At 35.6% G+C, this 57,671-nt stretch carries 53 protein-coding genes, 1 tRNA gene and 1 pseudogene (1 of these 55 running past the window's edge); 36 read left to right on the forward strand and 19 right to left on the reverse strand.

Features of this window, described 5'->3' with window-relative positions:
- From I2F23_RS05695 to rbsK, 3 genes and pseudogenes are all read right to left on the reverse strand, one after another.
- The coding region (locus I2F23_RS05695; protein WP_213014676.1) for a helix-turn-helix domain-containing protein at positions 1-161 on the reverse strand (161 nt) is incomplete at its 3' end.
- Between the two features lie 35 nt (positions 162-196).
- Positions 197-532 (reverse strand): annotated as a pseudogene (locus I2F23_RS05700) (Lrp/AsnC family transcriptional regulator); the annotation flags it as partial.
- 196 nt (positions 533-728) lie between these two features.
- Positions 729-1,661: a ribokinase gene (rbsK, locus tag I2F23_RS05705; RefSeq protein ID WP_195771598.1), complete on the reverse strand. Its 933-nt coding sequence runs from the start codon at positions 1,659-1,661 to the stop codon at positions 729-731.
- A gap of 405 nt (positions 1,662-2,066) precedes the next feature.
- Here rbsK and I2F23_RS05710 point away from each other — a divergent pair, with 405 nt between their 5' ends.
- From I2F23_RS05710 to I2F23_RS05745, 8 genes are all read left to right on the forward strand, one after another.
- Positions 2,067-3,317 carry a NupC/NupG family nucleoside CNT transporter gene (locus I2F23_RS05710; protein ID WP_195771599.1) on the forward strand — a complete coding sequence of 417 codons (1,251 nt, stop codon included), beginning with the start codon at positions 2,067-2,069 and terminating at the stop codon, positions 3,315-3,317.
- Between the two features lie 155 nt (positions 3,318-3,472).
- Positions 3,473-4,423, forward strand: a complete 951-nt coding sequence (locus tag I2F23_RS05715; RefSeq protein ID WP_195771600.1) for a nucleoside hydrolase — start codon at positions 3,473-3,475, stop codon at positions 4,421-4,423.
- 120 nt (positions 4,424-4,543) lie between these two features.
- Complete coding sequence (gene pqqA, locus I2F23_RS05720) at positions 4,544-4,618, forward strand: pyrroloquinoline quinone precursor peptide PqqA (RefSeq protein WP_081401732.1); 75 nt, start codon at positions 4,544-4,546, stop codon at positions 4,616-4,618.
- A 70-nt stretch (positions 4,619-4,688) separates the two neighbouring features.
- On the forward strand, positions 4,689-5,600 hold the full coding sequence (gene pqqB, locus I2F23_RS05725) for a pyrroloquinoline quinone biosynthesis protein PqqB (protein ID WP_195771601.1): 912 nt from the start codon (positions 4,689-4,691) through the stop codon (positions 5,598-5,600).
- A 22-nt stretch (positions 5,601-5,622) separates the two neighbouring features.
- The gene (pqqC, locus tag I2F23_RS05730) at positions 5,623-6,381 is read left to right on the forward strand and encodes a pyrroloquinoline-quinone synthase PqqC (protein ID WP_195771602.1); all 759 of its coding nucleotides are present in this window, start codon (positions 5,623-5,625) and stop codon (positions 6,379-6,381) included.
- On the forward strand, positions 6,378-6,656 hold the full coding sequence (pqqD, locus tag I2F23_RS05735; RefSeq protein WP_195771603.1) for a pyrroloquinoline quinone biosynthesis peptide chaperone PqqD: 279 nt from the start codon (positions 6,378-6,380) through the stop codon (positions 6,654-6,656). The genes pqqC and pqqD overlap by 4 nt, the downstream gene beginning before the upstream one ends.
- On the forward strand, positions 6,653-7,777 hold the full coding sequence (pqqE, locus tag I2F23_RS05740) for a pyrroloquinoline quinone biosynthesis protein PqqE (RefSeq protein WP_195771604.1): 1,125 nt from the start codon (positions 6,653-6,655) through the stop codon (positions 7,775-7,777). Before pqqD ends, pqqE begins: the two co-directional genes overlap by 4 nt.
- A gap of 6 nt (positions 7,778-7,783) precedes the next feature.
- Positions 7,784-8,836 (forward strand): dipeptidase, encoded by a 1,053-nt coding sequence (locus tag I2F23_RS05745; protein ID WP_195771605.1) that lies wholly within the window; start codon positions 7,784-7,786, stop codon positions 8,834-8,836.
- A 42-nt stretch (positions 8,837-8,878) separates the two neighbouring features.
- On the opposite strand, the gene I2F23_RS05750 is transcribed toward I2F23_RS05745, so the two are convergent.
- The 3 genes from I2F23_RS05750 to I2F23_RS05760 form a co-directional block, all read right to left on the reverse strand.
- Positions 8,879-9,532: an epoxyqueuosine reductase QueH gene (locus I2F23_RS05750; protein ID WP_195771606.1), complete on the reverse strand. Its 654-nt coding sequence runs from the start codon at positions 9,530-9,532 to the stop codon at positions 8,879-8,881.
- A gap of 145 nt (positions 9,533-9,677) precedes the next feature.
- The gene (locus tag I2F23_RS05755) at positions 9,678-11,756 is read right to left on the reverse strand and encodes a TonB-dependent receptor (RefSeq protein WP_195771607.1); all 2,079 of its coding nucleotides are present in this window, start codon (positions 11,754-11,756) and stop codon (positions 9,678-9,680) included.
- A gap of 70 nt (positions 11,757-11,826) precedes the next feature.
- Positions 11,827-12,204 carry a hypothetical protein gene (locus tag I2F23_RS05760; RefSeq protein WP_195771608.1) on the reverse strand — a complete coding sequence of 126 codons (378 nt, stop codon included), beginning with the start codon at positions 12,202-12,204 and terminating at the stop codon, positions 11,827-11,829.
- A 92-nt stretch (positions 12,205-12,296) separates the two neighbouring features.
- On the opposite strand from I2F23_RS05760, the gene I2F23_RS05765 reads away from it, so the two are divergent.
- Positions 12,297-13,667 carry a PepSY-associated TM helix domain-containing protein gene (locus I2F23_RS05765; RefSeq protein WP_195771609.1) on the forward strand — a complete coding sequence of 457 codons (1,371 nt, stop codon included), beginning with the start codon at positions 12,297-12,299 and terminating at the stop codon, positions 13,665-13,667.
- A gap of 29 nt (positions 13,668-13,696) precedes the next feature.
- Here I2F23_RS05765 and lptB read toward each other — a convergent pair whose 3' ends face one another.
- From lptB to I2F23_RS05790, 5 genes are read right to left on the reverse strand one after another with little or no spacing between them, the layout of a single operon-like run.
- Positions 13,697-14,440: an LPS export ABC transporter ATP-binding protein gene (gene lptB / locus I2F23_RS05770; protein ID WP_195771610.1), complete on the reverse strand. Its 744-nt coding sequence runs from the start codon at positions 14,438-14,440 to the stop codon at positions 13,697-13,699.
- Positions 14,437-15,024 carry a lipopolysaccharide transport periplasmic protein LptA gene (gene lptA / locus I2F23_RS05775; RefSeq protein ID WP_195771611.1) on the reverse strand — a complete coding sequence of 196 codons (588 nt, stop codon included), beginning with the start codon at positions 15,022-15,024 and terminating at the stop codon, positions 14,437-14,439. Before lptA ends, lptB begins: the two co-directional genes overlap by 4 nt.
- Positions 15,008-15,556, reverse strand: coding sequence for an LPS export ABC transporter periplasmic protein LptC (gene lptC, locus I2F23_RS05780; RefSeq protein ID WP_195771612.1), 549 nt, complete (start codon positions 15,554-15,556; stop codon positions 15,008-15,010). Before lptC ends, lptA begins: the two co-directional genes overlap by 17 nt.
- Before the next feature lie 34 nt (positions 15,557-15,590).
- Positions 15,591-16,130: a KdsC family phosphatase gene (locus I2F23_RS05785; protein WP_195771613.1), complete on the reverse strand. Its 540-nt coding sequence runs from the start codon at positions 16,128-16,130 to the stop codon at positions 15,591-15,593.
- A gap of 1 nt (position 16,131) precedes the next feature.
- Entirely contained in the window at positions 16,132-17,124 is a 993-nt protein-coding gene (locus I2F23_RS05790) for a KpsF/GutQ family sugar-phosphate isomerase (RefSeq protein ID WP_195771614.1), read from the reverse strand.
- A 193-nt stretch (positions 17,125-17,317) separates the two neighbouring features.
- On the opposite strand from I2F23_RS05790, the gene cysS reads away from it, so the two are divergent.
- The 3 genes from cysS to I2F23_RS05805 all read left to right on the forward strand — a co-directional run bounded on the left by cysS (position 17,318) and on the right by I2F23_RS05805 (position 19,999).
- On the forward strand, positions 17,318-18,739 hold the full coding sequence (gene cysS, locus I2F23_RS05795) for a cysteine--tRNA ligase (protein ID WP_195771615.1): 1,422 nt from the start codon (positions 17,318-17,320) through the stop codon (positions 18,737-18,739).
- Between the two features lie 46 nt (positions 18,740-18,785).
- A tRNA-Gly gene (locus I2F23_RS05800) sits at positions 18,786-18,861 on the forward strand.
- A 253-nt stretch (positions 18,862-19,114) separates the two neighbouring features.
- The gene (locus I2F23_RS05805) at positions 19,115-19,999 is read left to right on the forward strand and encodes an amino acid ABC transporter substrate-binding protein (protein WP_195771616.1); all 885 of its coding nucleotides are present in this window, start codon (positions 19,115-19,117) and stop codon (positions 19,997-19,999) included.
- A 64-nt stretch (positions 20,000-20,063) separates the two neighbouring features.
- Here I2F23_RS05805 and I2F23_RS05810 read toward each other — a convergent pair whose 3' ends face one another.
- A complete protein-coding gene (locus tag I2F23_RS05810; protein WP_195771617.1) occupies positions 20,064-20,786 on the reverse strand; it encodes a 4'-phosphopantetheinyl transferase family protein in 723 nt (240 codons plus the stop codon).
- Positions 20,773-21,525: a thioesterase II family protein gene (locus I2F23_RS05815; protein WP_195771618.1), complete on the reverse strand. Its 753-nt coding sequence runs from the start codon at positions 21,523-21,525 to the stop codon at positions 20,773-20,775. The genes I2F23_RS05810 and I2F23_RS05815 overlap by 14 nt, the downstream gene beginning before the upstream one ends.
- A 236-nt stretch (positions 21,526-21,761) precedes the next feature.
- Between I2F23_RS05815 and I2F23_RS05820 the strand changes: the two genes are divergently transcribed.
- Genes I2F23_RS05820 through I2F23_RS05835 form a run of 4 tightly spaced genes read left to right on the forward strand, consistent with a single transcriptional unit; the run spans position 21,762 to position 27,667 of the window.
- The gene (locus I2F23_RS05820; RefSeq protein ID WP_195771619.1) at positions 21,762-23,915 is read left to right on the forward strand and encodes a TonB-dependent receptor; all 2,154 of its coding nucleotides are present in this window, start codon (positions 21,762-21,764) and stop codon (positions 23,913-23,915) included.
- Between the two features lie 28 nt (positions 23,916-23,943).
- Complete coding sequence (locus I2F23_RS05825) at positions 23,944-25,167, forward strand: MFS transporter (RefSeq protein ID WP_195771620.1); 1,224 nt, start codon at positions 23,944-23,946, stop codon at positions 25,165-25,167.
- 30 nt (positions 25,168-25,197) lie between these two features.
- Positions 25,198-26,313: a siderophore-interacting protein gene (locus I2F23_RS05830; protein WP_213014675.1), complete on the forward strand. Its 1,116-nt coding sequence runs from the start codon at positions 25,198-25,200 to the stop codon at positions 26,311-26,313.
- A gap of 7 nt (positions 26,314-26,320) precedes the next feature.
- Positions 26,321-27,667 (forward strand): MATE family efflux transporter, encoded by a 1,347-nt coding sequence (locus I2F23_RS05835; RefSeq protein WP_195771621.1) that lies wholly within the window; start codon positions 26,321-26,323, stop codon positions 27,665-27,667.
- 54 nt (positions 27,668-27,721) lie between these two features.
- Here the strand turns inward: I2F23_RS05835 and I2F23_RS05840 are convergent, their stop codons facing one another.
- Positions 27,722-28,648: a helix-turn-helix transcriptional regulator gene (locus I2F23_RS05840; protein WP_195771622.1), complete on the reverse strand. Its 927-nt coding sequence runs from the start codon at positions 28,646-28,648 to the stop codon at positions 27,722-27,724.
- 302 nt (positions 28,649-28,950) lie between these two features.
- On the opposite strand from I2F23_RS05840, the gene I2F23_RS05845 reads away from it, so the two are divergent.
- The 10 genes from I2F23_RS05845 (at position 28,951) to I2F23_RS05890 (ending at position 44,952) form a co-directional block, all read left to right on the forward strand.
- Positions 28,951-30,099: an isochorismate synthase gene (locus tag I2F23_RS05845; protein ID WP_195771623.1), complete on the forward strand. Its 1,149-nt coding sequence runs from the start codon at positions 28,951-28,953 to the stop codon at positions 30,097-30,099.
- An 18-nt stretch (positions 30,100-30,117) separates the two neighbouring features.
- Complete coding sequence (locus tag I2F23_RS05850; protein WP_195771624.1) at positions 30,118-30,747, forward strand: isochorismatase family protein; 630 nt, start codon at positions 30,118-30,120, stop codon at positions 30,745-30,747.
- A gap of 16 nt (positions 30,748-30,763) precedes the next feature.
- The gene (gene dhbA, locus I2F23_RS05855) at positions 30,764-31,510 is read left to right on the forward strand and encodes a 2,3-dihydro-2,3-dihydroxybenzoate dehydrogenase (RefSeq protein ID WP_195771625.1); all 747 of its coding nucleotides are present in this window, start codon (positions 30,764-30,766) and stop codon (positions 31,508-31,510) included.
- A gap of 20 nt (positions 31,511-31,530) precedes the next feature.
- On the forward strand, positions 31,531-33,975 hold the full coding sequence (locus tag I2F23_RS05860; protein WP_195771626.1) for a condensation domain-containing protein: 2,445 nt from the start codon (positions 31,531-31,533) through the stop codon (positions 33,973-33,975).
- Positions 33,972-37,046, forward strand: a complete 3,075-nt coding sequence (locus tag I2F23_RS05865; RefSeq protein WP_195771627.1) for an AMP-binding protein — start codon at positions 33,972-33,974, stop codon at positions 37,044-37,046. Before I2F23_RS05860 ends, I2F23_RS05865 begins: the two co-directional genes overlap by 4 nt.
- 21 nt (positions 37,047-37,067) lie before the next feature.
- Complete coding sequence (locus tag I2F23_RS05870; protein WP_195771628.1) at positions 37,068-40,181, forward strand: condensation domain-containing protein; 3,114 nt, start codon at positions 37,068-37,070, stop codon at positions 40,179-40,181.
- Entirely contained in the window at positions 40,171-41,787 is a 1,617-nt protein-coding gene (locus I2F23_RS05875) for a (2,3-dihydroxybenzoyl)adenylate synthase (protein ID WP_195771629.1), read from the forward strand. The genes I2F23_RS05870 and I2F23_RS05875 overlap by 11 nt, the downstream gene beginning before the upstream one ends.
- Before the next feature lie 19 nt (positions 41,788-41,806).
- Positions 41,807-43,108, forward strand: coding sequence for a lysine N(6)-hydroxylase/L-ornithine N(5)-oxygenase family protein (locus I2F23_RS05880; RefSeq protein WP_195771630.1), 1,302 nt, complete (start codon positions 41,807-41,809; stop codon positions 43,106-43,108).
- A gap of 25 nt (positions 43,109-43,133) precedes the next feature.
- Positions 43,134-44,294: a type III PLP-dependent enzyme gene (locus I2F23_RS05885; protein ID WP_195771631.1), complete on the forward strand. Its 1,161-nt coding sequence runs from the start codon at positions 43,134-43,136 to the stop codon at positions 44,292-44,294.
- Between the two features lie 73 nt (positions 44,295-44,367).
- A complete protein-coding gene (locus I2F23_RS05890) occupies positions 44,368-44,952 on the forward strand; it encodes a GNAT family N-acetyltransferase (protein WP_195771632.1) in 585 nt (194 codons plus the stop codon).
- A 161-nt stretch (positions 44,953-45,113) separates the two neighbouring features.
- Here the strand turns inward: I2F23_RS05890 and I2F23_RS05895 are convergent, their stop codons facing one another.
- The 5 genes from I2F23_RS05895 to I2F23_RS05915 form a co-directional block, all read right to left on the reverse strand.
- Entirely contained in the window at positions 45,114-45,911 is a 798-nt protein-coding gene (locus I2F23_RS05895) for a thiazole synthase (RefSeq protein WP_195771633.1), read from the reverse strand.
- Between the two features lie 14 nt (positions 45,912-45,925).
- A complete protein-coding gene (thiS, locus tag I2F23_RS05900; RefSeq protein ID WP_195771634.1) occupies positions 45,926-46,126 on the reverse strand; it encodes a sulfur carrier protein ThiS in 201 nt (66 codons plus the stop codon).
- 6 nt (positions 46,127-46,132) lie between these two features.
- On the reverse strand, positions 46,133-46,498 hold the full coding sequence (locus I2F23_RS05905; RefSeq protein WP_195771635.1) for a DUF423 domain-containing protein: 366 nt from the start codon (positions 46,496-46,498) through the stop codon (positions 46,133-46,135).
- Positions 46,499-46,599: 101 nt separating this feature from the next.
- Positions 46,600-47,472, reverse strand: coding sequence for an RNA polymerase sigma factor RpoH (rpoH, locus tag I2F23_RS05910; protein WP_195771636.1), 873 nt, complete (start codon positions 47,470-47,472; stop codon positions 46,600-46,602).
- A gap of 124 nt (positions 47,473-47,596) precedes the next feature.
- A complete protein-coding gene (locus I2F23_RS05915) occupies positions 47,597-47,836 on the reverse strand; it encodes a sulfurtransferase TusA family protein (protein WP_195771637.1) in 240 nt (79 codons plus the stop codon).
- Positions 47,837-48,188: 352 nt separating this feature from the next.
- Here I2F23_RS05915 and I2F23_RS05920 point away from each other — a divergent pair, with 352 nt between their 5' ends.
- From I2F23_RS05920 to I2F23_RS05965, 10 genes are all read left to right on the forward strand, one after another.
- Entirely contained in the window at positions 48,189-48,401 is a 213-nt protein-coding gene (locus tag I2F23_RS05920; protein WP_023272199.1) for a cold-shock protein, read from the forward strand.
- A 105-nt stretch (positions 48,402-48,506) separates the two neighbouring features.
- On the forward strand, positions 48,507-49,658 hold the full coding sequence (rhlB, locus tag I2F23_RS05925) for an ATP-dependent RNA helicase RhlB (RefSeq protein ID WP_195771638.1): 1,152 nt from the start codon (positions 48,507-48,509) through the stop codon (positions 49,656-49,658).
- 146 nt (positions 49,659-49,804) lie between these two features.
- Positions 49,805-50,383 (forward strand): nitroreductase family protein, encoded by a 579-nt coding sequence (locus I2F23_RS05930; protein ID WP_195771639.1) that lies wholly within the window; start codon positions 49,805-49,807, stop codon positions 50,381-50,383.
- A gap of 9 nt (positions 50,384-50,392) precedes the next feature.
- Positions 50,393-51,478 (forward strand): NAD(P)H-dependent glycerol-3-phosphate dehydrogenase, encoded by a 1,086-nt coding sequence (locus tag I2F23_RS05935; protein ID WP_195771640.1) that lies wholly within the window; start codon positions 50,393-50,395, stop codon positions 51,476-51,478.
- Between the two features lie 24 nt (positions 51,479-51,502).
- Positions 51,503-51,967 (forward strand): phosphohistidine phosphatase SixA, encoded by a 465-nt coding sequence (gene sixA / locus I2F23_RS05940; RefSeq protein WP_195771641.1) that lies wholly within the window; start codon positions 51,503-51,505, stop codon positions 51,965-51,967.
- Between the two features lie 137 nt (positions 51,968-52,104).
- Entirely contained in the window at positions 52,105-53,109 is a 1,005-nt protein-coding gene (locus I2F23_RS05945) for a quinone-dependent dihydroorotate dehydrogenase (protein ID WP_195771642.1), read from the forward strand.
- A 5-nt stretch (positions 53,110-53,114) separates the two neighbouring features.
- Entirely contained in the window at positions 53,115-53,705 is a 591-nt protein-coding gene (locus I2F23_RS05950; RefSeq protein WP_195771643.1) for a CvpA family protein, read from the forward strand.
- Between the two features lie 24 nt (positions 53,706-53,729).
- On the forward strand, positions 53,730-55,268 hold the full coding sequence (gene purF, locus I2F23_RS05955; protein WP_195771644.1) for an amidophosphoribosyltransferase: 1,539 nt from the start codon (positions 53,730-53,732) through the stop codon (positions 55,266-55,268).
- Positions 55,269-55,363: 95 nt separating this feature from the next.
- Positions 55,364-57,253 (forward strand): M48 family metalloprotease, encoded by a 1,890-nt coding sequence (locus I2F23_RS05960; RefSeq protein ID WP_195771645.1) that lies wholly within the window; start codon positions 55,364-55,366, stop codon positions 57,251-57,253.
- Positions 57,254-57,318: 65 nt separating this feature from the next.
- Positions 57,319-57,671: the 5' portion of a hypothetical protein gene (locus I2F23_RS05965; protein WP_195771646.1), read on the forward strand. The gene runs 379 nt beyond the window's last position; 353 of the gene's 732 nt are visible here — the first part of the coding sequence; it begins with the start codon at positions 57,319-57,321; the stop codon falls past the right edge of the window.

Raw genomic sequence — 57,671 nt, forward strand, 5'->3', positions numbered from 1 at the left:
TTAAAAGGTTTGCGTGGGCGAGTTCTTTTAACCTCAATTCGTTTTTTCCAGCTCAAAATTGTATTTTTATCAATTTCAAATTGTGTCGATACCGCTCGTATGGAATATCCTTCCTCAAGCTTCGCTATCACTTTTCGTCTAAAATGTTCTGAATAACTCATTTTTAAATTGTCTTATATTTTTGATTGTTTGACTATAGGTAGTCATATTCGCCTGTGACTAAATGTGCTTCTATAATTTCAGGAATATCTGCCAAGACTTGGCTAAATTTCTCGAGCGTTTCATCATCATGTCTTTCCAATGTAATTTCAATAAAAAACAATTCATGAATGCCTAATGCTTTACGATTAATTGTCGCTGTATATCCTTCAATAACTTTAAGGGATTCTAAACGTTTTAAGCGTGTCCAACATGGGGAGGAAGACAATCCAATGGTCTCGGCAAGTTGTGCTACGGTTAATCTCCCATTGTTTTTAAGGGCAGATAATATTTTGTAATCAAGTTGGTCAAGTGTATATTCTGTACTGTTCATGAATTAAACTTTAGAAGAAATTCCTTTTAATATGCTAAATACTTTATTTTTGTTCTGTTGTAGTGTCAATATAAACTCAAATTAAGTAGATAATTTTCCTTATATTTATATAAAATAAGTACATCACATTAGTTGTCTTCGACAGCATGATGTAAAATAGCACCCTTATGGAAGGGTGACATAAGGGTGCTATAATTTATTGGTTTTCTAAAAAGCTATCAATTTCTTGACGCCATGGTACAGAGGGTTGTGCCCCTGAACGAGTCACTGCAAGCGCGGCAGCAGCGTTAGCAAAGCGAGCAGCATTCTGTGCTGTTTTTTCTTCTAAGAGCGCGGTTACAAAAGCGCCATTAAAGGTGTCACCTGCGGCAATAGTATCGACAGCATCGACTTTGAAGCCTTGAATCAGCTGACCCTGTCCATTCTCACTGAGCCATACACCACGTGCACCCATGGTAATGACTACAGTTTTAATGCCTTTTCCATGTAAAATTTGTGCAGCTTCGTTAGCATCTTGCTCGTTATGTACAATTTTACCTGTAAGGCTGAGTGTTTCGGTTTCATTTGGTGTAATGATATCGACTAGATTTAATAGCTGTTCTGGAAGTTCACGTGCTGGCGCTGGGTTTAAAATGACACGTACATTTGATGCATTGGCAATTTTTGCAGCTTCAATAATACTTTCTAAAGGTGTCTCTAGCTGTAATAAAAGTGCGTCTGCATTTTGAATAACCGATTGATAACGATGAACATAAGATGGAGTTAAGCTTGCATTCGCACCTGCACAAATACCAATACAGTTTTCAGCCAATTGATTGACGAAAATAAGAGCAACGCCTGTCGACTCATTTGCAATAGACTCTATTGCAGAAATATTTATATGATCTTGCTGAAGTTGAGTTTTAACACTTGTTCCAATAGCATCATCTCCTACACATGCAATAAATGAAATATTTGCACCACTTCTACCGGCTGCAACAGCTTGGTTTGCACCTTTGCCACCGAATGCAACTTGATAGTCTTTACCTGTCAGTGTCTGGCCAGGGTGAGGGAAGTGATCTAATTTCAAAATATGGTCTGCATTAATACTGCCTAAGACAACCAATTTTTTTTGAGATGTAGAATTCATGAATAACTCAAAACAGAAAACGTTTGTAAATAATAACGTGTTTTAGGAGATTTTACTTTGCGTTTAAGTAGTAAATGCCCAAAAGATCATCCTTAAACAATCTAACAAAAAACTTACACGCCAAGATAACTAAAAAAGTATTCGATATTTTAGTAGAAATTTGTTACATTTGTCGCCAATGAGGTGGTCTAAATAAGTTTATGTTTAAATAACAGTGACTTAATTTTAACTACTTCTTTTTTGTGTCTATTGTTTGGCATAAATAGTCTGTTTAGGTAGATTTCAAAGCAATCTACTGCAACATCCAGTTTAATCTAAGTTTTGTAATATAAGAAAATGAATCTCTAATTTTCATAACCTTTTGAAAGTTAGTGGCATAGTTGTGCTTATATTACGGAGATAAGTATGTCTGAATACCGCGGCTTAATTGGTATATTAATTCTATTGCTCATTGGTTTTATATTTTCCAATAACAGAAGAATGATTAAGATACGCACGATTTTACCTGCATTGGGCTTGCAATTTGCATTGGGGATTCTAATTTTATATGTTCCTTTTGGTAAATATTTATTTGAACAGCTCGCGGTAGGCTTTAATAAAATTATTAGCTATTCAGATGCTGGAAGTTCATTTCTTTTTGGCCCATTGGTTGGAAACAAAATGAACACGGTATTTGATGGTGCAGGTTTTATCTTTGCTTTTAAAGTATTACCTACAATTATCTTCGTAACAGCACTTATTACTATTTTGTACTATCTTAAGATTATGAATGTTTTTATTCGTATTTTAGGTGGTGCATTTCAAAAAATTCTAAATATTAGTAAAGTTGAATCCTTTGCTGCAGTAACGACCATTTTTATTGGACAAAATGAACTGCCTGCTGCACTCCGACCATTTTTATTAAAAATGAATAAAAATGAATTGTTCACTGTAATGTGTAGTGGAATGGCTGCTGTTTCTGGTTCGGTACTTGTTGGTTATGCCGGTCTTGGGGTGCCTATGACTTATTTACTTGCAGCTTCTTTAATGGCGATTCCAGGGGGTATCTTGTTTGCAAGGTTACTTAGTCCTGCTACGGAAGTTTCACAGGTAGAAGTTAAAGATATTTCGTTTGGTGAACATAAACCTACTAACATTATTGAAGCTGCTGCCAGTGGTGCAATGCTTGGGTTAAAAATAGCCGCAGGGGTTGGTACAGTCATTATGGTATTTGTTGGCTTATTGGCATTATTAAATGGTTTGGTCGGTGGTATCGGTGGTCTATTTGGATTCTCGGATTTATCAATTAACTCAATCTTTGGATATATCTTATCTCCACTTGCATACCTAATGGGGGTAGATTGGAACGATGCTTCTTTAGCAGGTGCATTACTGGGTCAAAAGCTTGCCATTAATGAGTTTGTTGCTTACCTAGGGTTAGCACCACATTTGGCAGATCATAGTATTTCACCACATACCGCAGCTATTATTTCATTTGGGCTATGTGGTTTTGCAAACTTTAGCTCAATCGGGATTGTTATTGGTGCTTTTAGTGTTGTTGAGCCAAGTTTAACGCCAGTGCTTTCTAAACTTGCAATGCGCGCTTTATTGGCTGCGACATTATCAAATCTTATGAGTGCGACTATTGCAGGTATTTGTCTTTCTTTTACAATGTAGCCATAAACAATAGATCTAAGCCAAGCTATTTCGCTTGGCTTTTTTTACGATAAATGTATTAGAATTATACAGCCTTAGGTTCACTTCATAGGGGCTTCAATGTATAGTGCCCCTCCAACAGTGATGTTGATTTTCTGCAAATTAAGGGTACTTACATGTTAGCTTCAGCTCAAAAAATTATTATTGATACTGATCCTGGTCAAGATGATGGCGTAGCAATATTACTTGCGCTTGCAAGTCCAGAGTTAGATGTAATTGGGATTACAACAGTTGCTGGCAATGTGCCATTAGATTTAACTACTAAAAATGCGCGTATTATTTGTGAACTGGCAAATCGTTCAGATATTAAAATTTTTTCAGGTTGCGACAAACCACTTAAAAAGCCGTTAGTGACTGCGGAAAATGTACATGGTAAAACAGGTTTAGATGGTATTGAATTGCCTGAGCCAACGATGCCATTACAACCTCAACACGCCGTAGATTTTATTATAGAAACATTTCGGAATGCGCCTGAGAAAACAATTACATTGTGTACATTAGGGCCAATGACAAATATTGCACAAGCTTTAATGAAAGCCCCTGATATTGCGACACGTATTCAGAAAATTATTTCAATGGGTGGAGGATTCTTTGAAGGAGGCAACATTACACCTTCAGCAGAATTTAATATGTTTGTAGACCCTGATGCGGCAAAAGTTGTATTTGATGCAGGCATCGATTTGACTGTTGTACCTTTAGATGTGACTCATAAAGCATTAACAAATGCACAGTGGATTCAACAATTACGTGCATTTAAAACCTCTGTGGGTGAAGCGGTCGCATCTTGGACCGATTTTTTTGAAAGATATGATAAAGAAAAATATGGTTCAGCTGGTGCACCGTTGCATGATCCGTGCGTCATGGGATATCTCATTCGCCCAGATCTATTTACAGGTAAACACATTAATGTCGAAATAGAAACAGAGAGTCCACTCACTGCAGGTGCAACAGTTGCTGACTGGTGGAAAGTGACGGGTCGAACACAAAATGCTTATTTTCTAAATACCATTGATCGAGATGGCTTTTTCGATTTGCTTACTGAACGATTAGGTCGTTATCAGGGATAATTTACATTTTGTGAAACTTATAGACTATATATTTTGTATAAAGTTCGTTAGAATATAAGTTTAAATTTAACCTTAAACGGATGTGCGACCAATTAGCACATAATGATTGGAGTATTGGACATGCAATGGACGAAACCTGCATACACTGATTTACGTATTGGCTTTGAAGTAACAATGTATTTTGAACATCGTTAATTTTAAAGTATTTATTGATAGGCCCTAGAATTTCTAGGGCTTATGTTTTTGTGGAATAGGTAAATAATATATGTACGTTTATGTGTTAGGTTCAGCAGCAGGTGGTGGTTTTCCTCAATGGAACTGTAATTGCGCAAATTGTGATGGTTTAAGAAAGGGGACACTCAATGCAAAAGCAAGAACACAGTCATCCATAGCAGTTTCTGAAAATGGTATAGATTGGGTTTTATTTAATGCTTCCCCAGATATTCGTCAGCAACTTTTTGACTTTAAAGCAGCACAACCAGCAAGAGCATTGCGAGATACAGGTATTAAAAGTGTTGTACTTATGGATAGCCAACTTGATCATACGACAGGTTTAATTACTCTTCGAGAAGGTTGTCCAATAAATGTATGGTGTACAGATATGGTACATCAGGACTTAAGTACCGGTTTTCCACTATTTAATATGTTAAAACATTGGAATGGTGGGCTAAATCATCATAAGATTGATCCAACAAAGCAATTTAAAATTGATGGGTTTGAAAATTTAGAGTTTATACCTTTAATTATTCGTAGCGCAGCACCGCCATATTCACCACACAGAAATGACCCGCACGATGGTGATAATATTGCTATGATTATCAAAGATCGCAAAACACAGAAGCAATTATTTTATGCACCGGGTTTAGGAAAAGTCGATGATGAAGTCATGCAAATCATGCAAGCTTCTGATTGTGTGATGATTGACGGTACACTGTGGACAGACCACGAAATGCAAACGCGTGGTGTTGGTACGAAAACCGGTAAAGATATGGGGCATCTATATATTTACGGCGAGGGTGGATCTTTATCTTATTTAGACCAACTTGAAGATACTCGTAAGGTATATATTCATATTAATAATACAAACCCAATTTTGGACGAAGATTCAGAGCAATTCGCAACATTAAAGAAACATAATGTAGAAGTCGCATTTGACGGCATGCAAATTGAGCTCTAATACATAAGCGCAAGGAAAGAAAATGAGTCAGACGCAGACAGCTTTTACGACCGAGGAATTTAAGAAAGCTATTCTAGATAAGGGAAAATACTATCATATTTATCATCCATTTCATGTCATGATGCATGAAGGACGAGCAACTCAAAAGCAAATTCAAGCATGGGTTGCCAATAGATATTATTATCAAATTAATATTCCTTTAAAAGATGCTGCGATTATGGCAAATTGTCCTGATCAACGTGTACGCCAAGAGTGGATTCAGCGTATGATTGATCAAGATGGTGAATATCCAGATGGTGGTGGGCGTGAAGCATGGCTGCGGTTAGCTAAAGCAGTCGGTCTAACACGAGAACAAGTGATTTCAGAAGAGCTTGTACTGCCGGGTGTACGTTTTGCTGTAGATGCATATGTAAATTTTGCTCGCCGTACATCTTGGCGTGAAGCAGCAAGTAGCTCTTTGACTGAGCTTTTTGCACCTAAGATTCATCAATCGCGTTTAGACTCTTGGCCTCAGCATTATCCTTGGATTAATGAACAAGGGTATGACTATTTCCGCTCAAGACTGGGACAAGCTCGCCGTGATGTTGAGCATGGTTTAAATATTACGTTGGATTCTTTTACAACATGTGAGTCACAACAACGTATGTTAGAAATTTTGCAATTTAAACTTGATATTTTATGGTCAATTTTAGATGCGCTGACTTTAGCGTATGTGCACAATGAAGCACCGTATCATAGTGTGACAGACCAACCCGTATGGCATAAAGGACTATTTAAATGAGTTTAGATACAAGTATTGTACCCGTATGGCAGCGTGGCTATCGTTTTCAGTATGAGCCATCACAACAGGCACATATCATTTTGTATCCTGAGGGAATGATTAAGCTGAATGAATCTGCCGCAGCGATTGCACAGCATATTGATGGTCAGCGTACGATTGCAGATATTATTGCAAACTTAAAACAACAGTTTGGTGATATTGAACAAATTGATACCGATGTGGTCGATTATATGCTTGTAGCGCAAAAAGAAAACTGGATTAAGTTAGACACATGAGTGAGGTTGGTTTACCGCTTTGGTTGCTTGCCGAGCTGACATATCGCTGTCCTTTACAATGCCCATACTGTTCAAATCCGCTTGAATTTGCATCTATGCAAAATGAGCTAACAACAGAGCAGTGGTTTAATGTATTTAAACAAGCACGCGAGATGGGCGCAGTTCAGTTAGGGTTTTCGGGTGGAGAACCCTTGGTTCGCCAAGATTTACCTGAACTTATTGAATATGCACATAAATTAGGTTTTTACACTAACCTGATTACTTCAGGCCTTGGGTTTAATGAAGAAAAAATTGCTCAGTTTAAGCAAGCTGGTTTAGATCATATTCAGGTGAGTTTTCAAGCCAGTGATCCTGTCATTAATGATATGCTGGCAGGTTCAAAACGCGCTTTCGAAAAGAAAAACGAAATTGCACGGCTTGTTAAAAAATATGAATATCCGATGGTTCTGAACTTTGTGATACACAGACATAATATTGATCAGATCGAAGATATTATTCAGCTTTGTATCGAACTTGAAGCAGATCAAGTTGAACTTGCAATTTGTCAGTTTTATGGATGGGCATACTTAAATAGACAAGGCCTTCTTCCGACTAAGGAACAATTGGTACGTGCCGAGCGGATTACTAATGAATATCGTAAGAAGCTCAGTGATGCAGGAAATCCATGTAAGCTTATCTTTGTAGTACCTGACTATTATGAAGAGCGTCCAAAAGCCTGTATGAATGGTTGGGGAAGTATTTTCTTGACAATTACACCTGATGGTACGGCATTACCATGTCATGCAGCGCGTCAACTCCCAATGAATTTCCCTAATGTCAAAGATGAAAAGCTCTCTGATATATGGTATCGCTCTACAGGGTTTAATCACTTCCGAGGTGATGCATGGATGCCTGAGCCATGTAAAAGTTGCCCCGAAAAGAAAAAAGACTTTGGTGGTTGTCGCTGTCAAGCTTTTATGCTGACAGGAGATGCATCTCAGCCTGATCCTGTCTGCTCAAAGTCAGACCATCATCATTTAATTTTAAAGGCAAGAGAAGAAAGTGAACGTGAGCTTGCATTACATGAGTTGACATTTAGAAATAAAAAGAACTCTAAGTTGATCTTGGTTTCTAAAGGATAGCTTTAAATGCAAAAACCAAAGATATTTGATGGTCATAATGATCTTTTAGCAAGACTTTGGTTAGCAGATGATGACGATCCATCATCTGCTTTTTTGCACACTACGCTTACAGGACAAATGGACTGGGAGAGATGTCAAAAAGGTCATCTCATTGGTGGTCTTTTTGCTATTTTTGTTCCGCCATTTGAATATGTAAAAAAGAACTATCCACATAAAATAAATGCAACTGCACATCAAACGACATATACAATGCAGCAAGTTGAACAGATTTGTTTTGCACAAATGTCGTATTTATTGCAAATTGAAGAAAAATCAGCAGGAAAAATTAAGATTTGTCGAACTGTTGCCGAAATTAATGCTTGTATTGCAAATGGGATTTTTGCAGTGGTTATGCATATAGAAGGTGCCGAAGTACTTGATACAGATTTTCATTTACTTGATATCTTTTATGCTGCGGGACTAAGAAGTATTGGTGCACTATGGAATATGCCAAACCAGTTTGGCCATGGTTTAAATGCACCTTTTCCTCATTCGCCTGATACAGGGCATGGCTTAACAGGATTAGGAAAAGAGTTGATTCAATATTGTCAGCATAAACGCTTGGTTGTTGATGTCTCTCATATGAATGAAAAAGCATTTTGGGACACTGCAAATATTTTACAACAACCCATTATAGCGACGCATTCTAATGTACATGAAATATGTCCTCAAGCGCGTAATCTAACAAATATGCAGCTAGAAGAAATTGCTTCATCTAAAGGTTTTGTTGGCGTAAATTTAGATACTGCTTTTTTACGTGAGGATGGGAAGCGTAATGCAGAAACATCATTTGACATTTTAATTCGCCATTTTGATCATCTTATTGAATATTTAGGAGAGGATCATGTTGGATTCGGCTCTGACTATGATGGTGGCTTTATGTCGAATAGATGGGCTGATATTTCTTGCTTTCCAAAAATTATAGATAAACTTTCAGCGCATGGATATAGTGACGATTTGATTGATAAAATTAGTCATAGAAACTGGCTAAGTGTTTTAGAAAATATTTGGGGAAAATAAAAAGAGCCTCAATCATTTGAAGCTCTTAAACGTGATTATTCTTCATTGCTCATTGCTCATTGCTGAGTAGAATTTTACACCGAGCTTAATTCGGTCTCTACCTTGGCTTTTACGGAAGCGGTTTGTGTCACGTAGAGAATAAACGCAACCACAATATTCTTGTTGGTAGAATTCTTCACGTTTACTAATTTCAATCATACGGCTTGAACCACCGCCTTTACGCCAGTTGTATTCCCAATATGTCATGTCGGGATAATGAGATGCGGCACGTACACCACAGCCATTAATCTGTTTCATATCTTTCCAGCGAGAGATACCTAACGAACTTGAAATGACAGGAAACCCATGTTCGTGTGCATAAAGTGCTGTACGCTCAAAGCGCATATCGAAACACATAGTGCAACGAATTCCACGTTCAGGTTCTTCTTCCATGCCTTTTGCACGTTCGAACCAGTTGTCTGTATCGTAGTCACAGTCGATGAAAGGAATATTATGTTTTTCAGCAAACCGAATGTTTTCTTCTTTACGAATGATATATTCTTTTACAGGGTGAATATTGGGATTATAAAAGAAGATTGAAAAGTCAATTTCAGATTCGATGAGTGCTTCCATCACTTCACCAGAGCATGGTGCGCAACAAGAATGAAGTAATAACTTATCCGCCTTATTTGGCAACTCTAGTTTAGGTCTTTGCATAATAAAAAATCGTAGAACAGTACATGATAGATAAGCGGGTCATTATACGAGAAAAATAAACATATGTTGATGGTTTTTTATGCTTTGACACTTTATTTTACGAAACAACGGCGTATCTAAGCACATAGGTACGCCGTTTGATGGTTTAGAAATTCCAGTCAAAAGATAACGTTGCTTTTAATGGCTCTCCGGGTTGTACCCAATAATTGGTATAACTCGATACATAGTAGGTTCTATTGAGTAAGTTAGTGATGTTTAAACGTGCTTTTAAATCAGGATTTATTTGCATACCTACCCCCAAATTAATGGTAGTAAACGCAGGTAGGCTTGTGCCATTATCAATATAATTTGCACTACGTGTACCATAATAGTTTGCACTGAGTGATGCATCTATCGGATATTGTTTGATATTAAAATTATAATTTGCGGTAAAGTTGGCACTGTGTTTTGGAATGTTCTTTAGTCTTGCACCTTTAGCTTCTACTTCACTTTCTAAGATAGAGGCATTGGTAAAAGTATAGTTTGCGCTGATATTAAAATGATCATTAAAGTGATGTAAAAGGCTTGCTTCAATACCACGGCTTTGTGCTTTACCTGTATCTACATAACTGTCTGTAATCCCCTCTGTAAGTAGGTGCTTTTTCGTCATATCGAAGTAAGTCAGGCTCAATAAACTCATTGGATTAAATGAATACTTTCCACCTAATTCCCAGCTTCGTGTTTGTTCAGGGGAGTAAAGGGAATGGTTTTTATTTAAACCTGTATTCATTTCAAACGCTTTTCCCCAATTGCTATAGAAAGCTAAATGTTGATTCACCTGATAGTTGAGACCTAATCTTGGGCTAAAAGGTATATATGTTTTCTTTGCTTGTATCTGATTTTTCCGATCTATAATACGTTGCTGCATTTGATCAAGTCGTGCACCAAGTAAAAGACTCCATTGATCATTGAAGAAAATCTGATCTTGTAAATTAATACCTAAAGTATTTTGTTTTTCATCAGAATACTTTGTTGTTCTTCCAAGAGTTAAAGGTGTGCTGTTGTTTGTAGGTGTATAAAAGTTAATTGAACTATTTGTTCCTGCAAGATTTCGCTTTTGGAGTTGGTGAATTTTATAAGTTCCAATTTCGGCATTAACTAAGACTTCGTGTTTTAAACCGAAAGTGTCATTGATATGTCCCTTTAGTACACTTTGTAGTAAAAGCGTATTTGTCGAGAAGTATCTATATCTTCGGAATCGATTAAGTGTTTGTAAGTCTGTAGCGACTGATGATATTTCACTGGATGTACCAAAACGTTCGCCATCGTTGTAACTCAATGCACTTGAGCTTTCCCAATCTGGAGTAATTTGATGATTTAGCCTAATTTGATAAAAATTAGATTTTACCTGCATATTACCATCGCGAGGGTCACCATAAAAATTTCTAATATCAGCAAATTCTCCATTAATGAGTGGGATGCCGCGATCAAATAATCCAGAATATTTTGCAAACTCAGTATCTAAAAAAAGTTGTGTGTGATCAGAAATTTTCCATGTCATTTGCGGTGCAATAAAATAATGCTTTTGAGTTACATCATTTCTAAAGCTTTGGTTATTTTCATAGGCAAGACCTAAGCGATAGGCAAGACGATCATTAATTGGATCTGTAAGGTCAAGGGATGTTCGGTATTGTTGGTCTGTGCTAGTACTCAAAGAGAGAGTATGTAAAGATGTCCATGAAGGTTTCTTGGTTGTAATATTCATCATGCCACCAATAGCACTTTGACCATACATGGCTGCGACTGGGCCTTTTAGAAAATCAATACTTTCTACATTCACCATATTTTGTGGTGTGTGAATGCCACTAATTGTACTTAAACCATTTCTTAGACTATTTGTTCCCATATTCGGGTCTGTACTAAATCCTCTAAAGGAGTAGTTGTCCCAAAAACCACCACCATAACTGTCTTGATAAAATACACCACTAACTTGTGAGAGTGCATCACTCACTCGTTGTATGTTTTGTTTTTCAATAACCTCTTGTGAGACGTGTGATTTATTAAAAGGAACCTCTAAGATGTCATGTTTAAAACCTGTAAGTGATTTACTTTCTAAGCTATTTTCCTGATTTACCTTTGCCGTTAACTGTATTGTAGGTAATCGTGTATCGTCTGCACAAGCGGTTTGTATTGTGATAAAACCCAACACAATGATATAAAATTTGGGTGAAAGAAACTGAGACATATATTGTCTAACTCTATTGAATATGTTTAGATTTTTCTGATTTAAATTTAATCAGCACCTGATTTTGTATTTATAAGAATAGAGGTGGGCCACGGCTTTGTGGGAATAAGAGAAGTTGACGTAAATAAAGAAATATATACGTAATACTGGCTAAGAACAGTAACTTAACCTGTATTTTATATGTCACTAGCTGAGGAGCGAATGTAGTCGTATTTGTGAAATGTGAAAAAACTTGGCAAAAATGACAGTCATTGAAATTTGATATTTGCTTTTTTTCCATATACATACGCATATCTTTTGCATGAGTATGTATATGTGATGGAGTTACTTTTTCTATTTCGATACAGACTGCATTCATATGCATAGATTGAGGCATAAGTACCTGCCAAAACACAAGGCTTTGGAATATCAATGCAATGGTCGCAAGTGATAAAGCAAGTTTACGCATACACAGAAATATATTATCAAAATATGAAAAGCACACCTATATTACTCTATAATTGTTAATATATGTAAAGTAAAAATTATGTTGCTAATAAAATGCGCCGAAGCCTTCCGTTTAGAAATTTTTTAGATCAGACCTTAAGAGTCTTACATATTTATGTAGGTGTTTTGGTGGCGCCATTTATTTTTATTGCAGCACTTACAGGAACGCTTTATGGTTTGACACCTCAAATCGAAAAAACACTGTATGAGACCTATTTAGTTGCAAAACATCAATCTCACCAAGTACCTTATTTATTAAGTGAGCAAGTACAGCGTGCTCAGAAGTTTGTACCATCATCTGCGCATATTATTGCTGTTCGACCTGCAAAAGATGCCAATACAACAACACGCGTATTGTATATGGACATGAATAACCCAAGCCAAACAACAGCTATTTTTATTAATCCTTATAATCTAACAATGCAAGGTAAATTATCTGTTTATGGTACAAGTGGAATATTGCCTATGCGAACGTTTTTAGATCATTTGCATAGGGATTTACTACTTGGTCAATATGGTCGCATTTATAGCGAGCTTGCGGCGAGTTGGCTAGGTATTTTTGCAATTACAGGACTTATTCAATGGTTAAGAATAAAAAGAAAAAATGTAGGTGAGCATATTAGGAGGCGTTCTATACATTGGCACAGTTTAATCGGAATTTGTGTTTTACCCATGCTTCTCTTTTTTTCGGTAACAGGGTTAACATGGTCAAACTGGGCAGGGGGAAATATTGCAAAATTTAGGCATTGGATTAATAGTGACACGCCATCTTTAAATACTCAACTGGGTACACATCAACGGGTACAGCCAGATGAACATGCTGAGCATCGTATGGGAATGATGATGCATCATAACAGTGAAATGAAATTAAAAAACCTTACTGATTTTGATGAAATATTAAATATTGCACGTGCAAGTGGATTAAATGCGTCTGCACTACAAATTAAACCAAGTTACGATGAAAAGCGTGCTTGGGTCATTGAAGAGTTGCAACACCAGTGGCCTATAAAAATAGATGCTTTAGCTGTAGATATAAAACAACAAAAGATTATAGATCGTATTTATTTTAAAGATTTTCCACTGTCTGCAAAGTTAACCCGTTGGGGAGTGGATTTACATATTGGTATTTTATTTGGATGGATTAATCAACTATTTTTAGTCTTGGCAGGACTTGCATTACTGATGATTATTTTCTTTGCATATCGAGCTTGGTTTAGTTATATGAAGCCGTGGCAGACATTATATCAGTGTAACCATCAATTGATGCACTGGTGGCGCCGTGCAAGTTATATGCAGTTAAGTGTATGTATAGTCATACTAATAATGCTGTATTTTATCGTACCTGTTTGGGCTATAAGTATCGTATTATTAAATATATTTGTAGCTATACACTGGTTATTTTTAAAAGATAAGAAGCAAAGTTAAGTTGGATTAACTTTGCTTGAAATAATGAACTATACTGTGAAGTCATCACCCAAATAAACTTCGCGAACAGTACTGTTGGCAAGAACTTCTTCTGCTGTTCCTTCTGCGATGACAGCGCCTTCGCTGACGATGTAAGCCTTTTCACAAATTGCAAGTGTTTCACGTACATTATGGTCGGTAATAAGAACACCAATACCACGATCTTTTAATGTTTGAATAATATCTTTAATATCGCCTACAGAGATTGGGTCTACACCTGCAAAAGGTTCATCTAACAACATAAATTTAGGATCTGCTGCTAAAGCGCGTGCAATTTCTGCACGACGGCGCTCACCGCCTGAAACACTCATACCCAAAGAGTCTTTAATATGCGTAATTTTGAAATCTTCGAGTAATTCTTTTAAACGCTCTTCTCTCTGAGCTTTGTTTAAAGACTTACGTGTTTCCAAAATTGCCATAATATTTTCCCCAATCGTCAGTTTGCGGAAAATAGATGCTTCTTGAGGAAGGTAGCCTAAGCCTTTGCGTGCGCGCTCATGCATAGCAAAGTTTGATAAGTCTTGGTCATCTAAATAAATTTCACCTTTATCCATGCGGACAAGACCAACGACCATATAGAAACTGGTTGTTTTACCTGCACCATTTGGACCAAGTAATCCTACAATTTGTCCACTCTGCATTTCAAATGAAACATCTTTTACAACCCAACGTTTACTATAGTTTTTTGCAAGGTGTTTAATTCGAAGTGTTTGTGGTGTCATTGCTGTATTCATTGACCAACAGCTCCAGGTGTTGCTTTTGATGTATTTGGTGGAATAACAATTTGTACACGGCCACGATTTTCAGAAGCACTGGTGTTCGTTGCGCTAGAGTTGCTACTACCAATAGCCTCGATGTCACCTTTGTTCATGCTGTAGCGTAAAGTTTCACCCTTAACACTTGCACCATCTTGATCAACAAAAGCATTTCCAGTGAGGGTAATAATTCCCGAGTCGGCATTGTAGACAATTTTTTGTCCTTGCCCTTTGGCGAGGCCTTTATTGACATCCATCTTTTGTTGGAAGCGAGCAGGGCTACCTGTTGCCGTTACAGTACTGATTTGGCGGTTTTTATTCAGTTGCGCAACGACAGAAGCAGCTTGTAGCTTCATTGTACCTTGTTCAATGATAACATTACCTGTGTAAGTCGTAACGCCTGTTTTGTCGTTATATGTCGCTCGGTCTGCGACTAGAGAAATGGGTTGGTTACGATCGCTAGGTAGAGCAAATGTTGCCATTGCTGTAAATGATATAGCTCCAGCCATGGCGCATTTTAGGAAAGTTTTATAATGAGATTGTTTTTTAGGATTTAGGTGCATACTTTCCTCGAATATTAAAAAACTCATATTGTCCTGAATTGAGATCTGCATTTAGACCCTGACTCACAAATTGACTTTGTGCAGAATCAACATGTACATCATGCTTTGTTTCTACACGTTTTTCTTTTGGATAACCTGTAAGTTCATCAGTTTTAAATGTGATCGTACCTTGAGGAGAGTTCCTATGAACGACAACATCATCTCTTAGAACAAGTTTTTGGTTGTCATTATAGCCATCACCACGTGGGGCATAATATGTACCATTTTCTTGTCCTTTGCTATAAGTTGTAGCATGTAAATTATACATTTGTGTGGTTGCATCTTGTTTATTTTGTATAATTTGGTCTACAGATGCGCGTACTGAAACATCTCCCTTCTCATCAGTTTGAGTCAGTTGAACGTTTTGTGCAGCGTACGTCATATTACGTGATGCATTGGTATCTAGCTTTTTACTATTTCCACTATAGTAATAGTAACCACCGCTTACGGTTGCAATCACAAGTGCTATAACATATAAGTTTTTTGTTTCCATAAGCGTAGTTTATCAAACTAAATCGTTAAGAGCTTTAATGAGATGTTGCTAAATATTTTTTTAGAAGCTGTTCGTAATGACCATTTGCCTCAAGCAATATGTCGCATACTTCCCGTACAGCCCCTCGGCCACCCATGGCCTGTGTGACAAAATCTGCACGTTTACGAACTTCTATATGACCGTTAGGAACGGTTACTTTCATGCCTGCAATTGAGAAAGCGGAAAGGTCAGGCCAATCATCTCCCATATATAAACAGTCTTCAGGGTTTAAAGAAAGTCGTTTACAAGCTTCTTGTAAAGCAGTTCCTTTGTCTTCACGTCCTTGGTAAATGAGATCTACCCCCAAATCGGTCATTCTTTTAGTGACAATCTGGCTTTGACGACCTGTAATAATAATAACCTTTAGACCTGCTTGTTGTACAAGCTTCATTCCAAGTCCATCACGAATATCAAAAGATTTAATTTCATCTCCTGAGTTTGTGAGAGTAACAAAGCCGTCGCTGAGGATACCATCTACATCTAGTACAAGTGCTTGTATATTTTTAGCTTTTTCAAATTGTACTTGCGAAGTCATATTATGCTACTCCCGCGCGAATAAGGTCATGCATACCCAATACACCAATGACTTTATTTGCATCATCTACAACAACAAATTGATTAATTTTTTTTGTATTTAATTGCGTAAGTGCTTCTACAGCACGCTCATTTTCTGAAATTGTTGCAGGGTTTTGAATCATAACTTCAGAGATAGGTAAGTTTACATCAAAACCTTGTTGCTTATCGATTAAGCGACGTAAATCTCCATCTGTGAAAATACCAAGCAGAGTATTGTTTTTGTCAACTACTGTGGTTAATCCCAAGCGTTTTTCTGTAATCTCAAATAAAACCTGTCCCATTTTAGTTTCAGGAGCTACACGTGGAAGATCATTACCAGTATGCATGAGGTGTTTTACATGTAATAGTAAACGTTTACCTAGTGCACCTGCAGGATGAGATCTTGCAAAATCGTCTGAAGTAAAACCACGGGCATCTAATAGAGCAACCGCAAGTGCATCGCCAAGCACAAGCGTTGCTGTTGTGCTTGATGTAGGTGCTAGACCAAGTGGGCATGCTTCTTGTGCATGACCAAGTGTAAGCGCTACATTTGCATTTTGGGGCATAGGACCTTGATTTGTTGCACTAATTGTAATGAGTGGAATTTCTAAGTGTTTAATCAAAGGCATAAGCATCATAATTTCATCACTTTTTCCTGAGTTGGAAATTGCAATGAGAACATCGCCTTTGACGAGCATACCTAGGTCGCCATGACCTGCTTCACCTGGGTGCATAAAGAATGAAGGTGTACCTGTAGAAGCAAACGTTGCTGCCATTTTTCTGCCAATATGTCCAGATTTCCCCATGCCTGTAACGACCAAACGGCCTTTACATTCAAGAATAATTTGGCAGGCGTGAACAAAGCGATCGTCAATTTCATTGGCAAGAATGTCGAGTGTTTGTTGTTCTATTTTTAGCGTTTCTAACGCAACCTTTTTAAAATCAACTTCGTTGGGTAGATTTGGAAAATTCAAAGCAGATTACCTTATGCAACAACGGGTATGTGGATATACCAAAAAATCATGTGCATAGTATCATATAACAAACAAATACATGTTTTTAAATGTATATCTTTTCACAAACTTATCATTTTTATTGTATAAGCCTTTGTGAAAAACAGCGGATCAGTTATGATGGAATATCTTTCGTTTAAACAAATTAAGATCTATGCAACCATTTGTTTTATATAACTCAGAGCAACGTAAAAAAGTTGAATTTGTCCCACGTAAAGATGGCCATATTGATATTTATGTCTGTGGTATGACAGTTTATGACTACTGTCATATAGGGCATGCTCGTACAGTGGTTGCATTTGACTACATTATTCGCTTTCTACGTAGCCAAGGTTGGAAAGTCCAATATATTCGTAATATTACAGACATTGATGACAAAATTATCCAACGTGCTAATGAGCGTGGAGAAAGTATTGGTGAGTTAACCAACAAGTTTATTGATGCAATGAATGAAGACTTTGCTGCATTAGGCTGTGTGCCACCAGACCAATCGCCAAAAGCAACTGATTATATTGATGAAATGCAAAATATGATTGGTACACTTGTGAACAATGGTACGGCTTATGCTGCAAATAATGGCGACGTATATTTTGAAGTAGATAAGTTTAAGCGTTATGGCCGATTATCGGGTCGTAAGCTTGAAGATATGCAAGCGGGTGCAAGTGACCGTGTAGATGTTGAAGTAGAGAAAAAGCATCCATTTGATTTTGTACTGTGGAAACATGCGAAGCCAAGTGAACCATTTTGGAATTCTCCATGGGGTAACGGGCGCCCAGGTTGGCATATTGAATGCTCAGCAATGTCTACATGCTGCTTAGGAAATCATTTCGATATTCATGGTGGAGGCGGTGATTTACCATTTCCACACCACGAAAATGAAATTGCACAAAGCGAAGCTGCAACAGGCGAGCAATATGTAAACTATTGGATGCATGTTGGGTTTGTTAATGTTGATGGCGAGAAGATGTCGAAGTCTTTAGGAAACTTTTTCACAATTCGTGATGTGATAAAGAAGTTTCATCCTGAAGTGATTCGTTATTTTATTATGTCTTCACATTATCGTAGTCCAATTAATTTTTCGGATACTGCACTAAAAGAGTCGAAGGCTGCACTGACACGGTTTTACAATGCTTTTAAAGTATTTGAACAACGCTATGGTATGGCGGTCTCTGAGTCTGTAGAGCAAACTTATATTGACCGCTTTAATCAGGTCATGAGAGATGACTTTAATACAGCTGAAGCACTTGCTGTTATCTTTGAAGTATCTCGTGAATTAAATCGTGCAGTGAAAGAAGAGGCTGAAAACGAGGCTCGTCGTTATCATGCTACGCTAAGATATTTAGTGGATATTCTCGGTCTAGTCCAACATTCTGTTGATGATTTCTTGAAGTCTGATATTGGTCAAACAGCACTTGAACTATCTGATGCTGAAATTGAAGAGCTCATTTCACAACGTGTAGATGCAAAAAAATTGAAAGATTTTGCAAAAGCAGATGAAGTTCGTCAGCATTTATTGGATAAAGGTATTGTATTAGAGGATACACGTCAGGGCACAGTATGGCGTAGAGCAGATTAAAAAATCCTTGACAAAGGTTTTTTAACTCCTATAATATTTCTTCATTGCGGGAATAGCTCAGTTGGTAGAGCATAACCTTGCCAAGGTTGGGGTCGCGAGTTCGAGTCTCGTTTCCCGCTCCAAAATTCTAAAAGCCTCAAGATTTATCTTGAGGCTTTTTTTATGTAATAAAACTTACTCTTTTCCGATTAAAAGATTAAATTGTCTTGACTATGAAAGGCTTATCTTAAGTATTAAACTTTATCTTTTAAAATAAAAAAATAGTTCTCTAAAAATAGTTCTTTTTAAGTTCCATTTCACATATTAATTTAGTATATTAACTCAAAATTTTAAAATAGAAATTTGATTTTTTATATCTTACTTTAGGGGAAAAACATGAGACTTTTATTGCTTACAACAGCAATTTTAACAGCCTTAACCGCAACACAAGTAAATGCAGAAAGTACTTTAGACCGTATAAAAACATCTGGAAAGATAACGATTGGTTATAGAGAAAATGCAGAACCTATTTCTTATACCGTTGATGGCAAAGCAATGGGTTATGCGATTGATGTTTGTAGTAATGTTGCAAATGAAATTAAGAAAACACTTAATAATCCAAATATTAAAGTCGAATATAAAATTGAACACCCAATGATTCGTATCCCTGATCTAATTACAGGTGCAATCGACTTAGAATGTGGAACCAGTACACATATCAAACAAAGAGATGAAGTTGTAGATTTCTCAACAACTTATTTTATTACAGATGTTGGCGTAGCAGTTAAAAAAAGCTCCAAGATTAATCACTTGAATGAGTTGAAGGGTCGTCCTATCGTGCTAACGAAGGGAACGACATCTGAAAAGTTTATGACATCTTTAAGACGCAATGATGAATTAGATTTTAAAGCAGTGTATGGTTCTGATAATAAAGAATCGGCAGAATTACTTGCATCAGATAGAATGGTTGGATGGGCAATGGATGAAGTGTCATTAACGACCTTTATTGCGAAATCTAAAAACCCAAGCGATTATAAAATTATTGATGGTGGGCTTTCAAAAGAACCATATGGCATTATGATGGCAAAAGATAGTCCTAAGCTCAAAGCAATTGCTGACCATGTCATTACAAATATGTGGCATTCAGGTGAAATGAGTAAGCTCTATAAGAAATGGTTCCAATCTCCTATTCCACCAAGCAATATAAACTTAAATGTTCAGCCAAGTGCTTCTTTCAAAGATCTTGAAAAGAATCCGACAGACAAAGGGATTGATTTATAATAAAATTATTTTAATTTTATGACTTCAATTGTAAAAAAGCTTCATTAAGAATGAAGCTTTTTTATTAAGTCACCATACAATAGGTAATAATTTCTAAACTTAAGATAAGATAGTGTACTTCTACTTTTATTATTAGATTTGACAAATTAATCTCAAAGTAAAGCTTCTTATTTTCCTTACAATAATCCATAAGCTGAATTTCAAGAAAGTTTAAAATTTTACCGTATTTGCTATATACCGCTTTGATGATACTTTCTTTTGCCGAAAAAATGATTAAATATAATAAAGAACTTATAGGGGAAAACACTTCAATATTTTTAATTTCTAAGCTATTCAAAAACTGATTTATCATATTTGGCTGTTGGTTGAATAAGAGTTGATTCTTTTTAAACTCAATATCTATGCCAACATGTTGATTAATGATGTTAATCGTTGCAATTGCACTGCCAAAAAAACTATTGTCGATAGTATGACTCAAACTACCATGTAACGGTTCTGGCCAAATAGGTGCACCTAATTTGTCATTTACTAAATTAAAGTATTTAATTCCTTGAGCATTCAAAGCAGATTTAAGTGCTAGACGCCCTATCAAAAATTCAAGTTTTCTTTTTTTAGCTGCTTGAATAATTCTATTTGGTATTTGAATTGCATAATATTGATATAGCTCTTCTATATTTTGATTATCATAACCTTCTATAGATACTTTATGTAATGATAAAGTATTAGATAAAATGACCTCTTTTCTTAAGTTGTGGTGTTTTATCTGTTTTGAATTATCTGTGATCATTTTTTATTAATTTAAAAATCTGTGTTGAAATAATGCTCAAAGATTCTTTTAAAATATCTTCATCTAGAAAATAAAAATGATCACCTTCTACAGCATAGGCATCTAGCCATTGAGATGTATAATTTTTCCAGTCTGTCATCATATGATGTTGTGAAATAAAAGGATCTTCTTTTCCATAAATACACATGACAGGTTTATTTGTAAGTAATGGCTGATCATTTAGCATAGCATCACTGAGTTTAAAATCGTTTTTTAAGATGTTGATAAAAAAATTCAGTGCATCTTTATTGTTTAGAATTTCTGAAGGAAAGTTATTATAAGATTTTACTTCTTCAAGAAGTTGATGGTCAGTCAGGTTGCTTTTTTTATGCATGTTTTTTAGATGAGAGGGTGCAGGCCGCCCACTTACAATGAGCATTGTGAGTTTTTGATAGAGTGCTGTATTTTTCCTTAATTGTTCTTCTATTCGCCATAAGACAGAACCACCGACACTATGCCCAAATATCGCATACGGTTTATTTGTATATTTCTCAATTTCACTGATCAGGTGCGTAGCAATGACAGTAGGATCATAGCTGAGAGGAAATTTAATGTTTTTACCATGTCCCAGATAATCTAAAGGTATGATATTTATTTTTTGATGGCTGTATTCCTTCCAGCGAAAGTAGATAGATGAACTACTTCCAGCAGGCGGTAAGCAGAAAATATTAAAATCATCACAATATTTATTTATTTCCATAAATTATTCACTATTTTTATAACATTGGTATCTTGGTTTATATATTCCTTATATTATATCTTAATCCATGATTTTTAGTTAATAATTCTTATTCTCATTTATTTTTTTACTTAAATCTAATTTTTTCAATGACTTTTCTAATTTTATAAATTTATTTCCAATATTTTCTATAAGTTGATAATGATTATTAGTAAGCTTATGTAAATTTTTATGCTTGAACAGTTACAAGGCTCAAAATGAATAACGTATTAGGTTTTAAACTTTCGGTATTAGGGATAAGTATTACATGTGTGATGCTATCTCAAATAGTACAAGCATCAACAGAAGTAAGTGATAACTATCAAGTTTTACCGGCAATTAATCTTGAAGCAACAAAAAATACAACAGATACAATTTCAGCGGGTCAAGTCAGTCGAAAAAGTCAAATTGGCATCTTGGGAAATAAAGATGCTATGGATACACCGTTTAGTACAGCAAGTTATACAGCAAAGTACATAGAGGATCATCAAGCAAAAAGTGTTGCAGAAGCATTGGCAAGTGAACCTTCTGTGCGTAACTATTTTGGTGCAAATGGCCTAGGAGAATACTTTAATATTCGCGGTTTAAATGTAACGACTGAAGAGTTTGCATGGAATGGCTTATATGGTTTAAGCCCACATAATCGTACGCCAACTGAGTTTTTAGAGCGTGTAGAGGTCTTACGTGGAACAAGTGCCATGCTTTATGGTATGTCCCTTGGTGGAAGTGTAGGGGGTACGATAAATCTGGTACCTAAACGCGCAACAGATGAGCCTATTACACGTTTGACAACAAGTTATACATCAAAATCTAATGTTGATGCGCATTTAGATGTTGGGCGTCGATTTGGTGAAGGTAATAAGTTTGGTATCCGTGTAAATGCAGTTAAAGGCCATGGAGATACGACGCTTAAGGGGCAAACTGAAGATCGAACACTCGGATCAATTGCTTTGGATTATCGTGGTGAAAAATTACGAACGTCACTAGATGCCTATTATATTAAAGAAAAGTATGAGGGTGGTATGCCATTAATGGCATACTTTAGAACATCATCTATTTTGACAGCACCTAAGGCCTCTACAAATATTATGCAGGGTGCATATGCAACCAGTGAAACCAAAGCAGTTATAGGACATGCAGAGTATGACTTCATACCGAATTGGACTGTATATGCAAGTGGAGGTACCAAAGAGCAAGAGTCGCATGGTGCAATTGCAAATAATGCGCTGTGTATAGTAACGAGTACAGATGGGAGTTGTACCGCAAATGGACGTAATATCACGAACATTACGCATACAAGTTCAGGTGAGTTAGGTGTACGTGGGCAGTTCAAAACTGGTGTTGTTGATCATAATCTTGTATTAAGCGGAAATGTTGAAAAACAAGATACCGATTCTGGATATAGTACTGTTTCTTGGAAATCTAATATTTATTCGCCAGTCAGTAATACTTTATTTGCAAGTGACCCAACGTTTGTACCAAGAACAAAAGAAGTGACGCTTTCAGGTATTGCTCTTGCTGATAATCTATCTTTCGTAGATGGAAAGTATCAGCTAATGTTAGGCGCACGATTCCAAAATGTAAATACGCATAGTTGGACAAATAGCGGTACCGCAATTACAGGAAGCGCATCTTATAAGAAAAGTGCAGTTACACCTGCTGTAGGATTTGTAGTTAAACCTTGGAATAATTCAATTTCCCTTTATGGCAATTATATTGAGGGCCTTAGTCAAGGCGACCAAGTTACTGCAACAACAGCATCAAATTATGGTCAAGTGTTCGCACCGTATAAAACTAAGCAATATGAGCTTGGTACAAAATGGGAAAATGGGACATTTAGAAATACATTAAGTATTTATCAAATCGATAAACCAAGCATGATTTATGACAAATCAACCAATAGCTATAATGCTGATGGTGAGCAACGAAATCGTGGTATTGAGTGGACGACTGCAGGAAATATAACAAAAGATGTGCGTCTTTTAGGTGGTGTGACTTATATAGATGCAATTACAACCAAGACATCATCTGGAACATATAATGGAAACAGAGCTTACGGCGTTCCTCATTGGCAGTCTAACCTTGGTTTAGAGTGGGATGTTCCTCAGTTAGAGGGATTAACACTTATGACAAATACAATTTATACCGGTAGTGAATATGTAGATACAGCCAATACGCAAAAAATTCCAAGTTGGTTCCGTTGGGATTTAGGTGCACGCTATAACACGTCTATTGCAGGATATAAAACTACCTTTATGGGTAGTGTTGAAAATGTAATGAATAAGAACTATTGGACAGGCGTCTATGCTGGCTATTACGTAGGTGAAGGTGCACCACGTACACTCAAACTTTCTATGTCATTTAATTTCTAATAAACGCTTAAAATATGGAATGTTGTGTATGAATGATAATAAAAAACCGTGGCCACTATTAATTAGTGTGTATACCACACAATATATTGGTATTGCTTTTATTATTTCTGCAGCATTTGCGATTTTAAGGCAAAGTGGTATTGCACTGGATAAATTAGCTTTAATTAACTTAGTTGCATTACCACTGTTAGGAAAGGTGCTGTATGCGCCCTTGGTAGATAGTTTTCGGCTTTATTTCCAAGGGCAATATCGCTCTTGGTTGCTTACCGCACAATCGATGATGACGCTATTATTATTTATTTGTGGATTTTTAGATATACAGCATCATTTTTCTACCATTTTAATATTGTTTATTATTTATACTTTTTTTATGAGTGTGCAGGATGTTGCAGTCGATGCACTTGCATGTAAGATTTTTATTGCGTCTGAACGACAGTTTGCTAATAGTATTCAGTACTCAAGCAACTTAATGGGAAATATTATTGGTGGTGGGATATTACTTATTTTATATCCATGGTTGCAGTGGAAAGGGGCACTATGGATTTTAGCAATTTTGACAGCAGTATCAAATGTACAAATTGCACTTTATCGTGAGCCTGAAAGCGATTATAAAAATCCACATAAAAAAGCTTCTGGACAGTTTAAGAGCTTAGTTCAACAAATTCGAGTTTTTGTAAAACAACATAGAACATGGTTTTTTCTGTTGTTCATTTATCCAATTGGTTTTACCGCCGTTTTTGGCATGCTAAACCCTTTATTGGTTGATGCTAAATGGTCACTTATGGACATTGGTTTTGCAACAAAAATATTTGGTTCGATTGTTGGTGTTTTTTCAGCATTTTTGGCTAGTTTTCTAATTAATAAATTACGCCGTAAATTTGCCTTGCTCACATTAACTTTGCTGCAGGGAGCTGCACTGCTGTTATTTGTTCCGATCACTTTGGGATATACACAAAAGTGGATAGTTTATACAGCAATCTTTGCCTATTTCATTGCAAATCCCGGATTAATGTCTGCATTGTCTACGTTAATTATGGATAGAGCATCTTTAATGCCTGCTAAAGCTACTTTCTTTAGCTTACAGTTTAGTCTTGTGGTGTTTATGGGATTTGCTTATTCAGCCATAGGCTTGGCCCTTGCACAGCATATTGGGTATACAACTGTTGTCATACTCACATTTATTTGTGCACTCATTGTGACGACACTGACATGGAAGCTATTGCCAGATCATACCGAAGGGTCACAGACCTAATCTAAAAATTTGGAAAGATGAAGATTAAATATGATTAAAAAGTATACCCCTATTCAGGAGAAAGACCGTAAGCTCGATATTGTTGATCATGTCAATCAGGATCATACGAAAGAACTACGTATGATTGCTCAGAGCTATGGAAAAAATATGCATATCGATCATGCATATATTGTTGATATTTTTGAAGAGGGCATTTTACTTAAGGTACACGATTCCGAGTTAAAAAAATACGCTGAATTATTCGTTGCGTTTGAATTAAATGGCGATCTTGAGGAACAAATTTTATATTTGGCCTATAACTCATTTGTTAAGCAAAAAATTGAATTTAGTAATAATACCAAACAGTATTTTGAAGTCACTCAGAAGTCGCAAATCACTAAAAATATCACACGCTTAACCATTAAAAGTCAATTGCCTTTGCCTCATGACTATGCAGGTTATGCTTATGGTCTAGTATTGAAAGTTTTAGAGAAATCTCAGCCTCTAAAAGTGAAATCATCAAATAAGAGTGGTTTGATAAAAAATACTTTTGATCGAGGATTTTTATGGGTAATGAAACATCTATCGAGTCAAAAAAGACAAAAGCTATTAGAGACGATGAATAAAGATGTTCGTTTATATACGTTGCGAAAATCTTTTAGTCAGAGTGATGATACAGTATTGAATTATGGTTATATTGATATTTTTACGCATGGCAATAGCGCTGGCAGTGAATGGGTCAAACAACTAGATTCTGGCTCTATGATTTCGAGCCGAACTGAAACAGACGATAAACATACACATTTACACGACGGTCGTGCTGTATTAATTGCAGACGAAACAGCTTATCCCGCTCTCGCAGGTATTTTAGAGTTTTGGAAAAATGAATACCCACCGACAGTGATTTTATTGTGTGCCGATGAGGCAGATCTTGACTATTTTAACAACTTTTCTTTTCCACGAAATACTGTATTAAAGCACGTTCATGGTGATGTGATATATCAAGCACAGCAAGTCATTCAAGTATTGGAAGAAGTTGAACATATAGAAAATGTTTGGGGTGCTTTAGAAAATAATGCAGCCAAAAGAGTAAGACATTATTTACGTAATCAGAGACAGCTTCTTGGAAAAAATAACCATATTAAAGGATACTGGCGTTTACAGTAAATATAAAATGAAAGTATTAGATCATATTTCTCTTCCTATTTTAAAATTGGCATTACCCCTAATCTTAATCCAGCTTTGTCAGGCTTCTCTTGGACTTATTAATACGCTTGTTGCAGGGAAATTTAATTATCAAGATTTAGCAGCGATTGGATTGGGTAGTAGTATTTGGACACCAGTATTTATTTTATTTACAGGTATTTTATATGTACTTGTACCTAAGACCTCAATGTTGCAACAGAATAATGAGCACTCCAAAATTCAGTATTTGTTTCAGCAGGGTAAAAATATATCGCTTCTCTTATCTATATTTGGCTTTGTAATTGTTCATATTTTGGCATTTTTATGCCCAGTGATAATTTCAGATCATTATGTTGCGCACATTACACAAAATTATCTTCATTGTGTTGCTTTTGCTATGCCTGGATTGGTTTATATGACGCTTTACCGTTTTATGAGTGAGGGAAGTAGCCAATTAAAACCAATCATGCTTACATTTATTGTTTTACTTTTATCTGATGCAATTTTGAGTTATTTATTGGTAAATGGTATTGGTAATTTACCACCACTTGGTGGTGCAGGAACAGGTTTAGCGAATGTTTTTAGTGCGTATATTGCATGTTTTGTTATGCGATATTTGGTTAGAAAAGCTGTACCCGCAATAAAAAGAGATCATCATCAAGTCGTCAGTACTTCTGAAAGTTTACAAATTTTAAAGCAAGGATTACCTATAGGGGTAACACTCGTTTTACAAATTTTAGCTTTATCTACTTTAGCATTTTTTGCATCTGAATTAGGTACACGAACAATTGCAGCTCATCAAATTTTGATTAATATTGCAATGGTGATTATTATGATTCCTGTTGCTATTAGTAGTGCCACAACGATTCGCATAGCAACATTTTCAGCACAAAGGAATCAGAAGGGTAAACAACTGACAGGGCTTACGGTTGCTGTAATCACATTATGCTATGGCATGTTTATGGCACTTATACTCATATTATGTGGAGGTCAAATTACCGCACTCTTTTCGCAAGATGAACAGGTGATTGTATTGGCCACGGGACTCATTCATTATGTTGCAATTTTCTTAATCTTTGATGCATTACAAACTGTGGCAGCAGGCGTACTTCGTGGTTTACAGCAGTTTATGCAACCACTTGCCGTCATTCTATTTTGTTATTGGATTATCATTATTCCATTGAGCTATTTTATGGGTGTCAAAGGATGGTTACAGATCACTGCTAATGTGGATATTATTTGGCAAATTCTTGCATGTGGTATGTGTTTAGCTGCATTGGCAATGATTATACAAAGCTATAGGAAGGTACAAAGTAGTCATCTAGTTTCAGAGTAGGAGACTGATACGCAAGATGCTTTTTAAAAAGCATCTTGTTTTTACTTCAAAGATTTAAGGCTGATAGCCATAATATTCTTCATAGATACGTTTAAAATATTGAGAACTGCTATAACCAATTTTATTGGTTACACTTTCTATAGAAGCACCTTCTTTTAAGAGGATCTGTGCATATTTCATACGTATATTTAGTAAGTAATTTCCAATAGTATGACCTGTAGTTTCCTTAAATAAGCGTTTTAGATAGCACTCATTCATACCTACCTGTTTCGATAAATAGCGTATGGTAATTTTTTCTTCGAAATTTGTTTCTAAAATTTGGATTGCTTTTTTTATAGGCGGAGAAATTTTATCTTCTTTATTATTTTTTTGTAGTAATAAGCTCATCAGCTCAAGTGTTGCACCTTCTAAATGCAATAAATCTAACATCGTTTTTGCTGTGGGTAGATTAAGCAGATATTGTGCATGATGTAGTACATCTTTATGCGGAATATCTATTGCTTTTATTTCAGGGGTATCGTTGTCTAAAAAAAAATGAATAAGAGGGTTGTCTGACTTGGAGGGTTCCAAAGTTGTTAACAGACGTTCATCAAAATCTAAAGTGATGAGCGACATTTGTTTTTTTTCTTGTAAATAAATCGTTTGTGAACCGAGTACGCCTTTTCTTAAAATTAAAGTAGGGGATTCAAAAATATATTCCTGATTAATCTGATTATTTTTAAGCTTATGTGTTCCAGAAAGTAATAGTGTGATACCTAACGAAAACATTTTTCTGTTGCCATTCAGTTGAATGGGATGGTCTAACCAGTAGCGACCTTTACCAACGCATAAACGTTCAAAATCATAAATTTCTGTATATCCCTGACCATCTGCTGGATTAAAGATATTCAAGTGATGATTAGGTAGCTTAGAACCTGTTTCTAAATATAAATCTCCTGCATCCTTCAAAATTGCTTTATGAATATCGATAAATTTAGACATCGTTGTCATCTACTATTATAAGCTTTTAATGATAATGATTTTTATTTAAGTTGCACTAAATTGTCAATCTTAAAATTGTGCTATGGCTAAAAAAATCTTTAGATATCATATATGTAAAAAATATATTGTATGTATAAAGTACGATTGAAAATAAATTTAAAATATTAAAAAACAATTACTTTCCTCTATGTTTATAAAATACTCCCTTTTTTTTCTATTAAATGAGAATGGTTATTATTACAATTCGAGAAATTGGTGATCTCCCACCAAAATTATACCTTTAAATTTAGAAAGGACGTTTTATGCAAAGCATCGATACAGAAAATGATGAGCTCTTTGACAATAAAACTGCTTGTTTTTTCACAAAAGAATATCATTTGGTCGCTAATGATTTATTTGAAACGCTATCTTTACCAGCAAAAAATCTTGATCAATTACAGCAACAAATTACACAATCTTTTAATACGTTAAAGCACGAATCAGGGGCTAAGCCTATCCTGATTGGTGCAATTCCTTTTGATACCAGTCAACCATCATCTTTAAATATTTATCGTCAACATACAAAGAATACTGCACGGTTTGATACCGAAATTGCAAAGCTGAAGCCTTTAGAAGTAAGAAATAAAAAACAGGTTGTTGAGTATAGTTACTTTACTAAAATGATTGAAACGGCACTAAATCATTTTTCACAGCAACGTCTGGATAAAATTGTAATTTCTCAAGTAGCAGATTTTGAGTTATTAAATCAGAAAAAAGCAACAGATTTAGCAATGACACTCTCTGTTCAAAATCCATTTGCATATAGTTTCGTTGTTCCTGTCGATCAGGGGCGTTATTTATTTGGTGCAAGCCCTGAGTTACTGCTTGCAAAAGAGAATTTAAATGTTCGTAGCAATCCTTTAGCGGGTTCTAGACCCCGTAGTGAAGATAAAGAAGTCAATGAGTGTTTAGAAGAAGAGCTTAGAAATTCAGATAAAGATTTATATGAACATAAAATTGTTGTCGACAGCATTTTAAAAAATTTGACACCGTGGTGTCATCAACTGAATTATTCAAAACAACCTGAAATTTTAAAAACACCAACCATGCTGCATTTATCTTCTGTTTTTCAAGGAACTTTGAAAAATAATCAGAATCAAAATGATGCACTTAGTATTGCCTTAGCACTTCACCCAACACCTGCTATATGTGGTTCACCAACGCATCTTGCAAAGGATTTTATCTTGGCGCATGAAGGTTACGACCGTGAATATTACGCAGGTCTTGTGGGGTGGATGGATGCTGAGGGAAATGGTGAATGGGTAGTAACCATTCGCTGTGGTCTACTAAATAAAAGCAGTATCCGTTTATATGCAGGTGCAGGAATTGTTGCTGGTTCAGATGCAGACCTAGAGTGGAATGAAACTGAAGCGAAAATGCAAACAATGCTAAATACGCTAAGTGGCAATTAATATTTTAGGAAAATTATTATGACGATTAAAAAAATTAGTAATTATCATCTTCCATTAAAACAAGACTATGCTGAAGCTAAAGTAAATTGGGTGGTAGATAAAAAGCGAGCAGCTTTATTAATACATGATATGCAAGATTATTTTGTAGATTTTTATGGTCATGACTCCTCGTTAATTGAAATAGTCATTCATCATATTAGTCAGCTTAAAGCATGGTGTGTACAAAATGACATTCCCGTATATTACACAGCACAGCCTGCTATACAAGATGAAAAAGATCGCGCGTTATTAAACGATATGTGGGGCGCAGGATTAACGGCATTTCCAGAAAAAGCAGAAATTGTGAAAGCATTGGTACCAACCAAGCATGATGTTGTACTTACTAAATGGCGGTATAGTGCATATTTTAGATCTGATTTGAAACAAAGACTTGAAGAACAAGGGCGTGACCAACTAATTATATGTGGTGTATATGCGCATATAGGTGTTTTACAAACTGCTGCCGAATCATTTATGCATGGTATACAACCATTTGTTGTTTCAGATGCAGTTGCCGACTTTAGCCTAAAAGATCATATTTTTGCTTTGGACTATGTTCAGCGCAATTTAGGCGTAGTGAATCAAGCTCATCAACTTATTCGTTCTTAAAAAGAGGACGAAGCACATGAAAAAACAAAAAACCGCATGGGTTACTGGTGTTAATCAGGGTATTGGTGCAGCAGTAATGCAGCAATTACACGAAAGAAATATTCATGTAGTAGGGTTTGATCTTTCTACGGAACATGTTCCATCTATATATAAGTCACACGTTCATTGTTGTGATATTAGTGACGCATCACAAGTCGACACACTTTGCCAGCGTTTATTAGAAGTTGAACCACCAGATTATTTTATTCATGTTGCAGGCGTGCTTTATCTTTCTGAACATGAAAATTTGTCTATTGATGATTGGTTAAAGACTTTTGCAGTAAATGTTTATGCACCATTTTATTTTCTTAGATTTTTAACACCTTATTTTAAGAAAAAAAGAGCTGGCTCAATGGTTATGGTGTCATCTAATGCCGCTCATGTACCTAGAATAAATATGGCTGCTTATGGTGCTTCTAAAGCTGCACTAACGAGTTTTAGCAAAACGGTAGCATTAGAAATGGCTGAGTACGGTGTGCGTGTCAATATTGTTTCACCAGGGTCAACAGCTACACCGATGCAATATCAGCTTTGGAAAGATAGTTCAGGTGAAAAAGTAACAATTCAGGGCAATTTGAAAAATTATAAGGTTGGAATTCCATTAAAGAAAATTGCAAAACCAGAAGAAGTTGCAAACGCTATTTTATTTTTTATAAGTGATCAGGCAACACATATTACGATGCACGATTTAGTCGTTGACGGTGGTGCAACCTTAGGTCAATAGCCTAAGTAGTAGGTAAAATTATGAAATTAGAGCACCAAATTGGAAAACATGTTCAACATGTGTTGGATCTTCCAGACAGTAAAATTTCTCCCCAAGATAATCTTATTGAATACGGGCTACATTCGCTAGCAATTATGCGTTTGGTAGATATTTTTGAAAAAGAATATGAGGCAAAATTATCTTATATTGATTTTGCTATGGCACCCTCTATTGAAGATTGGGTCAAAATTATTGATGATACAAAAGAGAGTAAGACAAAAAAATTAATTGATTTTCCAACGCCTTATGTAAATTTATCAGAAATGCAGTATGCACATTGGGTAGGGCGACAAGGCGAAAATGTATCTTCTCATTTGTATATTGAATTTGCAGGAAAATATTTAAATATAGAAAAGCTACAGCAAGCATATACACAGTTATTACAGTGTCATCCCATGTTAAGTGTATCAATTGCACAAGGTCAGCAATCTATTCAAAAGTTGACTGAAACGGGTATACGTATAAATGACTTAACAAAAGTTGATGAAATAAAAGTTAGTGAGTTTCTAGCACAACAACGTCAAAACATGACACATCAAAAACTTGATATAGAGTCAGGTCAGGTTATTGATGTTCGAGTGACAGTTCTACCTAATCAACATCATGTATTGCATATTGATACAGATATGTCAGCAATTGATCCACAGAGTTGCTTTATCTTAATTCAGCATTTATCTGATTTATATTCAGAAAATGAGAAAGATTTATTATTTATGAGTAATAAATCGAGTGTACCTTATTTTGAATATATTCAAGCAAAAGATACGCAGCGAGAACAACAAAAGAAATATGATGAAAAATGGTGGAAATCACGTTTAGAAAATATTTCAGACATTCCCGCATTACCTTATATTGCAGAAGGGTTAAGAGATCAGCCTAATTTATTTACAAGAGAGGCATTTAGTTTTAATGCCTCCGATACGCAAGTTTTAGTAAATATTGCCTCTGAATACAACATATCAGTAGAGTTAATCTGTTTAACATTATTTGCAGAAACAGTTGCTTTGTGGTCATCTGAAAATCAATTTCGTTTGAATCTGCCATTTTTTTCTCGTGAGAAATACGGAACCTGTACTGACCAAGAAATAAGTCATATGGTTGGTGATTTTTCTAATATGTGCTTATTGGATATTCATGCAAAAGCAGGTGAAAAATTCTCGGAGAGTTTAAGTCGTATTAAACAAAATTTAGAAGAGGTGTATCTACATTCAACGTATACAGGAGTAGAGGTTTTACGTGATTTATCTAAATATCATCAACAATTAGAAACTGCACCGATTGTATTTACCTCAGGATTAAATTACGGCGAAATCATTTCAAATCAGGTACAAAAGCACTTTGGCCAACCTATTTGGTGTATTTCTCAAGGTTCTAAAGTTGATCTAGATGTGCAAGTTGCGTTAATCAATGAGAAATTAGTCATTAATTGGGATATTCGAAAGAACGCATTTCAGCAAAAAGTTATTCCTGAAATGTTTAAATACTATATTTCAAGGATTCAGTCATTTATCTTAGATAAAGAGAAAATTCATTCAATTCCTGAGTATATATTACCTACACCTCACACGCTGTTAAATGAAGATGAATTAAATTTACCCTTCAAAGGTGAACACTACAGTGTAATTCATGGATTAGATACATGTTGTCCATGTTGGGTGATTGGATATTTGGGTATCCAAGTTTCAGAAGAAAATTTATATAAATTTGATCCATCAGATCTTATAAATATTCATGGCCAATATTGGTATAAGACAACACATCAAGCTTACTTTAACGATCAAAAAGATATCTGTGTGGTTTCTGAACTTAACCCACAAATAAAGCGAAATGGCTACTGGTTAAACCCAAATGATATTGCAGAAAAAATTGCAGTACACCCAGCAATTCAAAAAGTAAAACTATTTCCTATTACGAAGGGTGAAAAAAATACACTTGTTGCATTGCTTGTATGTGCATTGGAGGAATCTCTAAGCTATACAAACCTTTTGTCTATTTATACAGCATGTCTAAATACACAGGCACTTCAACCTGAGCAGTCGTATATCGTTTCTGAAGATGAAATTGATCAAGTAAACACTGAAAACATAGAAGCTCTTTTAGCAAAAAAAATACCTATTGAGAGTCAAAAAGATATATCAGCTTTAGAAAAGGTTATTTATTTCATGATGTGTAGTGTTATTGGCATATCTACTGAGCAAGAAGATGACATAAATATCGACTTTTTTGAATATGGTGGTGATTCATTATTAGCAACTCATTTAATTGCTGTGATCCAAAAATATTTCAAAGATAGTGGTTTGACGATCGTTGATATTTTTTCTCAACGTACCGTATGTAATATCGCTCATATTATTGAAGAAAATTTACCAAATACTGCACACAAGATTGCAAGTGTATTTCTACAAGTAATGGAGGGGAAAAAATGAGTAAACATATCCCTTTAACTGCAATGCAAAAAGCATATCTGCTTGGAAAATCAAAACAATTTCCATTAAGTCATTCATCTATGCATGATTTTAGAGAGTTTAGAGGTACGCTTAGCTATAAGGCATTTATTGAGTCTTTAACACGTTTAATTTCTTGCTTTTCAACACTTAGAACAAAAATTGATGAGAACTCTTTAACTCAAACAGTATTAGATAAGATTTCAATTAAAGATCACGTTGATTTCATTGATTTAAGTTTGCTGAATTCAATTGAAGCCAATAATAAACTAGATGTCATTCAGCATGAATATAAACATTATTTACATCAGCTAGGTACTCCACCATGGCGTATGGCATTTATACAAATGCCTCAAGATGTGGAAGATAAAACAGTTATTTTTACAAGTTTTGACGGACTGATTATTGATGGATTTTCAATTTCTTTATGTTTAGAGCATTTGTTTAATCCTAAAATAGAGCCGTTGGAGATGGATAATGGTGAGATTACTCATTTAAAAACAGAAGTTAAAGAAGTCGATAAACAGTTTTGGCAGACTGAGTTAGGACACTTAACAGATATACCGCAATTTCGATGGGAAATACCTTTAGAAAAAATTGCAAACCCTAGATATTTACGTTCTAGTACATACGTTGAATATTATATATGGCAAAAATTTTCAAAAATAGCGTCTCAGCAACGTATATTACCGAATGCATTATTGACGACGATCATTTTAGAAACTTTATCTAAGTGGAATGAAGATCGTGAAGTTTTAGTTTCTATACCTATTTCTAATACTGCTATACAAGATACAGTTTCAAATCATTCATCTTTTGTTGTCTTATACTATAAGCATGAAGAGCGCCTTTTCTTAAATAGTCAAAATGTGCAGAAAAAAATAATGCAGGCGATGGCACATAGCTCATTTTCAGGTGTAGATATTTCAAAACAACTCATTCAACAAACACAGGCTTCAATTGTTTTACCTATTGCGTTGACGAATGGCTTCGCTTGGAAGAAGCCTGTAGATCATCAAGAAATTCGTTATATTGCAGGACAAACACAGACACCACAATTGGCTTTAGATATTCGTTTAAGTTTTGCATCGAATAATGATTTAGTTATAGATCTAGACTATGTAGAACAAGCAATTTCAAAAAACACAGTGGATGAATTACGAAATGCTTTAAGAACGAGAATTATTGAGCTAACTGGTTTTGAAAGTTTAGAAAATGTTCAGGCTAAACCGCGTATTCTGCCGCCGTTAGAAATATCTGAGGTATCTCAGTTACCTATACCTTCTATAGAAAGTTATTTGGAACGTATTGAAAGAAACCTATTTACTTCTTCATTACATAAAACAGCATTGGTTTATAACGGCAAAAATATTTCTTATGAGGAATTGGCAAATAATATCTTAAAAATTCGTCAGGCCTTTGAAACACTAGGTTTAAAAGAAAAACAAGTCGTTGCCATTTGTTTATCTAAATGCCCTGAACATATTTATGTGATGCTTGCATGTGCACTTTCTAACATTATTTGGCTACCTGTAGACATGGATTCTCCAGAAGTACGCCGTAAATATATTTTAGAAAATAGCAGAGTTGATTTAGTGGTGGGGGAGCAACCATTTGAAAATCTACCATTTTTAAATATTCATGATGCTTTAGAGTTGCAACATAGTGGTTCTTATCCTCATTGGACGTATTTAAATGATAATTCTCCAGCTTATTATTTATATACTTCAGGAAGTACAGGCATACCCAAATGTGTCGTACTGAACAATTTAGCTACATCGAATACGATTCAACAATCTATTGATTTGTGGGCTATTGATTCTAAAGACGTCCATTTGGCTGCAACACCATTTCATCATGACATGTCATTGTTCGATATATTTGTACCTTTGTCTGTTGGTGGAACTTTAATTATTCCTACTTTAGAACAAGCAAAAAGTGCCATTGATTGGGGAGTATTAATTGAACAATATTGTGTAAGTATCTGGTGTACTGTTCCTGCAATGGCAGACATGCTTTTGACAGCAACCGAGCCACATCAATTAAAAAGTTTACGTTTAATTAGTCAAGGGGGTGACTATGTTAAACCTTCTGTCATTCAAAAATTTAGACAAATATTGCCGACAGCGAGGCTAATTTCGATTGGTGGGCCAACGGAAACAACAATCTTAAGCATATGGCATGATATTACTCTAGAGGATCAAAATATTATTCCGTACGGTAAACCGATTGCTCACAATACTTACTATATTTTAAATCATAAAGGTGAACCTTGTCCTATTGGTGTTGTAGGACAGATGTATATGACAGGGGTAAATCTTTCAAATGGCTATTTATTAAATGGAGAACTTAAACAACAAGATTTTTGCCAACTTAATACAGAAGATGGTGAGTTTAAACGTGCATATCGTACGAGCGATCGTGGTTACGTAAATAAAGAGGGTGTCATTATTTTTGCAGGTCGTAATGACGGTTATTTAAAGATACGCGGGGTACGTATCGCTGCATCCGAAGTTGAAAATGCGTTGATGAAGCATACAAAAATTAAAGATTGTGTGGTAATGACGTGTACTAATCCAATGTTTGATGGTAATGAATTGGTTGCAGTTTATCAGTGTACTGATGTTGAAATACATGAAGCCAATACACTTCAATTGAGATCTTTTTTATTAAAAGCTGTACCTAACTCCCATGTGCCGACGCGTTGGTTATGCCTTACTGAGTTTCCTATCACTCGCAATGGTAAGGTCGATCGGAAAGAGCTACAAAGAATAGCGCAAGAGACCATATATAAGAAATACGTGCAAGATGAACCAACTAAAGATCATCAGCTCCATGAAGTGATTACTTTAATTGAGAGTGTAATTAAAAAGCCAATAGCAATGGATGAGCAAATTTTATCTGTAGGTTTAACGCCACAGTATATCAATCAAGTGGCAAAGCGTTGTACATCGCATTTTAACTGTTTTATCGACTATTACACTTTAGCGAAATCCAACACTGTAAATGAGGTTGTCACTTCTATTCGTCATCAACTTAAGTTAAACCACTAAAATTTTTAAGGTATGAATATTATGAATAACCATCAAATGATGATGAGTGATGATCTATTCGCACGCTTTGAAAAAGAGTTAAATATTCAAGGTCTATCCAAATCACCTGTAAATAATAATGATCTTAATGTCGATCTGAATTTAAATAACATCTCTATTGCAGAAGAAAGAGCATGGATGTTACATCAACAGAATCCACTTTCTGGTTCTGGCCCATTTGTTACGGCATTTCATCTTAAAGGTACGATCAATATTGACCGTCTGATACAAGGCATTAAGTCTTTATATCGGGATAAATCAAATTTAAATCTTTCGTATTTTGTAGATGAATTGGGTCATCTTAAAAAACGACATCAAGATTTATCGCATCTAGAGGTTCTGGTTGAGCCGATTCAACATGACGTAGACGCAATTGATAGATTATTGGCCGAAATTGAAGTGCCTATGGATTTAACTACGAATCCTCCAGTTCGGTTTATTTTATTTCCTAAAACAGAACGCGAGCTTGTTTTAGGAATTGTAGGGCATCATATTTTATTAGATGATACCGCTTGGAAACCTATATTTGATCATTTAAGCTATTATTATTCATTACAAAAAAACCTGAAAGTTGAACATTTAGGTCATGTCAAAACATTTGAGAATGCTAATCTCGATCATACATCCTATTGGCAGCAGCAATTCGAAAGTGGGTTAAAAAAAGTCTCTTGGCCCAGAATGTTTCTTCATTTAATGCAACCTCAGAGTATCATCAAGACCTATGGCGTTCAGCAGGAAACTATACACAAGAAAGTAAATCGTGTTGTTACACATGTAGATGGAACAGAACTAAAGGCATTAAGTGATAAAGCCCAAGCATCTGTAGTACATACTATGACCTCATTATTTGGTTGTTATATCCAATCCATTTTAGGTTTAGATGATATAGATCTATTTATTCCTGTTGTAGAGAATTATGACATTACAGGATTGGATCAAATTTGTTCGAGCTCTAATGTTATTCCAATTCGTTTAAGTGGAGTTGAGCAGGGTATTGAAGCGCATATTAGAAATACACGTAACCAAATATTAGAAGGGATTTCGCACAATTTATCTATTGAACAAATTTTGTCAATTACAAAAACAAAACGTCAAGATATTCCCAATATCTTAGTTACACAGTTCACAGATGCAACAACCTACTTAAATCTAGAGGGTGTTGAAGCAACATCTATTCTGATTCCACCTATAGATGCTGACTATGACCTCACATTGGCATTCCAAATTCAGGGTAATCAATTACAAATTGAATTAACCACTGGAGAAAAACTATCTAGACATATTGCACCTTGGTTATTAGAGCAATTTATTCAGTTTTTTACCCAAAGTGATTATGCAAAAAAAGATTCTATTTTTCAGTTAAATGCTTCTGTAGAGCCTGCGTCTAAAGCAGATATCTACCATGCTGTGCCTTTGCAAGAAAAATTGTTAACAGATAGTCAGACACGTATTGCAAATATTATTCTTGATGAGTTTAGGAATGTTTTGGCAATGCCTGAACTTTCACTACAAGATAATTTTTTTGATCAGGGCGGTCATTCTATTCTAGCGACACGTGTGATTGGAAAATTACAGAGCCAACATCAGATTGAAGTAAAAATAGCTGACTTTTTTAATGCACCAACTGCGTTTGATTTGGTGCAGTATGCTTCTTATCGTGAAGATGCAGATCAGAAAGGTCGACGTTATTTCGATCCCAAAGAGGAAATTCATGCACCCATTACAATATTACAAAAAGAATTTATGGGATTCTCTGATCAAGGGCGTGATGCCATTTTTAACATTCCTTTTGCATTTCGCTTAAGTGAATGGGTAAATGAAGATGCATTTGAGTTGGCATTTAAGGATATTTTAGAAAGACATCATGCCTTGCGCAGTATCTTTATTTTTCATACCCAAGATGATATTTCACAAACTGTTATTCCAATTACACAGTTAGATCAGTACCCTTGGTTCTTTAACTCTAATGCTCAGGGACAGCAAAGTGCGAATGATGTTCTTAAGCAGGAGGCTAATCATAGCTTTGATTTAGAAAAAGAGTTTCCAATTCGTGTTAGGTTTTTGAAAGATGAAGATGGTCAGCATATTCTATCTTTACTTATTTATCATATTGCAATGGATGAATGGTCTACAGGAATTTTAATTCAAGAGCTATTTGAAGCATATAAGAGCAGATTAGTCAATCAAGCGCCTATGTGGCAGAAAACCCCAAAGCAATTTCATGAGTATGCTGTAGAACAAGATGATCTAGAGTTAAAAGCACATTTGGCACATTGGGTTAAAACCATTGGTAAGTTAAAAAAACAACCACCTTTACTCCATGAAATGAATGTAGATACAGATTTTCTAGATGATGTCACAGGTTCAGCAGTCGAATTTAGCCTCAATAATTTACAAGTAGATGAGTTATATCAACTTGCAAAACAGAATCAATCTTCAATTTTTTATGTTGTCTATGCCGCAATTGTTTTAGCAATTCACTTTATAGATGGGAATGAAAAAATACTAACAGGTACGTCTGTCGCATGCCGAGATCATGCGGATTACCAAGATACTATTGGATATTTTACCAACGTTGTCATGCATCATACTCAATTTGATGAAACCATGTCTATTTCACAGCTTATACAGCAAGTACAAAATAATATTTTTAATACGCTTCCTTATGCAGATGTTCCTTTTGCAATGGTAGAAGCCCATGTTCGTGATGAGAGCGAAACTTCCACAGATAGCCCTTATGAAGTTTATATACAACTTCATGCGAAAAATTTGCTCACAGGGACTTTTGCAACAGCAGATAATCATCAAATTGGTTTTGAGCTTATTGAACCTGAAAGAAGTAGTTCAAAGTTTGGTTTACATTTTGAAGTTTATGAAGAGCTACTGTCTGAAAAAGAGAGATTACGCGTTGTCATTAACTATCGTACACAGCGCTATAACAACGCACAAATTGAATGTATTCAGCAAGTAACGTCCCATGTATTAAACGGTTTTCTGCAAAAAAAATCTATAGAAGAGCTGGATGTGATGCAATTAAGAAGATATTTAGCAATCCATATGACATCGCACGATCAAGGAGCACATCATGTTTCTTAAAGATGATATTAGTCATGGTTATGTTCCATTTCCAGAGAAACGAGCAGCATTTTATAAAGAGCAAGGCTGTTGGGAAAATAGGACTCACTTTGACCTTTTGAAAGAAAATGCAAATAAATTTAGCGATAAAGTAGCAGTCATACAAAATGAAAAACAGCTTACTTATCAGATGCTGTACGAATATGCCATACATTATGGCAGCTATTTAAAGCAAAAAGGTATTAAAGAAACTGATTTTATACTGGTGCAATCAGCAAATGTTATTGAAGTATTTGTTGTTATATTCGCCCTATATTATATCGGTGCACGTCCAGTCTTTTGTTTAGATGGCCATGGCTCGTATGAAATTGAAAATATTGCGAAACAAAGTCGGGCTGTCGGTTATATTCGTACTGTTGATCAGAATAATCAAAAAGATGCTCGCCTTATTACAACACAGTTTAAACAGCCTAATTTCTCTTTATGGTTTCGTCAAACAATAGTCAGTCAAAACACACTCTCTGAATCTTTTTCAATGTTGGCAGATATTCCTAAAGACTTTAATTTAGGTGCTCAAGCGACATCTACAGATATTGCTTTTCTACAACTCTCAGGTGGCACAACAGGGTTACCTAAGTTAATTCCAAGGACGCATGCAGATTATATTTACTCTGTGAAAGAGAGTGTTATTGCTGCTCATTTGCATGATCAGATTAAACAGTTGATTGTGCTTCCTGTAATGCACAATTTCACAATGAGTTCACCAGGATTTTTAGGTGTATTTTATGTAGGTGGAACTGTTGTTCTCAGTCAGCAATCTCATCCTAGAGTATGTTTTGAAATTATTGAAAAATATAAGATTAATCAGGTTTCAGTTGTGCCAGCTATAGCAAATTTGTGGGTAAACTCTGAAAGTAGATCTGAATACGATTGTTCAAGTCTAAATGTAATTCAGGTCGGAGGTGCAAAATTATTGCCTACACTTGCACAAAAGATTGTAGATATTTTTGATGTAAAACTTCAGCAAGTATACGGTATGGCAGAAGGACTTGTGAATTTTACTTCCTTAGATGACAGTTTAGAAATTATTTTAAACACTCAAGGCAAAAAACTTTCTATATACGATGAAATTCGTATTGTAAATCATAAGGATGAGATGGTCGAATTAGGGCAGCAAGGTCTGATTCAAACGAGAGGACCTTATACGATTAATGGTTATTATAATTTGCCTGAAATTAATCGCCGTGCATTTACGGAAGATGGTTTTTACAAAACAGGTGATATTGGGTATCTGGATAACTTAGGAAATATTATTGTTACTGGTCGAGAAAAAGAGCAGATTAATCGTTCTGGTGAAAAGATAACTCCAAGTGAAATCGAAGAATTTTTATTACATCACCCTGTCATTAAAGATGTTTGTGTCATTGGTGTTGAAGATCAATATCTAGGTGAGCGTATAAAAGCACTTATTATTCCAAAACAAAATGATGACCAAATTACACTACGAGATATTCGTAAGTTTTTGATCAATAAAAATATATCAAATTTTAAAATTCCAGATGAAATTGAGATTGTTACAGATTTTCAATATACCCATGTTGGGAAAGTTAACAGACAAAAACTGTAATAATCAGGATGAATACAAAATGAATAAAGAAATTATATATGACATTATCGGTGTCGGTATTGGCCCATTTAACCTAAGTCTAGCGTGCTTAACAGATGATATAGATGACCTAAAAACGGTTTTTTTTGATAGGAAAGCATGCTTCGATTGGCATAGTGGCATTATGCCAGAATGGAGTACGTTACAGATTCCTTTTATTGCCGATTTAGTGAGTTTTGCAGATCCTACAAATAGATTCTCCTTTTTAAATTATTTAAAAGAGACGAATAATTTATATCAGTTTTTTATTCGAGAAAGCTTTTATATGTTGCGATCTGAATATAATCAATATTGTAAATGGGCATCTCAACAACTGCATAATCTTCACTTTAAAACTAATGTTGAATGCATACAATACGATACCGACCTTCAGCACTACATATTGACTGTGAAGCAAGAAAATAGTCAAAATACTTCACAATATTATGCAAAAAATCTAGTTCTAGGTACTGGTACAACGCCTATTATTCCAGAGTTTTGTAAAGGAATGTCTCATAAAGTCCATTCAAGTGCAGACTATATGCATCATAAAGAAGATTATGGCAATAAAAAGTCAATTACCATTGTCGGTGGGGGACAAAGTGGTGCTGAGATTTATTATGATCTCTTATCGAATATAGATACAAGCCAATATCAATTAAATTGGATGACACGATCTGCACATTTCTTTTCAATGGATTTAGGGAAGCTTACGTTAGAGTATACCTCGCCAGATTATACGAATCATTTTTATTCTCTTCCTCAGCAGAAAAGAGATGATGTCATCAAATCTCAAAGTGCATTGTATAAAGGCATTGAAATTGGTTTAGTCAATCGTATATATGACCAACTTTATTTAAAATCTCGTCCTTCACCATTATCGACACGATTAATGCCAAACAGTACTTTAGAGTCTGTAACAGAAACAGAAAGTGGTTTGGCACTTGTTTTTTATAACTCAGATACAGATCAGAAATTTAAAATTCAATCAGATATTCTTATCTTGGCATTGGGTTATGAATATAAAATTCCTAAATTCTTAGAGCCTATTCGCCATCTAATTTACTGGGATAAAAAAGGCAGAATGGAGGTGAATCATCATTATGCAATTAACGCTATTGAAAATATTTTTGTTCAAAACGTAGGTCTATATTCACACGGATTTACAGTGCCAGATTTAAATATGGGTTGCTATCGTAACGCAATAATTATTAATCAAATTTTAGGGAAAACGGTCTTTCCTATAGAGCAAAGAATTGCTTATCAAGAATTTAAGCCATTACCTGAAGAAATTATTAATTAATATTTATTAACTTTTGGACAAACTTATGAAACTCCCATCTTATTTTTCACCTCATATTTATGATTTTATAGAAAATTTATCAGAAGAAAGAGAAACACCATTTTTAGTACTTGACTTAAATGTAATTGAAAGTCGTTATCATGAGCTCAGACAGGGTTTTAACAATACACATATTTATTATGCTGTTAAGGCAAACCCAGCAGATGAAATTATTGAGCGTTTGGTTCATTTAGGTTCAAATTTCGATTTGGCCTCAGTCAATGAATTAAATAAAGTTTTAAAATTTAAAGTAGAGCCATCTCGTCTTGCATACGGTAATACAATTAAGAAAAAACAAGACATTCAATATTTTTACGATCATGGAGTGAGGTTATTTGTAACAGATGCAGAGGCAGATTTACGAAATATAGCAACATATGCTCCTCATTCTAAAGTTTTTTTTAGACTCTCAATTGATTGTGCTGAAACTGCTGATTGGCCATTATCAAAAAAGTTTGGCTGTGATAGTGATGCTTTAATACGACTGGCCATTTTGGCAAAAGAGTTAGGTTTAACACCTTATGGAATTTCATTCCATGTAGGGTCACAGCAAAGAGATATTCAGTCTTGGCAACATGCAATTACTGAAACAAAGGCCATATTCGATCAATTACGTGATAAACACGATATTCATCTAAGTATGCTTAATTTAGGAGGAGGTCTGCCTGCACATTATCGCCAGAAAACTGAAACTTTTAATAAATATACATCCGAAATAAATGAATATTTAAAAGTATTTGATGAATATGAACTTGAACAAATTATGATTGAACCTGGTCGCTCATTGGTTGGCGATGCGGGTATTCTTATCTCAGAAATTATTCTTATTTCTCATCGTCCGAAATTGGGCTGTAAGCGTTGGATTTATACCGATGTAGGTGTATTTAATGGACTCATTGAAACCATTGGAGAGTCTGTGGAATATCCTGTTTTATCTAACAGAACAGGAGAGGTTGGCTCAGTCATTATTGCAGGGCCAACTTGCGACAGCATGGATATTATGTATCAAGACAAGGATTATGCATTGCCTACCTCATTAGAAATTGGAGACCATTTGTATTGGGTGTCTACAGGCGCTTATACAACCAGTTATAGCTCAATTGAATTCAATGGATTTTCTCCTTTGAACTATTATGTATTGAAATAATGATATGACATTCGGAGGAAATAGTGACTCTCCCGAATGTCAAAGTTCTATGTTGTATTTAAGGATATTTTAAATGGAAACAATTTCTCAAAAATTACCTCAGCGCTTTATTTATCATGAAAAAAATATACGATATGGCCTAAGGGAAGTCGTTTTAAATCAGGATTTTCCACTTTTATATAAATGGATGCATGAACCTCATGTGATTCAACAGTGGCAAATGGATAAACCAGAGCTAGAATTAAAAGTATATTTTGAAAGAATGTCTGTAGATGACCATCAAAGGTTATATATTATTCAGATTAATGATAGAGATATTGGTTATTTAGAAATATATGAGGCAGCAAGAGATCGGCTGGGTTTATATTATTCTGCAGATTCATCCGATTTGGGTTGGCATATTTTATTCGGTGAAACTGATGTGGTTGGCCAGGGACATTTTCGTGCAGTAATGCGTATGATGAGTTACTTTATTTTTGAAAATTCATCTGCAAAAAAGATTGTAGGTGAACCAGACGAAAATGTGAAATCATATTCCTATGTTGAAAAAGAAATTGCGTTTGAACCTCAATGTAAAATTCAGTTGCCAGAAAAAGTAGCGGTTTTATATCATTGTTTTAGAGAGAAATTTTATCAAAAAAACGGCCATTTAAGTTGAAATTTAATTGTAGATGTTTAAATGCAAGAAATTGAAGGACAGGTAAAGCGCATAACGATAAGGTAACATTCATTAGCTTTAGAATAATAAGTAATAATAAAGCTACTTTTTGATAGAGAAAACATAAAAAGAGAGCAAGGTAAGCTCTCTTTTTAGTTAGATTACTTAAAGAAATATCCAGTTTCTGGAGAGCTCGCATTTGCCATACGTTTTCTTTGCATGCGCCCAGCTAAATAAGCTTCTCGCCCAGCTTCCACAGCTTTTTTCATGGCAGATGCCATTAAAATAGGATGTTGTGCTTGAGCAATTGCAGTGTTCATCAATACACCATCACATCCTAACTCCATTGCAATCGCTGCATCACTTGCTGTACCTACGCCAGCATCTACCAACACCGGAACCTTTGCGTTCTCTTTAATAATTGAAATAGTATGTGGGTTAAGGATTCCCAACCCTGATCCAATCAGGCTACCAAGAGGCATAATGGCAACACAACCCATACTCTCAAGTTCTTGAGCAACAATAGGATCGTCAGATGTGTAGACCATGACTTCGAATCCATCATCAATCAGAGTCTGTGCTGCTTTTAAAGTATGTGTAATATTTGGATATAGAGTTTTTTCATCACCTAAGACTTCAAGTTTTACCAGATTATGGCCATCTAGCAGTTCACGAGCAAGCATACATGTGCGTATGGCTGTATCTGCATCGAAACAACCTGCTGTATTGGGCAAAATAGTATATTTTTCTGGTGGAATTACTGAAAGTAAGTTAGGTTGATTGGGATCTTGTCCAATATTTACACGGCGGATTGCTACGGTAACGATTTCTGCACCGCTCGCTTGAATTGCTAAATCTGTTTCTTGTAAATCTTTATATTTTCCCGTGCCAACTAGAAGTCTAGAGTTAAAAGTACGAGAGCCGATTTGAAGTGAAGTATCTTGAAATTGATTTTCCATGAATGAACCTTTAATTAACCACCACCAACTGCTTGAATGATCTCAATTTTATCTTGAGCCTGAATGGTAACGTATTGTAGTTTAGATTTGGGGATGATTTGTGCATTTACTTCAATAGCAAAGCGCTTTTTTTCAAGTTGAAGGGTATGAACTAGGTCTTGAAGTGTTTCACATGGTGTTTCAGTTGCTTCACCATTTAATATAATGTGTTTCATATCATCTTATCCTTTAAATTTAAGTGCATTCCATGCCAGTACAAGCCAGCCTGAAATCATAAATAGGCCACCAATAGGGGTAATTGCACCTAAGATACGGGGAAGTCCAAAACTCATAAGATAAAGAGAACCACAGAAAAAAATAATTCCAGTTTGAATAAGAATAAAACTTATTTTTATAGGGAACATGGGCGCTGCTTTTACTAAAATTCCCAAAGCAAGCAATCCCAGTGCATGGTAAAAGAAGTACTCCGTAGAAGTATGCCACCATGTAAGCTGTTCAGCAGTCGCTCTCGATTTTAAACCATGTGCACCGAAAGCACCGACAATTACAGCAAAGGCCAAATTAAATGCAGCAATTGCTAGCCACATAATAAGGTATCCTCTAAAGGTTATAATAAAGAATTATAACTCAATTTAGCTTTACCTTGGAGACATAAAAAAGACCGTCATAAAGACAGTCTTAAATAAAATTAATTTGAGGACATAGCAACTTTAATTTTTTCCATTGCATTTTTCTCAAGCTGACGTATACGTTCAGCAGAAACATTATATTCAGATGCGAGTTCGTGTAATGTTGATTTATCATCATCAAGCCAACGGCGCTGAAGAATATTTCTAGAACGGTCATCTAATTGTCCCATAGCATTTTTCAGGGCTGATGTACTTTGTTCTTCCCAATCTTCATCTTCAACTAAACGTGCTGGGTCGTAGCGATTATCTTCTAAATACAATGATGGTGAGTAAGATTGTGCTGAGCTATCATCTTCATCATCATTTTGAGTTTCAAAAGCTGCATCATAGGCGGTAAGACGACCTTCCATTTCTAAGACTTGTTCTGGGGTAACATTTAAGTCATTAGCGATAGATTGTGCTTCTTCTAATGTTAATTTTTTACTGGATTTTTTTAGGCTACGAAGATTAAAAAATAATTTTCGCTGAGCTTTTGTTGTCGCAATTTTAACAATACGCCAATTACGAATGACGTATTCGTGAATCTCGGCTTTAATCCAGTGTACAGCAAAAGAAACTAAACGAACGCCCATGCTTGGGTCAAAACGTTTTACTGCTTTCATGAGTCCAAGATTTCCTTCTTGAATAAGGTCACCTTGGGGTAAGCCATAGCCTGCATATGTACGTGCAATATGTACGACAAAACGTAGATGAGACATTACTAGCATTTTTGCAGCATCTAAATCTTGATCGTAAAAATATCGTTCTGCTAACTCTTTTTCTTGGTCGGCAGAAAGTATAGGAATTTGATTGACAGTACTTATGTATGCACCGAGATTCACACCTGGTGCAGACAATGACAGGGGCATCAATTGATTGCTGCTGTCAGTCATGAACGCTCCTTATAAGGATTAGTCGTACCAATGGTAATTATGATAAATCTGTTTGTGGATAGAATTAAGACGAAAAGCGTAGAGAAATGTAAAAATATACATTCATATTCGAAATCGATACCAATTAGACTTTTCGTTGAATAATGTAGCAATATTCGTATTCGGAAATTTGTTGAGTATCACATATCAGTTTATGAATTTGACAATACCTCAGAATATCTATTTCACTATTTGGATCGGAGGCATGTAAACGAATCTTTTGTTCTGGTAAAGCATGTTTTAATGCGCGTTTGAGCATAAGTAAGGGCATAGGACAGGGTTTGTCCATAGCATCGATATATAATGAGTCTTCGCTTAGATTCATACAGCATAATATGAATATTTATGGGTTGGCTTTTATCTTAACAAAAAATATAGCATTACAAAAGAGAGAAAATTAAAAGTATATCAGTATGTTGTTAGATATTTGAATATTTATTGAAAATATTGTACCAATTAAATGAGAAGCATGTTACTCTCGAAAAGTACTTAGGGGGTTGTTGTACGATTATCGTATACATAAGCTTAAGGCAATTTTGGATGTAACCGGATTTTGTTGATAGTTTTACAGAATGATTACAAGCTTAGAAATTATAAATTTTTTTAAACCTTGTTTTGTTTACTCTGCTGTTTGCAACACCGGGTGGTCCTTTTTTTATATCACTGAGGATTGACTTATGACAGTACGTGAACAAGGCGTAGTAAAATGGTTTAACGACACTAAAGGTTTTGGTTTTATCCAACGCACTGGTGGTGATGATGTATTTGTTCACTTCCGCGCAATTCAAGGCGACGGCCACCGTTCTTTACGTGACGGCCAACGTGTTGAATTCAGCGTTGTACAAGGTCAAAAAGGTTTTCAGGCTGAAGAAGTTCAACCTTTAGACTAATTCATATTTAGTAAATCACTAAATATAGCGCTCCAATTGTTATTTAATTGGGGCGTTTTTGCTATAATAAGGCTTTGTTTTTGCCGACTTAGGGATAAATGCGTAATGTCATCTGGTTTTGAAACCTTAAATTTACATCCACAGTTACAACAAGCGATTCATGCGCTTGGTTTTAAATCTATGACACCCATTCAGGAAAAGGTTTTAAAGTTTACACTTGCAGGCCATGACGCGATTGGTCGTGCGCAAACAGGAACGGGGAAAACTGCTGCATTTTTAATAAGTATTATTAATGATTTACTGAATAATCCGATTCAAGAGAAAAGATACCGTGGTGAACCAAGAGCACTTATTTTGGCACCAACACGCGAATTGGCCTTACAGATTGAGCAAGACGCAAAAGACCTGATCAAGTTTAGCCAATTAAATGTAATGACATTACTGGGGGGTGTAGATTTTGACAAGCAACGCAAACAGCTTGATGCAAACCCTATTGATATCATGGTTGCTACGCCAGGGCGTTTGATTGATTTTGCAGAGCAAAAAGAAATTTGGTTAGATCAAGTTGAATTTCTTGTGATTGACGAAGCAGATCGTCTATTGGATATGGGGTTTATCCCGAGTGTGAAAAAGATTGTCCGTTTCTCACCTAAAAAAGAGCAACGCCAAACTTTAATGTTTTCTGCAACATTTAGTTATGATGTTTTAAATTTGGCAAGACAATGGTTATTTGAACCAGTGACTGTTGAAATTGAGCCAGAGAAGAAAACAAATGCAGATGTCGAGCAACGTATATATGTAGTGGCGGTAGAAGATAAGTACAAACTTCTACAAGAAATTTTACACCAAGAACCCATTGAAAAAGTGGTTATTTTTGCAAATAGAAGAGATCAAGTCAGAACAGTTTACGATCAACTTAAAAAAGATAAATATAAAGTTGTTATGCTATCTGGTGAAATTGCACAAGATAAGCGTCTTAAGATGTTGGACCAGTTTAAAAATGGTCAGCACAACATTATGATTGCAACAGATGTCGCTGGACGCGGAATCCATGTAGATGGTGTATCTCATGTTGTTAATTACACACTTCCTGAACAATCTGATGATTATGTTCATCGTATTGGTCGTACAGGTCGTGCTGGGACTCGTGGCGTTAGTATAAGCTTTCTTTCTGAAGAAGATGCTTTTTACTTATCAGATATTGAAAAAGCGATTGGGCAGAAATTACCTCTAACTCGATTAGATGGTTATTGTTAATACATAAAATCCCAGAGAAATCTGGGTTTTTATTTTTAAATACATGTATTTATATTAAAATGTTTTTTCTTGCGAATTAGGGTAGAGTATATTTTTAGGAGTATGCTACTCTAAATTAATCAATTTATTTTCTCAAGATTTATAAAATGACATCAGCTATTGACGTAGTACATCAGAATATTCATGAACGCCAATCTATCGGGCATTTAGTAACGCCAGCACCAAATACACAACAGTTGGAAATGGCTTTTCAAGCAGCACTGGCTGCACCAGATCATCATCGTTTAAAACCAACGCGTTTTGTTATTGTGGAAGATGAACAACGTACTAAATTCGGAGAGTTACTTTCACAGTCAATGGGCGACTTCGACGGTATAGACCCTGTTCAGGTTGAGCGTGTTAAAAATCATCCTTTTCGTGCACCTACTTTAGTGTTAGCACTGACGGAATTGGTCGATCATCCAAAAGTACCACATTATGAGCAGATTCTAAGTACAGGCGCAGCAGTACAAAACTTTTTACTTTCGTTACAAGTACAGGGTTTTTCTACAATATGGCGTACAGGGGCAGTTGTCGAGTCAAGCACCCTGAAGCAAGCACTTGGACTTCAGGAGCGCGATTTAATTTCTGCAATTATTTATATTGGAACCACGGATAAAAATATCGCCCCACGTAGTGATATCGATACAGCACCTTTTGTATCAAAATGGAATTTAAGCGAGTAGAGCAAATATATGTCAGAGATTAATTTTTCTAATTTTGTAGTGCCTACGACTATACAAGACAACCATGATTCGAAAGTGAAGTTGCGTGTTACAGTCTTAGGTGGTGGAAGCTTTGGTACGGCTATCGCCAATACTGCTGCAAAAAATGGGTGTGATACAACACTTTGGATTAGAGATGAGCAGACTGCTCAAGAAATTAATCAAACGCATATAAATGCTCGTTATCTGCCTGATTTTAAACTTGATGAAAGTTTAAATGTATCTTCAGATATAGAAACTGCAATTCGAGAGAAAGACTTAATTCTTGTAACTATACCGAGTCATTCTTTCCGTACTGTACTTCAGAAAATAAAACCTTTTATTACCTCTCAGGCAGTAATTTCGCTTACTAAAGGAATTGAGATTGATTCTTTTAAATTTATGAGCGAGATTATTCGTGAAGAGTTGCCTCAAGTACCTTATGGCGTGCTATCTGGACCAAATTTAGCAAAAGAAATTGTTGCTGGCATGCCGGCAGGTACTGTGGTTGCAAGTCATTCTGAACTGGTACGTTATGCGGTACAAAAAGCTTTACATAGTGCATTATTTAGAGTTTTTGCAAGTGATGATGTGCATGGGGTTGAGTTGGGTGGAGCGTTAAAAAACATTTATGCAGTTGCAATGGGTATGGCTGCGGCACATAAAGTTGGTGAAAATACACGAAGTATGATTTTGACGCGGGCATTGGCCGAAATGAGTCGATTTGCGGTAAAACTTGGTGCAAACCCACTGACATTTTTAGGTCTGTCAGGTGTGGGTGATCTATTTGCAACATGTAATAGTCCTCTAAGCCGCAATTATCAAATTGGTTTTGCATTAGGCCAAGGTAAAACACTAGATCAGGCAGTAAAAGATTTAGGTCAAACCGCAGAGGGTATAAACACAATTATTCAGGTAAGAAAGCGCGCCCTTGAGTTAGATGTATATATGCCGATTACAAATGCTCTGTATGAAGTGATTTTTGAACATGCACCTCCATTAAATATTGCATTATCTTTAATGAAAAATGGTCATCGAAGTGATGTAGAATTTGTTTTGCCACATAGTGATGTGTAGGTATAATTTAAAAGGATTGAATATATGCAATTGACGCTCATTAGACATGGTGAGGCGAAACCACCAGTTTCAGGAAATGATATACAGAGACCTTTGACAAACAAAGGGCATCTTCAAGCGAAAGAAACAGCGAATTTTCTCAAAAAAATAATAAATCAACCCGATATTTTGATCGTAAGTCCATTATTGCGTGCACAAGAAACGTTATCTTATTTAGAGGAAATTTATCCTGCTGTTCCTATTCAGATTTGTGATTTTATTAAACCAGATGATGACGCAGGGGAAGCCATTGAGTGGTTGTCAAATTTAACAGCTGAAAATATTGTGGTGGTCTGCCACATGAATGTTATTGGTTATATGGATGAAAAACTTACAAATGGTTCTTTCCATCCTTTTCATCTTGCAGAGGCTAGAGTTTATCAACAGGCAGTCGTTGCGCAAGGATTAAGTATATTAACGCATAGTTTTATTCCTCAGATCGGTGATTAGTAGAATGATTGAGTCTAAAAGCGCTTAATTGAAAGTACATATTTCATTTTTATGAAAATAAATGGAGCAGGGCATGGTATTTATCTAATGAGATGCCCTATAATAAAGCAGTTCAAAACCAATAGATTTGATAGCATATGATGTATTCACTGGCTCGCCCTTTGTTGTTTTCCGTAGCACCAGAGCGTGCACATGAACTTACATTATCTTGGTTACAGAAGGCTTACTCTTTGGGTCTCGTGAGTCCAAAACTTATTGAAAAACCTGTAACCTGTATGGGAATTGAGTTTCCAAATCCTGTGGGTCTTGCTGCGGGTTTAGATAAAAATGGTGCACATATTGATGCATTGGCCGCACTTGGCTTTGGTTTTATTGAAGTTGGCACTGTCACGCCAAGACCGCAAGCGGGAAATGAACAACCAAGATTATTTCGCATTCCAAAAGCAAAAGCAATTATTAACCGCATGGGTTTTAATAATGACGGTGTTGATCAATTGATCGAAAACGTGAAAGCATCAAATTATAAAGGTGTGCTAGGAATAAATATTGGTAAAAATGCGGATACGCCTGTAGAGCAAGCTGTTGATGACTATCTTCACTGCTTTGAAAAGGTATACAATTATGCATCATATGTTACAGTAAATATCTCTTCCCCAAATACGAAGAATCTTAGAAGCTTACAAAATGGCGAAGCACTTGCACATCTATTAGAAACACTAAAGCGTCGTCAAGCAGAGCTTGCTGAAGAACATCAACACTATGTACCTCTTGTTTTAAAAGTCGCTCCCGATCTCTCAACAGATGAAATTGCATTTATTGCAAAACAATTATTACACTATAAAGTGGATGGCCTAATTGTCACAAATACCACACTTGCACGTGATGGTGTTGTAGATTTACCTTTTGGAAATGAAGCAGGTGGGCTATCTGGTGCGCCTGTATTTGAAAAAAGTACAACTTGTCTGAGAAGTTTTTCGGCAGTTCTTAAAAATCAAATTCCACTTATTGGTGTTGGTGGTATTTTATCTGGCGAACAAGCTTTGGCGAAACAAAATGCAGGTGCAAGCCTTGTACAATTGTATAGTGGCCTTATATATACAGGACCTAAATTGGTAAAAGATTGTATTCACACTATGACATAATTTAAATGAATATTTTAGATGTTATTGTTGTCATTATTGTGGTGCTTGGAGGAATAAACGGTTTGCGACAAGGACTCATACAAGCCTTGGCGAACCTTGTAGGTTGGGTATTAGCGCTATTTATGGGTGCTAAATACGCCAATGACTTGGCGCCAATGATGTCAGGATTAAGTCACGATCTTGTTGTACAAAAAATTGCTGGATTTGCATTTGTTGTACTCGTAGTGATGTCATTGACATGGTTGGTCTCGACAATTTTAAACAAAATTCTGAAGTCGTTAAAGCTAGGCCCACTAAATAGGTTGGCTGGTGGTGCCTTAGGGTGTTTAAAAAGTTTATTTATTGTGCTGATTGCAATGCAAGGTGCTGAACCTTGGGTCTATACTGCACAAAGTTGGAAACAGTCTAAAATGGTACAAATGCTTATGCCTTATGCACCAATTGCGACGGAAGTTTCTAAAGAGGTTGCAACGGAGGCAATCCAACATTTTCATGATAATGAGGCTCAAGTAGAGCAACGGTCAAAGGAAATTGCTGAAAAAGTCTCTGCGCGAAAAGGTTCTACGGAACATTCAGCGCAAAACCCTTTTAATTAATCCAAGCTTGTCTGCGAGGTTGCTATGTGTGGAGTTGTTGGGATCGCTGGAAAATCACCAGTAAACCAATTGTTGTTTGATGCTTTGACGATGTTACAACATCGTGGACAAGATGCAGCAGGCATTGTTACCTGTGAAAATGATCGTTTATTCCTAAGAAAAGATAACGGCCTTGTTCGTGATGTTTTTCATACGAGACATATGCGTGCCCTACGTGGTAACTATGGAATTGGGCATGTACGTTATCCAACAGCAGGTTCTTCAAGCAGTGCAGAAGCACAGCCTTTTTATGTAAACTCACCTTATGGCATTACACTTGCTCATAATGGTAATTTAACAAATGCTGATGAAATCCGTCATTCATTATTTGAAACTGACTTACGTCATATGAATACTGATTCTGACTCTGAAGTGTTGTTAAATGTTTTTGCACATGAGTTGCAAAAGCTTAGAACATTACATCCAACAGCAGAAGATATTTTTTATGCTGTACATCGTGTTCACCAACGTTGTCGTGGTGCATATGGTGTAGTCGCAATGATTACTGGGCAAGGATTAGTTGCATTTAGAGACCCTAACGGAATTCGCCCTTTAATTTATGGTTCGCGTTTAAGCGATTGTGGCAAGACTGAGTATATTGTTGCTTCTGAATCTGTGGCAATTACTGCTTTAGGTTTTAAAGTAGAAAGAGATATTGAGCCAGGTGAAGCGATTTACATTGATGTAAATGGCAATTTATTCACAAAACAATGTGCTAAAGATCCAAAATATTTCCCTTGTATTTTTGAATATGTGTATTTTGCACGTCCAGATGCAATTATAGATGGAATTTCTGTTTATAAAGCACGTTTGAAAATGGGTGAAAAGCTTGCACATCACATTTTAAAAGAATGGGGTGAGGAGCATGATATTGATGTTGTGATCCCAATTCCAGATACAAGTCGTACTTCTGCTCTAGAACTTGCGAATGTACTTGGCGTTAAATTCCGTGAAGGATTTATGAAAAACCGTTATATCGGTCGTACCTTCATTATGCCTGGGCAGCAACAACGTAAAAAATCTGTACGTCAAAAACTTAACCCTGTAGAGTTAGAGTTTAAAGGGAAAAATGTATTATTGGTTGATGACTCTATTGTCCGTGGTACAACCTGTAATGAAATTATTCAAATGGCGCGAGATGCGGGTGCTAAAAAAGTGTTCTTTGCTTCTGCAGCTCCTATGGTGAAATATCCAAATGTATATGGGATTGATATGCCTGCAAAAGCAGAGCTTATCGCGTCTGAACGTACAGTTGAAGAAATTCGTGAGATCATAGGTGCTGATCGTCTTGTATTCCAAGATCTTGATGATCTAAAAGATGCAATTCGTGTGCCTAAAGTTCCAGAGGTTCAAGAGTTTGATTGCTCTGTATTTGATGGTCACTATGTAACAGGTGACATTAACTTGCAGTACTTAACGGAATTAGAGCAAAGTCGTTCAGATCATGCAAAAAAAGAAGATAAATATATTGATGTCAATATTGATGCTTCATCTGTAGATTTAACAGGCGTCACAGAAGCATAACTTTTTGTTTTTTGTTATAAAAAGGTGGGATTTTCCCGCCTTTTTATTTTATGATAGGTTGAAGACTATTCGGTACGCTAGCAAGGCTATAGACATTGGCATCAAGTACATTTTCCTATAATCATCAGAAGAATTTATTTGTCGCAACAGTCATTTGCTTGTTCGCCATTTTTTTAACCATTATGGTTTTAAATTTTTCTTTTGGTCTCATCGTTTATTATTTAGATCAAGGTCAATCGATTTGGTGGAATGAGCATAGCCCTGTATTTTTAAGCTGTGTACTATTCATTATGATGATCTCTTTATGTTATGAACTCTATATTTTTAGAGAAGGTGGTCATTCTTTAGCAAAGCAAATGAGAGCAAGGCATCTTCATGCATTAGAATGTACACCGGAAGAGATTAGAGCTGTAAAATTAACTGAGCAGTTGGCAGATAAATTTCAGATAGAGATCCCCGCAGTCTATGTATTACCCGATGAAATAGGCGTAAATGCTTTAACTGCAGGAGAAAATAGAAAAGATACAGTGATTATTTTAACTTGGGGTGCCTTACAGAACCTAGATGAATTAGAGTTATATGGGCTACTCAGTTATGCTTTTAATCAAATTATTAGTGGTGAAACCAGACAGAATATCCGACTTAAAATTCTTTTTAGTGCCCTGACTAGCTTTAACCAGTGGGGAAGCAAAATTGCCCGAAGAGGATTTAAACCCTACCGTGGTAATGAGAAAAATAAATTTGAAACTGTATTGGTCGCAGTTGGCGGTATCATCTGGCTGATGGGGAGTTTAGGCCTTCTTATTTCTAGGTTGGTAAAGTTTCTTACCCTTTCAGGAAGAACGTTCAAAAATGATATTCATACTCAAGCATTAATAGAAAATAATACCAATTTACAAACATTACTTAGAATCTATGTGCATCATGCTGGTTCTCAAATTCATAGTTCGTATTCTGAGTCAATCGCTCATATGTGTTTTGCAAATTCATTAAGCCCTCAAAGTTGGTTAAATATTCATCCAAATATTGAAAGAAGAATTTATAGGTTAAATCCAAATGTGCTTCAAGAGATACAGCTAGAAAATTTAAGAAAAGTACAGCTACAACCTTTATTGGGTTTATTTAAACCATTTGGTGATGAACAAACAGAAATGAATATTTCATGGATGCCACCTCAGCCATTGCCGTTGATTCGTTTAACACCCATGGGATTTCCATCTAAAGATGAAATTAGACCACTGAATCCTTCAGTAAGAAAATCTATAAAACAGCCTGAACTCGTTAAGCGAGCATTGCAAACCAATACAGGTGCAAGAGAAGTACTTGTTGCTGTACTTATGATTAGACAGTACAAAGAATTTATACCAAAAAATGCGTTAGTGAGTCATGCTATTGTTGATGCTTTATTGGGCATCGATGCTAGATTACATGTACAAATATTTCTAGATGCCTGTGATACATTAAGCACAATGCCACAGAGTATAGCTAGACAGTTCTTAACTAAACTTGCGCAGATTGCTCAATCTGATGGTAAAATTGGCCTATTAGATGCATTGTTATTAGATAAAGTAAAAAACCAATTAAATTTACTACCTGTACATATGCCTACTGCTTATGATGATATTCAATTTAATATTGTTCGTTTAGTCGATGCTCTAGTGTATATCGATCAGATAGATATAGAAAATAGTCTTAGTCGTAGAAATAAAATTATTCAACAGCTAATCTCTGAAAAAGAGGTATATAAATATGAATTTGTCTCCGACGAGCATATCGATTTTGGAAATATATTGCATTCTATATCTGGGCTTTTATTGAGAGACCGATTAAAAATACTTGGTATTATAGAGCATTCTATTTGCAGTGATAGGGTAATGACTCAAGATGAGTTAGATGTACTGGCATTATTGTATTGGCGATTTGGATTTGAAAATGATGAAATTGTTGAACAAATTTTAAACCAAAATAGTTTAATGATTGTATAGGTTTTCTACATGTAAATAATTACATCAATGTTAGAATAGTCGTCTTCTTAAATTGAACCTTAAATATGAGTGAGCAGCAACAGTCATCAGTACATCATCGTAATATCCTTTCACATTTGGGAATTGATCTTTGGATTCCTAGAGATGTTGCCGTTGAAGAAAATGATGCGTCTGTTTTTTGGCGTGACCAAGTATCATGTGCTGAAATTAATTTAAATGAAGAAGCTGAATTAAACGTTGAGAGTATTTCAATTGAACGAGAAGTGAAGCTTGAAAATATAGAGCCTCAATCTATTATTTCTTTAGAAAAACTAGAAAAACTAGAAAAACTAGAAAAACTAGAAAAACTAGAAAAACTAGAAAAACTAGAAAAACTAGAAAAACTAGAAAAACTAGAAAAACTAGAAAAACTAGAAAA

Origin of the sequence: Acinetobacter pollinis, from assembly GCF_015627175.1 — a bacterium.
Taxonomy (GTDB): Bacteria; Pseudomonadota; Gammaproteobacteria; order Pseudomonadales; family Moraxellaceae; genus Acinetobacter; species Acinetobacter pollinis.

What these genes read in the sequence shown, in the direction of transcription:
- rbsK (WP_195771598.1), bottom strand. Translation starts at nt 1,661, where the DNA reads ATGAATTCTACATCTCAAAAAAAATTGGTTGTCTTAGGCAGTATTAAT.
- I2F23_RS05710 (WP_195771599.1), top strand. Translation starts at nt 2,067, where the DNA reads ATGTCTGAATACCGCGGCTTAATTGGTATATTAATTCTATTGCTCATT.
- I2F23_RS05715 (WP_195771600.1), top strand. Translation starts at nt 3,473, where the DNA reads ATGTTAGCTTCAGCTCAAAAAATTATTATTGATACTGATCCTGGTCAA.
- pqqB (WP_195771601.1), top strand. Translation starts at nt 4,689, where the DNA reads ATGTACGTTTATGTGTTAGGTTCAGCAGCAGGTGGTGGTTTTCCTCAA.
- pqqC (WP_195771602.1), top strand. Translation starts at nt 5,623, where the DNA reads ATGAGTCAGACGCAGACAGCTTTTACGACCGAGGAATTTAAGAAAGCT.
- pqqD (WP_195771603.1), top strand. Translation starts at nt 6,378, where the DNA reads ATGAGTTTAGATACAAGTATTGTACCCGTATGGCAGCGTGGCTATCGT.
- pqqE (WP_195771604.1), top strand. Translation starts at nt 6,653, where the DNA reads ATGAGTGAGGTTGGTTTACCGCTTTGGTTGCTTGCCGAGCTGACATAT.
- I2F23_RS05745 (WP_195771605.1), top strand. Translation starts at nt 7,784, where the DNA reads ATGCAAAAACCAAAGATATTTGATGGTCATAATGATCTTTTAGCAAGA.
- I2F23_RS05750 (WP_195771606.1), bottom strand. Translation starts at nt 9,532, where the DNA reads ATGCAAAGACCTAAACTAGAGTTGCCAAATAAGGCGGATAAGTTATTA.
- I2F23_RS05755 (WP_195771607.1), bottom strand. Translation starts at nt 11,756, where the DNA reads ATGTCTCAGTTTCTTTCACCCAAATTTTATATCATTGTGTTGGGTTTT.
- I2F23_RS05760 (WP_195771608.1), bottom strand. Translation starts at nt 12,204, where the DNA reads ATGCGTAAACTTGCTTTATCACTTGCGACCATTGCATTGATATTCCAA.
- I2F23_RS05765 (WP_195771609.1), top strand. Translation starts at nt 12,297, where the DNA reads ATGCGCCGAAGCCTTCCGTTTAGAAATTTTTTAGATCAGACCTTAAGA.
- lptB (WP_195771610.1), bottom strand. Translation starts at nt 14,440, where the DNA reads ATGAATACAGCAATGACACCACAAACACTTCGAATTAAACACCTTGCA.
- lptA (WP_195771611.1), bottom strand. Translation starts at nt 15,024, where the DNA reads ATGCACCTAAATCCTAAAAAACAATCTCATTATAAAACTTTCCTAAAA.
- lptC (WP_195771612.1), bottom strand. Translation starts at nt 15,556, where the DNA reads ATGGAAACAAAAAACTTATATGTTATAGCACTTGTGATTGCAACCGTA.
- I2F23_RS05785 (WP_195771613.1), bottom strand. Translation starts at nt 16,130, where the DNA reads ATGACTTCGCAAGTACAATTTGAAAAAGCTAAAAATATACAAGCACTT.
- cysS (WP_195771615.1), top strand. Translation starts at nt 17,318, where the DNA reads ATGCAACCATTTGTTTTATATAACTCAGAGCAACGTAAAAAAGTTGAA.
- I2F23_RS05805 (WP_195771616.1), top strand. Translation starts at nt 19,115, where the DNA reads ATGAGACTTTTATTGCTTACAACAGCAATTTTAACAGCCTTAACCGCA.
- I2F23_RS05810 (WP_195771617.1), bottom strand. Translation starts at nt 20,786, where the DNA reads ATGATCACAGATAATTCAAAACAGATAAAACACCACAACTTAAGAAAA.
- I2F23_RS05815 (WP_195771618.1), bottom strand. Translation starts at nt 21,525, where the DNA reads ATGGAAATAAATAAATATTGTGATGATTTTAATATTTTCTGCTTACCG.
- I2F23_RS05820 (WP_195771619.1), top strand. Translation starts at nt 21,762, where the DNA reads ATGAATAACGTATTAGGTTTTAAACTTTCGGTATTAGGGATAAGTATT.
- I2F23_RS05825 (WP_195771620.1), top strand. Translation starts at nt 23,944, where the DNA reads ATGAATGATAATAAAAAACCGTGGCCACTATTAATTAGTGTGTATACC.
- I2F23_RS05830 (WP_213014675.1), top strand. Translation starts at nt 25,198, where the DNA reads ATGATTAAAAAGTATACCCCTATTCAGGAGAAAGACCGTAAGCTCGAT.
- I2F23_RS05835 (WP_195771621.1), top strand. Translation starts at nt 26,321, where the DNA reads ATGAAAGTATTAGATCATATTTCTCTTCCTATTTTAAAATTGGCATTA.
- I2F23_RS05840 (WP_195771622.1), bottom strand. Translation starts at nt 28,648, where the DNA reads ATGTCTAAATTTATCGATATTCATAAAGCAATTTTGAAGGATGCAGGA.
- I2F23_RS05845 (WP_195771623.1), top strand. Translation starts at nt 28,951, where the DNA reads ATGCAAAGCATCGATACAGAAAATGATGAGCTCTTTGACAATAAAACT.
- I2F23_RS05850 (WP_195771624.1), top strand. Translation starts at nt 30,118, where the DNA reads ATGACGATTAAAAAAATTAGTAATTATCATCTTCCATTAAAACAAGAC.
- dhbA (WP_195771625.1), top strand. Translation starts at nt 30,764, where the DNA reads ATGAAAAAACAAAAAACCGCATGGGTTACTGGTGTTAATCAGGGTATT.
- I2F23_RS05860 (WP_195771626.1), top strand. Translation starts at nt 31,531, where the DNA reads ATGAAATTAGAGCACCAAATTGGAAAACATGTTCAACATGTGTTGGAT.
- I2F23_RS05865 (WP_195771627.1), top strand. Translation starts at nt 33,972, where the DNA reads ATGAGTAAACATATCCCTTTAACTGCAATGCAAAAAGCATATCTGCTT.
- I2F23_RS05870 (WP_195771628.1), top strand. Translation starts at nt 37,068, where the DNA reads ATGAATAACCATCAAATGATGATGAGTGATGATCTATTCGCACGCTTT.
- I2F23_RS05875 (WP_195771629.1), top strand. Translation starts at nt 40,171, where the DNA reads ATGTTTCTTAAAGATGATATTAGTCATGGTTATGTTCCATTTCCAGAG.
- I2F23_RS05880 (WP_195771630.1), top strand. Translation starts at nt 41,807, where the DNA reads ATGAATAAAGAAATTATATATGACATTATCGGTGTCGGTATTGGCCCA.
- I2F23_RS05885 (WP_195771631.1), top strand. Translation starts at nt 43,134, where the DNA reads ATGAAACTCCCATCTTATTTTTCACCTCATATTTATGATTTTATAGAA.
- I2F23_RS05890 (WP_195771632.1), top strand. Translation starts at nt 44,368, where the DNA reads ATGGAAACAATTTCTCAAAAATTACCTCAGCGCTTTATTTATCATGAA.
- I2F23_RS05895 (WP_195771633.1), bottom strand. Translation starts at nt 45,911, where the DNA reads ATGGAAAATCAATTTCAAGATACTTCACTTCAAATCGGCTCTCGTACT.
- thiS (WP_195771634.1), bottom strand. Translation starts at nt 46,126, where the DNA reads ATGAAACACATTATATTAAATGGTGAAGCAACTGAAACACCATGTGAA.
- I2F23_RS05905 (WP_195771635.1), bottom strand. Translation starts at nt 46,498, where the DNA reads ATGTGGCTAGCAATTGCTGCATTTAATTTGGCCTTTGCTGTAATTGTC.
- rpoH (WP_195771636.1), bottom strand. Translation starts at nt 47,472, where the DNA reads ATGACTGACAGCAGCAATCAATTGATGCCCCTGTCATTGTCTGCACCA.
- I2F23_RS05915 (WP_195771637.1), bottom strand. Translation starts at nt 47,836, where the DNA reads ATGAATCTAAGCGAAGACTCATTATATATCGATGCTATGGACAAACCC.
- I2F23_RS05920 (WP_023272199.1), top strand. Translation starts at nt 48,189, where the DNA reads ATGACAGTACGTGAACAAGGCGTAGTAAAATGGTTTAACGACACTAAA.
- rhlB (WP_195771638.1), top strand. Translation starts at nt 48,507, where the DNA reads ATGTCATCTGGTTTTGAAACCTTAAATTTACATCCACAGTTACAACAA.
- I2F23_RS05930 (WP_195771639.1), top strand. Translation starts at nt 49,805, where the DNA reads ATGACATCAGCTATTGACGTAGTACATCAGAATATTCATGAACGCCAA.
- I2F23_RS05935 (WP_195771640.1), top strand. Translation starts at nt 50,393, where the DNA reads ATGTCAGAGATTAATTTTTCTAATTTTGTAGTGCCTACGACTATACAA.
- sixA (WP_195771641.1), top strand. Translation starts at nt 51,503, where the DNA reads ATGCAATTGACGCTCATTAGACATGGTGAGGCGAAACCACCAGTTTCA.
- I2F23_RS05945 (WP_195771642.1), top strand. Translation starts at nt 52,105, where the DNA reads ATGATGTATTCACTGGCTCGCCCTTTGTTGTTTTCCGTAGCACCAGAG.
- I2F23_RS05950 (WP_195771643.1), top strand. Translation starts at nt 53,115, where the DNA reads ATGAATATTTTAGATGTTATTGTTGTCATTATTGTGGTGCTTGGAGGA.
- purF (WP_195771644.1), top strand. Translation starts at nt 53,730, where the DNA reads ATGTGTGGAGTTGTTGGGATCGCTGGAAAATCACCAGTAAACCAATTG.